The organism is Micromonospora sp. 067-2, from assembly GCF_046549295.1.
GTDB lineage: Bacteria > Actinomycetota > Actinomycetes > Mycobacteriales > Micromonosporaceae > Micromonospora.
This window is the reverse complement of the sequence record NZ_JAJPWB010000014.1, coordinates 115,343-173,013: the sequence shown is the minus strand read 5'-3', so window position 1 is coordinate 173,013 and position 57,671 is coordinate 115,343. Positions and strand designations below refer to the sequence as shown.

Sequence of the window (57,671 nt, the reverse complement as noted above, 5' to 3'; positions counted from 1 at the left end):
ACTTCCTGCACGCCATCCGGGTCGCCGTACGCGGCGACGCGCTGCTCGCGCCGTCGATCACCCGCAAACTCATCGACCGGTACGTCATCCAGACACCGCCGCGGTCCGACACCGGCGCGCTGGCGCTACTGACCGCCCGCGAACGCGAGGCCGTCGCCCTGGCCGGACACGGCTTGTCCAACACCGAGATCGCCGAGCGGATGGTGATCACTGCGGTGACCGCCAAGACCCACGTCAACCGTGCCATGGCCAAGTTGCACGTCCGCGACCGCGCGCAATTCGTTGTGCTCGCCTACGAGTCCGGTCTGGTCGTCCCCCGCGGCCATTGACGGTTACTACACCTGATGAGCACACCGTCAGGTCAGTGCCGCAAGTGCGAACACGAGGCCGGCGGCGGTGAGGTAGACGATGGCGACCGGCAGGTTGCGGGGTTGCTCCTTGGCGGCGCCGAGCCGCTGGTAGACGTGGTGCAGTCGTTTCCGTACCCGGTCCCGGCGCATCGCGCCGGCCAGGAGCAGCAGAACGCAGGGCAGGCAGTACACGAGGGAGTAGCCGGCGAGGGCCGCGGTCGCGGGTAACGGGTCGAGGTCGGCGTTGACCAGTCGTTCGACGGCGATGAAGTAGGGAAAGGCATTAGGCAGGTCCGCTGCGGTCATAAGCACGCCCAGTAGCGTCGCCGTGCCCGGATTGACCCAGCCGGGCACAGTGACGGCCGGGCGGGTGCGGTCGCGAAGTCGTTTGATCCCCACGACGGTGAGGGCGATCGCGGCGAGCGCGAAAGCGCCGCGTCGGAGCCAGAGCAGGCCGTCGCTGACCGCTGCCGTGGCGGCATCGGCCCCGGCATAGAGCAGGACACCGAGACCAAGGACGGTGAGATAGGCCCCGGCGACGAACGCGGCGGCGGCGCGCACCGGTCGTGCCAGCGGGGCCAGCAGTAGTAGTGCCACCCCGGCGATCGTGGCGGGGTTCAGGGCGTCGAGCGCTGCCAGCCCGACCAGGCCCGCCACCAACGAAGCGCTCACCGATCGCTCTTGGGGGGTGGAGCGGATTGGTGCGCCGAAGCGCGCTTTCGCCCCGGTTCGGTCAACGTCGGCGACGCCGCGGTGCCGGCCTGGTCGGTGCCGGCGTGCGCGAAGCCGACGGCCCGCTCGGGTTGCGGAGTGTTCCCCTCGATGTCGAGGTGGGGCAGGGTGCGGTCGAGCCAGCGGGGCAGGGTCCATGCGCGTTCGGCGAGCAGGGTCATGGCGGCGGGAACGAGGGTCATGCGGATGACGAAGGAGTCGATGAGGACGCCGACGGTGAGGGCGAAGCCGATGGATTTGATGACGGGGTCGTCGGCGAGGAAGAACCCGGCGAAGACGGCGGTCATGATCAGGGCGGCGGCGGTGACGACGCGAGCGCCGTGGGTGAAGCCGAGGTGTACGGAGTGACGGGCGTCGTTGCCGTGGAGGTGTTCCTCGCGCATGCGGGAGACGAGGAACAGTTCGTAGTCCATGGCCAGGCCGAACAGGATGCCGATGAGCAGGATCGGTAGGAAGTTGAGGATGGGGCCGACCTGGTCGACACCGAGCGGGCCGGCCAGCCATCCCCACTGGAAGACGGCGACGACGGCGCCGCCGGTGGCAGCGATGGTGAGCAGGAATCCGAGGATCGCCTTGACGGTGACAACAACGGAGCGGAAGGCGAGAGTCAACAGGATCAGGGCGAGGGCGACGATGACGAGGACGAAGACAGGAAGGGCAGAGTAGAGGGTTTCGGAGAGGTCGATGTTCGCCGCCGTCGTGCCGGTGACGGAGATCGTGGCGTTGTACCGCTGCTCAAGCCCGACGGCACGATCGCGGATGCGTTCGACGAGGTTGGTCGTGGCTTCGTCGGCCGGTCCGGTAGTGGGGATGACGGTCAGTAGGGCGGTGGTGCCGTCAGGGGCGACGAGCGGCGGCACCGCGGCCGCTACGCCGGGGATCACCGCCAGGTCGCGGGCGGCGGCCTCGGCTGTTCCAGTGACGTTGTGGTCGGCCTCGACGAGGACAATCAGGGGGCCGTTCGCGCCTTGGCCGAATCCCTCGGCGATGAGGTCGTAGGCGCGGCGGTCGCTGCGGTCGGTGGAGGCGGACTCGCTGCCGGGCAGGCCGAGACGCAGCGATGTCAGCGGAAGCGCGACCATGCCCAGGGCGCTGATGCCGAGTAGCAGTGTCAGGATCGGGCGGGCGGTCACCAGCCGGACCCAGCGGCGGCCGGCGGTGCGGTCACGCGATGGTACCGGTAGGGGTCGGCGCCGGACCTTGATCGCGTCGATGCGGTCACCGAGCAGACCGAGCAGACCGGGTAGCAGGGTCACCGCAATCAGGACCGCGACCAGGACCGTGGCGGCGGCGGCAAGTCCCATCACCGTCAGGAATGGAATGCCGATCAGGGACAGGCCGGCCAAGGCGACGACCACGGTCAGCCCGGCGAAGACCACCGCGCCCCCCGCGGTGGCGATGGCCCGAGAGATCGACTCGCGCACCGGTATTCCGGCGGCGAGCTGACTGCGGTGCCGAGAGACCACGAACAGGGCGTAGTCGACGCCGACCGCGAGGCCGATCATCAGGGCGAGAACCGGTGCCGTGGACGACAGTTCCACGACGCGCCCGACCAGCAGGATCCCGAGCAGGCCGATCCCGATGCCGACCAGCGCGGTCAGCAGCGGCAGCCCGGCCGCGACCAACGTACCGAGCGTGACCAGCAGAACGATCAGCGCGACAGCTATGCCGATGATTTCACTGGTCAAGCCCATCTCGGCGGCAGCGACAGCCGCCTCTCCACCCACCTCGACGATCAGGCCCGCCGCCCGCGCCCGGTCCGCGACCGCGTTCAGCGCGTCCCGGGTCGCCGGTTTGAGCGCGTCGACCGCGACCGTGTACTGCACCGAGGCGTACGCGATCCGTTCATCCGCAGAGACCGCACCCGTGACAAAGGGGTCGTCCACCGACGCCACCTGCGGCCCGGCGGCGAGACCCGCGACCGCAGCTTCGACGACCTGCCGATCCTGCCCGGTGTTGATCGTTCGCCCGGCTGGCGCGGCGAACACCACTTGAGCGCTGGTGCCGTCGGCACCCGGAAAGGCCGCGCCGAGCCGGTCGAGGGCGTCGAACGCCTCAGTACCCGGCAAGGAGAAGTCGTCCGTCGTACGAGTGGAGCCCGATGCCACCGCCGCGCCCATCGCGGTCAACACCACCAGCCACAGGGCCACCACGCGCCAGCCGTGGCCCGCGCAGGCCCTACCCAGCCGATACAGCAGTCCCGACATGCCCACTCCCTCGTCCACGTCGCACCGGACCGAGCGACCGTGGCCAAGTATTGCACAACTGCAACTTTGCAGATGTGCGTCTCGTCGGGGATTAGGATGCGACACGTGACCGGGATCCGAGAGCGGAAGAAGACCCGTACGCGCCACGCCCTACACCAGGCCGCGCTACGCCTGTTCGCAGAGCAGGGTTACCTGGCCACCACCATCGCGGAGATCGCCGCCGCCGCCGACGTGTCGCCGCGGACGTTCTTCACCTACTTCGACACCAAGGAAGCCCTGCTCTTCGAACACCTCGAACCCCTGTTCGTACGCTTGGAGCAGCGGCTCGCCACCCGGCCAACCGGCGGGACGGCGCTACAGGAAACCCGCGCCTGGCTGGTGGACGATCTTCTCGCCGCACCGATCGACGAAGACGCCGACCGGCTGCTCGACCAACTCAGCGAGGAGATCCCTGCCGTCGCCGCTCACGGCACCGCCGTCATGGCACGCATCGAGATCATCCTCGCCGCCGCGCTCGCCACGGACCTCGGCAGCAGCGCACAGGACCCCACACCACACATGGTCGCCTCCGCCGCCGTGGCTGCCCTCTACCGCTCCGCCATGACCGGCGACCACTTTCACCCGGACACCAGGAATCCCGAACACACCATCGCCCACTTCGACCGGGCCCTGCGCTTCATCGAACACGGTCTCGACGGTCTCCGACGCGACGACGACACTCCCCGCTGATCCGCTGCGTTGCCTTGGCGTGGCTAACCCACGCGACCTCCGACCCCGGCGTCTTGCTCAGTGCCCGAAGATCACGCCGACGGAGTCACCGGTGCGCCAACGCCGGCAAAGATCCGCTTCGATCGTGTCCAACATGCCAGCCGACCCATCCGTGCTATGACTCACCCACCTACCAGCACCGTTGCATTGATTACCTAAACCCAGGTCGGCTCTCTTCGTGGCCGAGCTCGACCGCCAGAAGCAGGCTTGTGAGACTCATTGACGAGCAGCAAGCCCGCTTTGGCGGAGTCGAGCCGACCCGCCGTACCCTGGGTCTATCGGCGCGTTCGGGCAACCACTCTTCCGGTGCGAGCAGCAATCGAATGGATCGACACCTACGCCAACAGCCGCGGCCCGGCTACGCCTACTACCAGACCCGCAACCCCCGCACCGGCCTGGCCAACCAATGCTGGAAAGACTCCCCCGACGCCATCTCCTATCGCGACGGCCGGCTACCCGGCTTCCCCCGCGCCACCTGCGAACTGCAGGGCTACGCCTACGACGCCAAACGCCGCGCCGCCCGACTTGCCCGCACCATCTGGCACGACCCCGGATACGCCGACCAACTCGACCGCGAAGCCGACGCACTCAAACAACGCTTCGACCGCGACTACTGGGCCACCCACGGCGGCTACTACACCCTCGACGCCGACGGCAACCAAGTCGACGCGCTGTCAGCCAACATGGGACATTTGCTGTGGAGCGGCATCATCGACGACCGCGCCACCCGAGTCGCCGACCTGCTGCTGTCACCGCGAATGTTTTCCGGATGGGGCGTCCGCACCCTCGTCACCGACCAGGCCCGCTACAACCCCATCGGCTACCACATCGGCACCGTGTGGCTATTCGACAACTCGATCATCGCCTGAGGCCTGTGGCGCTACGGCCTGCGCGGGCACGCCGGACAGATCTGCGCCGGCATCCTCGCCGCCGCCCGCCACTTCGACGGGCGCCTGCCCGAAGCCTTCGCCGGGTACGACCGCGACCTGACCAACTGCCCCGTCCAATTCCCCACCGCCTTCAGACCACAAGCATGGTCCGCCGGCGCACCGCTGGTTCTCCTGCGCATCATGCTCGGCCTCGACCCACTGGACGAGCACCTCATCATCAAAGCCGCCGTACCACCCGAACTCGGCCGCATCGAACTGCTCGACATTGCTGGCACGTGGGGCAAGATCGATGCCCTCGGACGAAGCCGTCAAACTTGAGCGTCAAGAACGAGCGCGCAAGCCAAGGGCCGCCCAATGGCCCATACCAGCCTGGCTCGCCGTCAGTCCAAGCCGGACGGCCCACAGGTCGAGCCGCCGACAGGAATTGTCCAGCCGGCCGATCATGGCCTTGGGCGGTCGCGGCAACGGCGCAAGCAGCCCGGCCACGAACTCCCGGACCCGGCGCCGAGGTTCAGGCCGGCAGAAGCGCGCCGCGACAACGTCCATCAACTCACTGAACAGCTCAGACCTCTTCTGAACGTCTACTCTGTAGCGGCAGCCACCGCCGCATCTCTTGAGGTCCACACAACCCGTGAGACTCAGCAGTGGCTGCTCGCTGTCTACGGGCGAACCACCCACCACCACAGGCCCGAACGGATCTCCTGCTGGAGGTCCTTAGCCATCACCGGGAGGACACGACCGCTAAGCGCACGGTGAATCTATCGGTGCCGACGTCGGCGGATCCGCATGGAGGCGTCAGAAGGTGATTCGGATCTTGACCGCGCTGCGGTCGTCCATCGCGCGGTATCCGTCCGGGACCTCATCAAGGGAGACGGAGCGGTCGAAGATCGGAGACGGGTCGATCCGGCCAACCAACACGTCGGCGAGCAGTTCCGGCAGGTACGCGCGCGCCGGGGCGACGCCTCCGCCGACGCGGACGTTTCGGTTAAACATCTGCCGGATATCCACCCCGGCGCTGCCACCGTGCGGCACGCCGACATAACCAACCGCGCCGCCGTCACGGGCGATGGAGATCGCGGTACGCATCGACTCCTCGGTTCCCACCGCCTCCAGCACCGCGTGCGCGCCCTGCCCCTTGGTCAACTCCCGCACCGCGGCGATCGCCGCGTCACCGCGCTCGGGCACCACATCGGTGGCCCCGAAAGCCCGCGCGATGTCGGTGCGAACAGTGTGCCGACCCAACGCGATGATCTGATCGGCACCAAGGCGACGAGCAGCGAGCACCCCACACAGGCCCACCGCGCCGTCGCCGACCACCGCGACGGTGGCACCTGGGCGGACCCCGGCGGCCAGGGCCGCGTGGTGTCCGGTGGCCAGCACGTCGGAGAGCGCCAGCAGAGCGGTCAGCAACCGGTCGTCCCCGGCAGCCTCGGCCGGCAGTGCGACCAGCGTTCCGTCGGCGTACGGCACGCGCACCGCCTCACCCTGCCCGCCGTCCGAGCCAGGCTCACCCCAGAACCCGCCGTGCGGGCAGGAGGTGTGCAGACCCTCGCGGCAGAAATCGCAGGTGCCGTCGGACCAGACGAACGGAGCCACCACCAGGTCGCCGCGGCGGACCGAGGTGACCTCGACGCCGACCTCCTCCACAACCCCGAGGAACTCGTGACCGATGCGCTGGCCGGACTGCCGCGTGGCCACGCCGCGGTAGGCCCAGAGGTCGCTACCGCAGATGCAGGCAAGCACCACGCGCACCACGGCGTCGGTGGGATGACGCAGGGTCGCGTCGGGCACCTGTTCGACCCGGATGTCGTTCGGCCCATGGATGACGGTAGCGCGCACGGGGTCCTCACTACTGGGGTAGGTTGACGTGCCGACGGAGCGAGCCGCCGCACGAAGGCTAGCGCCGCCGACCGGTCGCCCGGTCGGTCGTGACGGTCGTGGTGACCCGGCTCACCCCGGGGAGGTGGTTGCCAACTCACCGACACCGACACCGACACCGACACCGACAGCGCTGCAGCTGGCGCTCGCCGACCGAGTCGTCACCGCGGAGGGCACGCTGATGGTGGAGTCGCGCACCTTCCCGGCACCGCCGCGACGATTCACGTGGTCCGCGTGGGTGTGGTGTAAGGGTTCCGGCCTGCAATCGTTGATCATGCTCGGGCGCGGGGTGCCGATGTCGGTGATCCTGACCCCAGGCCAGACTGGAGACAACCCGCAGCTACTCCCGCTGCTCGACCAGATCGCCGTCAGCCGCGACGGACCTGGGCGACCCCGGAAGCGACCCGAGCGGGTGCTGGCCGACAATGCCCACTCCCACCCACTCGCCGCTGAGTAGTCGACAGACCCGATCTCGCTCACCTCTGGCAGCTGGCCAGGGCTCCGGTCGGTTCGGCTGCAGCGTTCAGAAGCAACTGTTGCAGGTTGGACAGCTACCTCGGCTGGACCGTCCAGTGCTCGCGGTTGCCGATGGTCAAGGCGTGGTGGTGGACTCGTGTCGGCCCGAAGCCGCCTCGATCACTTCGTCCAAGACCTCTCGCGACCGGAGAAGGTCGATGATCATCCGATTGACACGGGCTCGTTCCGTGGTCAGGTCGGTGACCAGCTGCGGTGTGGCGATTGTGGACGGTCCGCCGTCTGAATCCCGCATGCAGGGAAGCAACTGCGCGATCTTCGCGCTGCGTAGCCCTGCGGCGAAGAGCTCCTGGATACGGATGACCCGGTCGACCGCGTTCTCGCGATATTCGCGATGACCGCCGGGGGTTCGCCCGGCTTTCAGAAGCCCCTGCTGCTCGTAGTAGCGCAGCGACCGCTCGCTGACGCCAGTGCGCTCGGACAGATCACCTATTCGCATTCCTTCACCTCACACGCCTGGCACTTGAAGCTGACACCAATGTCAACTGAGGGGTGTGAGTCCATCGATCGCCCGCACGTCATCAGCCCGCGGACGCGGACGCAGCAGCGTGTCAGGCCACCGGCACTGGCCGCCGCTCGGCCGCCACCGTCGCCGACGCGACGCATCCAGAGGCGCGCGATCCGACGTTGCAGGAGAGCAGCCCGCACGTCTAAGGCGCCCGGGACGGGGTCGATGCCGCGCTGCGCGCGTTCCTTGAGCCGGTACGCCTTGGCGACGCCGCTCTGACGCTTGTTGGCGATCAGGTGCAGCTGACAGTGGTGGGCGAAGGAGTCGACGATGAACCGCCGGGCAATGTCGTCGAACTCGATGCGCCCAGCGCACAGCTCCGTGGTGCGGACGATCCAGGAGACGAGGGAGACGGTGACGATACCGGCGATGAACAGCCCCGAGATGGCGATGCCGTCGGGCTTCTCTATCACGTTCTCAACCAGCGCGTACAACAGCACGGAAGTCCGGGCGGACCTCGTGATCCTGACCCGGCTCGTTGAGCTTGGCGATGGCAGCCTGCATGAACACGAGGTGGCGAACTACTCGGCTGGGAACGCAGCCGACTGTCGCGGCAGATTCTCGGGCATGTGACGACAACGAGTCGTGCCTCGTGATGCAGACCATTGAGGGCAACGGTGCTGTCTCGACCGAGTGGCCGCGAACGTGGCACCTTGGCGAGTCGACCAGGTGCAGGTCGCCGTCACGAGGGTCACCGCCGTGCGGCTCGCGATCGGTCTTGATCCAGAGCCACGCCTCGGTCTCCACGAGCACGAATCTAGCGGCGATCGGCGCGAACATCCGGTCACTGCCGCTGTCCGCCCGAGTGACAGTTCTTCCTACCCCCATCTGGGCAACGATGAACGAAGATTGTCCAGACACGAACCCGCCCACCAGCCGGCAGCGGCCACACAACCGTGCTGGCACGGGCCTGACCACGATGGAAGTGATCGCGATGCCTATCGGCCGGCTCCACCATCTGATCGTGGACTGCCCTGATCCGATGGCCGGGGCGCGGTTCTGGAGCGAAGTGCTCGGCGACCCGATCACCTACGCGGACGAGGACTTCGTCGTCGTGTCGGCCAGCACGGCGACGTCCGGGCTGGCGTTTCAGCGCGCCACCGACTCAAAGCCGTCTACCTGGCCGGACCCGACCGTGCCGCAGCAGATGCACCTTGACGTGATGGTGGACGACCAGGAGGCCGCGGGTGAGGCAGTGCTCGCGCTGGGTGCGCGGCGGTTGCCCGGCGACCACGTGTACGCCGATCCCGCTGGCCACCCATTCTGCCTGATCAGGCGCCCTACCTGGGCGCCGCCGCTGAATTGAGCTCAGCCCTGGCGCCTGCTTTGAAACAGCGCGGCTCTCTCCGGCCGCCACCTGATCGTTCAGCCGACGGGCAACTGCCACGCGCGGCAGTCTCGGGAACCCGCGGCTTGATCCGCCGCGCCCATCTGGCGCGATGCGCGCGGCGACTCGGACTTTGACCAGGCAGCCTTTGCACCCGCGGTCGATGGACAGCAGGGGTGCCGTCGATGGTCACGAACGCCTTGGGCGCAGCAGCGTTGATCGCTTCCTGCAGTAGGTCGAATGCCTGCTGCGACTTCGTGCCTGGCATCGAGAACGTGTCGAGGGCGGAGACGGCGAAACCCATGCCGCCCAGCGCGATGATCCACAGGAGGACGACGAGGCCACGTCGTCGGAAGCAGAAGTCGCGCATCCCGGAGAGGAACGTCGCCACGGAAAAGACCAGCCTGTCGGAAAGGGTGCATACGCCGAGTCTGCGCGTGCCGCGTCCCCTGCTGAGAAATGTGCGGGTCGAAGGCTGGTGGCCGGCCGCCTTTGGATCTTTTGGCTCGCCGGTGTGCGTCCTGGTCGGTCTTGCTCTGGATCGTCGCGGCGATGCCCCGTCGGCGCAGATACTGGCGGTTGGCCGTCGACGTGTACGCCTTGTCGGCCAGCACCCGGTTCGGTGGGTCCTCGCGGTGACCAGGCGGGGAACGCGGATCGCGGCCAGGATCGAGCAATCACGCCGGCTGAGCGTGCGTCCGTGGCCGCCGGAGGTTCGGTTTACACGTGCGAATACAAGTACCTATGCCTGTGGGCCGACCCGGGTTATATCTCCGGTTACAGGATCAGGTTTGATGACTGCGCGTTCATGGACCTGGGGGCGATCAAATTCCCGCCCGGGGGGAAGGTGGAACGACGAGGTGTCGGCCTACGTCAACAACCAGACGCATGGGGCCAACACCTACCTGTATAACTGGAACGGTGTAAATAGGTGGGACTGCTCTTCAGCAGTACTGCGTTCGACTGGAACAGCAACATTGGCGTCGACATGCCCGCCTACGACAACAAGATCGACGGGGCGCACGTCTGCGACACGTGACCGTGCGACCGGATGGACGCGGCGCTCGTGCCGCGTCCATCCGGTTCAGGCGATGCCCGCTCTCCGCGTCCGGCGGCCCCGAGTCGGTGGCATTCCCCGGCGCCCCCGCGGCCAAGCTGGTCGCGCGATCGGAGGCCTCTCACCCAGTAGCCCACAACCGCGGTCCGGCAGATCCCTGTGTTGTGCATACCCTCCGAAATGGATCCTCTGCAACCTTTGAGACGCGCGTGCCGCCTCGTTCCCGACCAGCACGTTGTGTCCTCACCGACCACGACCGCGTTCCAGGTGCGGGTCGGGCCGTTCATGACATCGCCTCCCCTCGTGAACCGTGGTCAGAATGTGGCGATCGGGTTGACCGGGCTGCCGGACGTACCGGCGAATCGGACCGGCGCGACTGCGAGGTGGAAGTCCCACTGGCCGAGCTCGGCAGCCGTTGTCGCGCACGCCTCCAGGTCGCAGTTGTCGAGCAGCCACAGACCCATCGCGACGAGACTCACGGCGTGAACCGGCATCAACACGTCGTCGTACCCCGACGGCTGAACGTCCTGGGGGGTGTCAGCGCCTATCACCGCGACATCGCGTTCGTGTAGCCACGGCAGGCAGGACGCGTGCCAGCCGGCCTGTGTGAAAGCGCTGGCCTCACCGGCCTCGTGCCGGACGCGACCCTGGCCGGTCCGCAGGAGTACCGCATCGCCGGATCGCACCCGTACGCCCTGGCGACGCTCGGCCTCCTCGAGATCGTCGGGAAACACACCCTGACCCGTTTCCAACCACGGCACATCGCGGGCCCGCGCGACGTCCAGCAAGACACCACGCGTGATGATCCCGTTCGCCGCCGCCGTGACGGCCGCCCACGCCGATCCCGTAGCGGCGTCGACCAACGAGTGCGACCGCCCGTTGTACATCCTGCCGTCCCAGAAGATGTGGCACGGCGAGTCGACGTGGGTGATGGTGTTGCCGTGGAACATGATGCCGAGCCGCTCGTTCGAGAAGCCCCAGCGCCTGTCGGCGTGAAAGGCGGGCACTGGCATGTTCTCGGCACCCGGCATGTCGGCGGCGCATGGGCACGTCGTCGTCGACCGCTCCATGTCTCGCGGTACGGCAACCTCCCATGCGCAGGACACGCTCCTGCCGTGGCGCACGGCCCGCGCCGCCGCCAGCCGGACGTCGTCGGTGATGTGATTCAGAGTGCCGAGCTCGTCCTCGTCGCCCCACCGCCCCCAGTTCGACAGCGTGTCGAAGTAGCCGAGCACGTCGTCCTGTGTCGGCATCGGTCGCCCTGCCGTCATCCCAGCATCGACTCCTCCGGTCATGCGATTCGAGGCACCGCAGGCAGGTTATCCCGCCGCTGGATCGAGACCGCAATGACTGGTCGATCAGACGACTCGTCCGCACCGCCGGCCGCCACCACGTCACCGACATTCAGGCCGGCAACCACACCATCACCGCCACCAACCTACTACCCGACGACCTCTGCACCGCCGGCGCCGCGATCACGCAAGGTGCGCACTAATTTGAGCCGTGTCGGGCCTGAATGGTCTGAGATGCCTTGATGCGATCCGCGCTCGCGGCGAACAGGTCGAGTAGACCGGCAACCAGGATCTGAGCCGTCCGGATGTCTGGGTTCACTACTGGGAAACCTCGACCGGTGTCATGCGCGGCGTGATGAGCGGCGACCAAGGGCCGCCCACGCGGTCCCGAGGCACGGCGCCGGGTGGTGCGCTGACGCCGGCGGACGGCTCGTCGGTAAGCAGCTGGCACATGACAGAGCTGGCACCGAGCCTCATTCACGGCAGCGGTGCGCGTCAAGGATCGAGGCGGCGGGGTGTCCACCAGCTTCGTCGACGGCGGTTTGGGCTCGTACCGGACGGTCCAGCCTGATCGCCACGGCGTGGACTCCAGAGGCGAGTGGCCATGCTGAAATCCCTCGGTATTCAGCGTTGCTATCTACCGGTACCTAGTGTTACCGTCTACCGGTAGATAGCGTCGCTTGATAGCGAGGAGAAGATGGCATGGGCAACCAGATGACCGAGATGCTGAAGGGCACGCTCGAAGGCATCGTCCTGGCGATCCTGGCTCGCAGATCCGCATACGGCTACGAGATCACCGCGTGGCTGCGAGACCGCGGATTCTCGGACATCGCGGAAGGCACCATCTACGCGCTGCTCGTCCGCGTCGAGCAGCGCGGGTTCGTGGACGTAGAGAAGGTCCCCTCCGAGAAGGGCCCCCCGCGGAAGGTGTATTCGCTCAACGCGAAGGGGCGAGACCAACTCGCCGAGTTCTGGAGGACGTGGAGCGTCCTCGCGGAACGCATCGAGCAACTCCACCACAACGACAACCAACACGACAAAGGAGCATGAGCATGGCCGCGAAGTGGATCGAGACGCTCGTCGGGTCGCTCGAGCAGAAAAGGCAGTACAAGCGCCACATGGCCCGTATCGAGGCCCTGCCGGAGCCTTATCGCAGCGCGGCCAAGGCTCTTCAGCGGTACTTCATGTACCACGGAGGGATCCTCGACGGCGGCACGCTCATCACGATGCTCGGCGACTTCGTCGACCTCTGGGAGCGTGCGGTCGCCGACGCAACGCCGGTCCGCGCAATCGTCGGCGACGACCCGGTCGAGTTCGCCGAGACGTTCCTGCAGGCGTACTCCGGCAGGCAGTGGATTGACAAGGAACGCGAGCGCCTCCGGAAGGCCATCGACGACGACGCCGTCGACAACGGCGAGGAGAAGAGCGCATGACCGCCAAGACACGCGAACCCGCGATCAGGGTGCGGGCCATCACGAAATCCTACAAGAACCTGCCCGTGCTGCGGTGCGTCGACTTCGACGTCGCAGCCGGGAGCATCTTCGCTCTGCTCGGCTCGAACGGCGCCGGGAAGACCACGCTGGTGCGGATCCTGTCGACGTTGTTGAGGGCGAACACCGGCACCGCGACCGTCCACGGCTTCGACGTCTCCTCGGCTCCGGGCGACGTACGCAAGTCGATCAGCCTGACCGGTCAGTTCGCCGCAGTCGACGAGGTGCTCACCGGCCGGGAGAATCTGATCCTGGTCGCGAAGCTCCGCCACCTGAAGAACCCGGGTGCGATCGCTGACGACATGCTCGCCCGTTTCTCGCTCACCGATGCCGGGAACCGCCGGGCGGCGACGTACTCGGGCGGCATGCGCCGACGGTTGGACATCGCGATGAGCCTTGTCGGCAACCCGCCGGTGGTATTCCTCGACGAGCCGACCACCGGCCTCGACCCGCAGGCCCGCATCGAGGTCTGGCAGACGGTGAAGCAGCTCGCCAAGGATGGCACGACCATCCTGCTGACCACCCAGTACCTCGACGAGGCCGAGCAACTCGCCGACCGGATCGCGATCCTGCACAAAGGTGTGATCATCCAGAACGGCACCCTCGCCGAGCTGAAGCAGCTCCTCCCGTCCGAAAGGGTGGAGTACGTCGAGAAGCAGCCGACCCTCGAGGACGTCTTCCTCGCCCTCGTCGGCGACACCAGTGACACCGCCGACAAGGCCGCCATGTCCGCAGGAGGAGAATCCCGATGACCATCCACGTGCTCAGCGACACCGGAACCCTCACCGGCCGCTCCCTGCGTCATATCCTCCGCAGCCCGGACACCATCATCACCACAGCGGTGACCCCGGTCGCGCTGATGCTGCTCTTCGTGTACGTGCTGGGTGGAGCCATCAACACCGGATCCGACGAGTCATACATCAACTACATGCTCCCGGGCATCCTGCTCATCACGATCGCATCCGGCATCGCCTACACGGCGTACCGCCTGTTCCTCGACATGCAGGGCGGCATCTTCGAGCGCTTCCAGTCGATGCCGATCCCACGACCCTCCGTGCTCTGGGCGCATGTCCTCACCTCACTCGTGGCCAACCTGGCCTCGCTCGTGATCGTCACAGGCGTCGCGCTGATCATGGAGTTCCGCACCGGCGCATCCGTAGCCGACTGGCTCGCCGTCGCCGGCATCCTGATCCTGTTCACCCTCGCCCTCACCTGGATCGCCGTGATAGCGGGCCTGTCCGCCAAGACCGTCGACGGCGCGAGCGCCTTCAGCTACCCGCTGATCTTCCTGCCCTTCATCAGCTCGGCGTTCGTCCCCACCGACTCGATGCCCGGCCCGGTCGCGTGGTTCGCCGAGAACCAGCCGGTGACATCCATCGTGAACACTCTCCGCACGCTGTTCGCGCAGCAACCCGTCGGCAACGACATCTGGATCGCCCTCGCCTGGTGCGCCGGCATTCTCGTTGCCGCCTACGCCGCGGCGACAGCGATCTACCGCAGAAAGATCAGCTAGCCGATCGCAAGAAGACAGCGCCGCATCCGCACGGATGCGGCGCTGTCTTCTTGCGCAGGTCTGCCACCCAACGCGCGGCACCAGGCTGAGCGCAATCCCGCTTTGAGCCGCGAGACGGATATCCGGGGGATGAGGACCGGCAGTCCGGCATCAACAATTGACGGGCACCAACCGCGGCCCGCTACCTCCTGCGCGCTGAAGCGGTGCTCAAAGTGCTCAGCCAAGCCGGGGCCGGGTCCCTCGGCCCGACGGTTCACCGGCACGCTGAACGCCAGCAGAATGCCAGCCACGGCGGCGCGGGTTCCGCCGGCATGAACCAGTGCCCAGGTGGCGGCGGCCAAGGCAGCAGCAGCCACCGTGACCGCACCCGCCGTTGCACCAGCACCCCGAACGGCGCAAGGGATCACCGCCAGGCCGAGCGGAATCAGGTGAAGTGAGCTGCTGTAGAACAGGGCGATGATCAGGATTGCGATCAGGTCGTCCACGACGGCGAGGGTGAGCAGAGATGTTCGCAGGGTGGCGGGCAGGTGGGTGCTGATCACCCCGAGGACGGCGTGGGCGAACGCGATGTCGGTGGCAGTCGGGACCGCCCAGCCCGCCAACGCGCCGTCCCCCGCGCTCGCGTTTACCGCGACGTAGATCAGGGCGGGCACTGCCATCCCGCCGACCCCGGCGGCGACTGCTCGGCTGACTTCACCGGGGACAGACCTCGCTGTAATGGGCGGCGGGCAGGTCGAGGATGTCGCCCGGCTGCGGCACGAGCCGCTGCGCACCCCTGGCCGGGTTGGGTGTGGGCTGACAATTCCGCCGCGCTGATGATCGCCGCACTGGCGGTGGGGAGGGTCCCGAGACGTGGCGCGTCGAACAGTGCGATGATTGCCGGCTCCGAGTGCGGCGACGGGGTGCTGCCAGAAGGAAGCGACTGTCTGAATGTGGTGGGACATCGGAGTCGGCGTGGCGGTGGCGGTGGCGGCGTCGTGGCTGGCGCTGCTGGTCGGTCTGCTGATCGTGCGGCCGAAAGGCTCCCTGCTCATCGAAGCGATGCGGATCCTGCCGGACCTGTTGCGGTTGCTGCGCCGGCTGGCCGCCGACCCCAGCCTGCCCCGCGGCGTGCGGGTCCGGCTTGGCCTGCTGATGGCCTACCTGACGATCCCCGTCGACCTGATCCCCGACTTCATCCCCGTCATCGGCTACGCCGACGACGCGATCATCGTCGCCGCCGTGCTGCGCTCGGTCGTCCGCCGCGCCGGCCTCGGGCCGGTCCGCCGGCACTGGCCCGGCACGGCTGACGGCCTCGCCGCCCTGTGCCGGCTGAGCCGTATCCGCACCACCGAACAGGGCACCGCGGCCGAGGACTGATCGGGGACCGTCCGATCGACCGCGGAGGTCATCCCCGCAAGCGGGCGGGCAGAGCCGAAGCCTCTACTCGGGTCATCTGAACAGGGCCGGCGCAAGGACGCTGCAGCGGGCAGACCGATCCCGCACGGGTTCCGAGGCCGCGGTGGTGTTTTGCCGGACGGCACCCGATCTTCAACGCTCGCAGCCCCGTGGGCCGTCTTTCGTCCCCCTGGTGGAGATCGGTTTGGTCGCCGCCGGCGCCCTGTTCCCGCGCGGCGCCTGACAGCCCCGCCCGAGCCGGTGATGGGGCGAGGTCAGCGGTTAGCCACCGACGTGGATGCCGGGTCGGCGGGCGGGGTCAGATTCGACCTTGCGGATGATCTCCCGGACGACAGGTGGAGTGTCGCCGCGACCGAGCAGGAGGTAGCGCAGCAGGTGGGCCACGGGGTTGCCCTCGGACCATTCGAAGTGGGCGTGGGGGCGGACGCCGGTGGCGTCGCGCAGGGCGAGCAGGATCGCAGCGATGGCATTCGGGGCGGCGGGAGCGGTGGCGCGCAGGATCCGGTGACCGCTGACGTCGGCGCCGGTGACGTGCAGGACTCCGCTGAACTCGGAGGGGTCGACGACGTCGATTTCGAGAAAAAGCACGTCGGCGGCGCCCGGGACGGGGTTGATGCCGCGCTGAGCGCGTTCCTTGAGCCGGTACTCCTCGGCGGCGCCGCTCTGACGCTTGTTGGCGATCAGGTGCAGCCGGCCGTCGTGGGTGAGGGAGTCAGCGATGAACTGGCGGGCGGTGTCGTCGAACTCGATGCGTTCAGCGCGCAGCTCCGTGGTGCGGTAGATCCGGGAGACGAGAGACACGGTGACGATGCCGGCGATGAACAGTCCCGAGATGGCGATGCCGTCGGGCTTCTCGATCACGTTCTCGGCCAGCGCGTACAGCAGCACGGCCGTCAGCAGCGCGAACCCGGCGGTGGCGGCGCGCTGGCGGCGGCGCAGCGCGGAAATGGTGACCGCGACGGCGCCGGAGACCATCATCGCCAGGATCCCGGTGGCGTAGGCACCGGCCTGGGCGTCGACGTCGGCGTCGAACGCGACGGTGATCGCGACGCTGATCAGCGTGTACACGATGACCACGGGCCGCACAGCGCGCCCCCACTCGGGCGCCATGCCGTAGGACGGCAGGTAGCGGGGCACGATGTTGATCAACCCGGCCATCGCCGAGGCACCAGTGAACCACAGGATCAACACGCTGCTGATGTCGTAGACCGTGCCGAAGCCCTCACCGAGACGTTCGTGGGCCAGGTAGGCCAGCGCGCGGCCGTTGGCCTCCCCGCCGGGCTGGAACGCCTCGGCGGGAATCAGCACCGTGGTGACCACCGTCGTCATGATCAGGTAGCCGGACATGACCAGGGCCGCAACGGTGAGCAGCTTGCGGGTGTTGCGGATCCGCGCGGCCAGTCGCTGCTCGGCATCGAGACCGTCGCCCTTGACCAGGGGCATCATGCTGACACCCGTCTCGAACCCTGACAAGCCGAGTACGAGCAGCGGGAACGCCAGCACGGCGGGGCCGATGACGTCGCCGACGCCGCTGGAGCCGGCGGTGAGCGCGTCGGTCCACCCGGACAGCAGCGCCGGATCCTGTGCGATCGCGACCACGCCCACCGCGACGATCGCCGCGTTCAACCCGAGGAAGATCGCGACCAGGGGGATGGCCACGCCGACGGCCTCGTTGAACCCGAGCAGGAACACCCCGCCCAGAATCAGAAGGAGTACGACCGTCACCACCACCGCCGCGGTCGTGCCGTGCGGAAAGCCGTCGGGCAGGACCGGGTTCTCCAGCAGGTGCACCGTCGCGTCCGCCGACGACAAAGTGATCGTGATGATCCACGAAGTGGCCACGAACCCCAGCAACACCAGGACGAACAGCTTGCCCTTCCAGAACGGCAGGAGCCGCTCCAGCATCGCCACCGACCCCTGCCCGTTCGGGCTCTCCCCGGCCACCCGCCGGTACATCGGCAACACCCCGAACAGCGTCAACGCCACGATCAGCAACGTCGCCAGCGGTGACAGCGCACCCGCCGCGAGCGCGGCGATTCCCGGCAGGTACGACAGGGTGGAAAAGTAGTCCACCCCGGTCAGGCACATGACCTTCCACCACGCGTGCGGTGCGGCGTGTGACTCGCCGCTCTCCGGGCCCGCCGGCTGCACGCGGTGCTTCAGAAGCCACCGCGTCACCGTCTTCGACGGCGGGTGCAGTGAGCTGGGCACCTCAACGCAGGCGGGCATCGTTGAGTGCCCGTCCGGGCGCTGGGCGTTGTTTCGGCCCGGAGCAGGGCTCTGCCCCGTGACAGGTCTACGGCGCGCCCGCGCGTTTCCGTCCAGTCCACTGCCCATGTCAGCTCCGTCCCCACGTCGGTCGCCTCGTGACCTCTCGAACCTCGAAAGATCACAAGCGCGGCAAACAGCGGACAGCGTACCCACACGTCGTCACGTTCATCCGCCGCTGCGTGGCCCTGGTGGTCGGGCTGATCGCACGGTCCTCGGTGGGCTGGCTGTGGCCCGCTCCTGCCGCACAGGCTGACCGGCCGAGCTGCGGTCCGTCGGGCCCCCTACCCGGCTGTCCGCGACGATGCCTGTCGAGTCAGTAGGGACGGATTCCGCGGTCAGCGTCTACGCCAGGCCAGGTGACGTAGGCCGTAGATGAGCGCCCCGATTGCGACCACGACGATCCCGGCGATCACCGAACGCGGGGGCAGGGCGATGGCCAGCACGAGACAGCCGGCCAGGCCGAGCATGGGTACGAACCGTGGTGGTCGGCCTTGCGCGGTGGTGAGGGTCCAGGCGCTGGCGTTGGCGATCGTGTAGTAGAGCAGCACCGCGAAGGAGGAGAACCCGATCGCGGTATGCACGTCGACAGTGGCCGCGAGCACGGCGACCACCGCACCGACGGCCACCTCGGCGCGATGCGGCACCCCGAAGCGGGGATGCGCCGCCGCCAAGGCATGTGGCAGGTGCCGGTCGCGGGCCATCGCCAGGGTGGTACGCGAGACTCCCAGGATCAGCGCCAGCAGCGACCCGAGCGCCGCCACGGCTGCCCCGATCCGCACCACCGGGGCGAGGTCCGCAAAGCCGGCGGCGCGCACGGCGTCGGCCAGCGGCGCGGCGCTGGCTCCGAGGCGGTCACCGAGAACGACGAGGGCGGCGACGGCGACCAGCGCGTACACGGCCAGGGCGACACCCAACGCGAGACCGATGGCCCGGGGAATGGTGCGGGCCGGATCGCGGATCTCCTCGCCGAGGGTGGCGATACGCGCGTAACCGGCGAAGGCGAAGAACAGCAGCCCGGCTGCCTGCAGCACCCCGCCGGCGGTGATCTCACCGGAAGGGTCGAGGCGGTCGAGGCGGGCCGCGTCGGAGGTCAGGCCAGCCGTGACCACCGCGGCGAGAACGACCAGCACCACGGCGACGATGCCCCGGGTCAGCCACGCGGACTTCTGCACCCCGACGTAGTTGACCGCGGTCAACGCCACCACCGCGGCGACCGCGACCGCGTGAGCCTGCGCGGGCCAGGCGTAGACGCCGACGGTCAACGCCATCGCCGCGCACGAGGCGGTCTTTCCAACGACGAATCCCCACCCGGCAAGGTAGCCCCAGAAATCACCGAGGCGCTCACGGCCGTAGACGTAGGTGCCGCCGGACGCGGGATACCGGGCCGCGAGCCGCGCCGAGGACGTGGCGTTGCAGTACGCCACCACCGCCGCCACCGCCAACGCGACCAGCAACCCCGACCCCGCCGCTGCGGCGGCCGGCGCCAACGCGGCGAAGATCCCCGCGCCGATCATCGACCCAAGACCGATCACCACCGCGTCGAACAGACCCAACCGACGCTGAAGCGATCCCGCGTCCGAGACCGCCGACGGTCCGCTCATGCTGCCCGCTCCCCTCACCCCGGCCACCGGCGCCGACCCGACGCCAGCCAGCCAGCCAGGGCAGACGATAAACCGTGGTCATGAACAACAAGGATCACCGGCTGTCGACCGTCGCTGGCTGAAACGACCGTGCTTGTAGTCGAACCCGCGGCCAGTCACCGTGCCAAGCGAAGGTGCTGGCTGTCCATGTCGATACCGAACTCGCGGCGTGCACTTGGACCGCCGGCAGGATGATCTCCACACTGCTGGGCAGACATCGGCAAGCTCGACGAGCGGGCGGACCAGTGTTTGCCTTCGTCGTCGACTTCAGCGCAACGCGTGCAACGCCTGATCAACGACCTGCTCGCGTTCTCCCCCATCGGCCGGGTCACCCGCCGGCTTCACCGTCGTGGACCTCGACACGCTCGCGGCGGACGCATCTGGTTCGGTGCCGACAACGCTGATGGCGCCGCCGTTGTCTTCACGCTGCCCCAAAACGCCGGTCGACGGCGGCAGCGACGGCTGCTTCGCTGCGTGCCGCGCCGCCGGGCGTACCGTGCCGACTGGCGGCGCTCTGCCCAGTAGCGGCGCACGGCCCATGGTCGCGGCCCGGGCAGGCGAGGTGACGCGATGACCATTGCGGTGCAGTGCACGGGGATAACCCGATCGAGGTTCTGCTGGTCGAGGACGATGCCCGTGACGTGTTGATGACCCAGGAGGCATTCGCCGAACACAGGCTGGGCAACCGCCTGCGCGTCGTTTCCGACGGCGCCGAGGCGCTGGCCTACCTGCGGCGCGAGGGTCTGTACACCGACGCGGCGAGTCCCGATCTGATCCTGCTCGACCTGGTTTAGCCGCTCCGCGACGGCCGGGAGGTACTCAAGGAGATCAAGCGCGCTGCACGTCATGGCCATCGCCCAGATCAAAAGAGCGACCCCGGGACAGGACTACCAGCGGAAACGGGCCGCAGGCCAGACCCACAAAGAAGCCATCCGCTGCCTCGAGCGCGCAGCCAGCGCAGCAACGACCTTCTTCAGGCGTCCGGACGAGATCAGGCCGCCGTTTCCAGCACCTGGCCAGAGTCGAGCGCCGAGGTCCGGGCGACCGGCACGCGTTTCCAGGTGAGGGAGGCCGCCGCAAGGCAGGCCAGCAGGCCGAGTCCGACGCACGTGGTGCCTGCGACGGCGGCGGTGAGCGCGACCGTGACGCAGAAGGCGAGGTAGCAGGGCAGGCTGCGCACCAGTCCGGCGAGAGTGTGCACGCCCCCGCGGATGCCCCGTCACGGATCACCGCGACCACGGTCAGCATCGTGCACATCATCGGGATCGCCGCCTGTGGGACAACGCCTGGGCCGAGTTCATCCCCTTCTTGAACTACGACGTGGAGATTTGCACCGTCATCTGCTCCACGAACGCGATCGAGTCGTTGAACGCCCGCTACCGACGGGGCGTGAAAGCCCGCGGCCACTTCCCCAACGAGCTGGCCGCGTTGAAGTGTCCGTACCTGGTGACCCGATCGTTGGACCCCACCGGAGCAGAAAGAACCCGATGGACGATGCGCTGGAAGCCCGCGTTGAACGCCTTCGCCATCACCTTCAGCGACCGCTTCCCAGCCGCTGAAACCTACTAACCAAGATCGCCGCAAACACCGTTAGCGAGACAGGCCCGCGGCATCTGCTGCGGCCAAGTGGCGCCCCCTATTAGCAGGACGAGCTGGCCGTTCGGGACCGAGCACGGAGGCAGCCGAAAGCGGAAGTGCTCCCGGAAGCGCATGGGGGTAGCACAGTTCGGGCTGTCACGAACGGGTTCGCCCGTGCTCGGGGCCGGCGGCGTTACCGGGTGGGGATGCCGGGCTGGTCTCTGAGGGTGGCTGTTCCGTCGGCCGTGTCGGTGGGGCGTATGCCCGCTGCGGCGAGGCGTCGGGTGTAGCCCTCCCGTATGTGGTCGGCCGCGTCGTGGTCGCCGAGGGTGATGAGTGCGCTGGCCGCGCGGGTGTGCAGGTCGGCGTTGTACGGGTCGATGCGGATGCCGGCCTGCAGCCATGCCAGGGCCTCACGGGCGTCAGGGCTGGCGCTGGCGAGAGCCGCGTGTGCGTCGATGACGTGCCGGCGGGTGGCCTCGCGGACCGGGTCGAGCCAGGGCCAGGTCCGTCGGGCGGCGAGGTCACCGGGGTAGGCATCGATGACGGCCTTCCAGGCCGTCGCGTGGGTGGCGACGGTGGTGGTGGCGTCGCGGACCGCGTGGTGGAAGTGCCACAGGTCGACGGTGACGGCGGTGGGGTCGAGGCGGTACCGGTCGTCGCTGTGCTCGATGATGGTCACCCCGGCCGTGGACCGGATGGTGGCGCGGAGGTCGCTGAGGGTGGTGTAGAGGCGGCCGGTGAGAGAGCGGCGGGGCAGGCCCGGCCAGATGGCGTGGGTCAGCTGTCGGGTGTCGGCTCCGTCGGGGTGGGCGGCGAGGAACACGAGGACTTGGAGCGCGGCGGTACGCCGGATCTCCACCGGGTGGCCGTCCAGCAGCAGTGTCGCTTCGCCCAGCACGCGTAGCTGAACGCGTCGTTTGTCGTTGCCTGAGCGGACGGGGTGGTCCTGGGCAGTGGCCTCCCACTGTGGGGTCCGGCCTGCCAGGGCGGGGTTGCGCGACGGGCCGGAGGTACCAGGCTCTGGCGGCGCCGTGTCGGGGTGGGCGATGACGGTGAGCAGGTCAATGGCCGTGATCTGGCTAAGGACACACATCCGTAGCCCGGCTAACCCGCTGCCGTCCTGGTGGTGGGTGCGCCCCGACGGGTCGATCTGCCATGTTTCGGCGGCCGGCCACCGTCCAAGCACGGCCACCGCGGCGGAGGTGATGGCCAGAGTCGCCAGGGTGTCGGCGTTGTCCGTCGCGGACGCCTCGTCGACGATGAGGGTTGGTCCGGGTTGGCCGGTGCCCTCCTGTGTGTCACGGTGTGCCTGGTCTCGTCTGCCCAGGCCACGACCAGGGTGGTCTCTGGAAAAGAACTCCGCTGCCTGTCTGAGGTTGTCGATGACGGCCAGCCTCGGTAGGCGTGGGCCCAGCGTTTCGGCGGTGGGGCCGAGCAACCCGGCCAGGACAGGTCGGGTGACGACCACGGACACTGCCGGGTGATGACGCCCAGCTAGGAGGCTGGTGACGAGCAGGCCTCGCGCCGCGTCCTGCGCCCCCAGCCCGGTGAGACCGACCCCAGCTCGGGGGAAAGCCCCGGCGACGGTTGGCCGGTCGAGCAGCGACGAGCCCGCCGAGGCGGCGCCGGGTTCGGTAGGCGGTGGCGTCGAATTGGCGAGGGCAGCTTGCACGGCCGCCACCGTCGGGGGCAACGGCGCCAGGTCCGAGTCCTCGCGGCTCGGCGGACCGGGCGGGCGGGGCCGGTAGGAGCGACGGCGACGCAGCCACACCAGCGCCGCCGCCGCGCTGACCTGCTCCGCCACGTCGCGCGGCAGCCAGCCACCGGCGACGCTGATCCCCGCGTCGGCTAGGACGTCGCCGTCTGATGGCGTCAGGTTGCCGGCCTCATAGAGGGTTCCTGCCGCTACCGGCTGCGTGGGCGGCGGTGGCGGTGCGGCGATCGCGTGGGAGCTGACGCCGAACACGGCCGCGCCGGCGATGCCACCGGCGGTGGCTTGCCAGGGCGTCGGCAGCGGCATGCGCCGCAGCCACGACACGGTCGCGCTCAGGCGTGCCAGCACCCGGATCGTGACCGTGTAGGCGAGCAGGAGCCACACCAGCCACGCCGCGATGGTCAGCGCGGCGGTGAGGGTCTGTTCGGTCAGCGGGTTCTGCACCCACTCCTCTGCCTGCGCGGCGGTCGGCCAACCTTGTATCGGTGCTCCGACCAGTGACAGCAGCACTATTGGAGGGCCGACCAGAAGCGCGAGGACGAACAGCAGCGACATCAGCTGCCGCGGCCACCGCATGTCACGCGCCTTCACCCGGTGACATGTCCGCCCGAACCCGGCCCGTGGCCAGTGCGGTGCGGGCGGGTGGGGCGGGGCGCAGGACACGGCTCCAGAGCCGAGTAGCCCACCAAGTCGCGACGGCGACGGCGTAGATGACGCCGAGCATGCCGGCGGCCCGTCTACTGACGATCGCCGCGAAGATCACCGCCAGCGGGGCGGCGAGGATGAGGCGGAACATCAGGGGCGTCACCACTGCCATGACCACGGCGACGCCGAGGAGGAGACCGCCGACGCGGCCGGCGATGTCGATCCACAGGATCCGATCCGGCCACCGGTCGGCGGTCAGAGAGTACTGGATCAACCCCATGCCGAGCGTGGCGGCGACGATGGATCCGGTCGGCGCGGCCAGCAACGCCGACCAGCCGCCGTGCGGGGCACGCCACTGCCGAGCGGCGACGACCGCCATCGCCACGGCCATCACCGACACCGGCGCGATCGGCCACAGCGCCCACTTCAGGTACGGGCCGACGGGCACACCGAAGTATTGGCTGGTGACCACCGCGTACAGGCCAGCGATCGCCGCGCCGAGGGACACCGCGGCGAGGATCCCGACGCTGACCCTTCCCCCTTCGGTTCGGGTGCCGGGGGTGGGACTGCGGGCGGCGATCAGCGAGCCGAGGACCGTGCCCGCGGCCAGGCACGCCAGCAGGGCCATCACCGCCGCCATCGTGAACTCGCCCCAGTTCACACTCACCGAGTAGTACACACCGAGCGTCCCGTGCCGCTCCGCGGTCAGGAGGCACTGCCAGATCAGGGCCAGCGACGCGAAGCCTGGGACCGCGATCGCCGCCGCCCGCCGCACGGGCGGCACCGGCACCTCCACCCGCTCGACCGTCGCGATATCGACGGCGCCGACGTCAGCGGCGCCCCGGGCCGCGACCAGCCCCGGCTCGGGCACGACGACGGGTGCGGCGCCTGTGTGCTCGGCGATCGCCGCCGCTAGGTGCGGTAGCTGGGCGCTGCCGCCCACACAGTAGATACCGGCGAGGTCGCCGACCGTGAGCTCGGCGGCGGCGACGGTTTCCTGCGTCAACTGCGCCACGCGCCACGCCACCGGCCGGACGGCCTCGTCGAGCATCGCGCTGTTCGCAATCACCGGCGGCCGGTCCGGGAGCGGCACCGTGACAGCCGGATGGCTCACCAACGCTTCCTTGGCCACCCGAACGCTGTCCGCCACCGACGCGCGCTGACCCTCTCCCGTCGACGCGCCGATGAGGGCGTCGGCGAGCGCGTGATCGACTGCCGTGCCGCCAGCCGCGGCGTCGGCGAGGGTCGCGAGGACCTCGAACCCGGCCGGCCCGCGGCGCAGCACCGTCACCTCCGCGCCCGCGCCGACGTCACAAACAACAAGGAACGCACCGACCGGCACCCGCACACCAGTGGTGAGCAGATACTCGGCGACCGCCACCGGGGCCTCCACCAGACGCGGTTGCGGCAACCCCGCCCGGTGCGCGACCTGCCGCATCCAGGTCCGCCGCCGAGGCCCCCACCCCGCAGGGACTACCACCCGCACATCGCGCACCGGCTGACCGACGACCCGCTCGGCTTCGGCGGCGACCCTGCGCAGCGGCGACGCCGCCACCTCCAGCGCGTCGCCGCGAGCGTCACCTGTTGTCGCGTCCTCCACCGGCTGGCGCGGCCCCGGAATGAACGCTGCGGGTTGCCCCGTCGCTTGTCCGTTGGCGGGCATATGCGGCGTGCGGTGTAGGGGTGGATTCCCGTCGAATGTCAGCACGTGTGCGCTGCCGTCGGCGCACGCCAGGACGGCTTGGGTGCCGGCGCTGCCGCAGTCGATCGACAACCGCGCTTCCCCCGCCGCCATGTCCATAGTCAAACATGAGGATCACATTCACGTCACCTGTCAATCACTCACGGCCAGCAGAGGCGAGCCGAACCGCACCAGCGTCACCGAACGCCGAACCGCCGACGAATCTCCTCGAGTCGACGTGGCATGAAGACGGGTGGCACGATCCGCATGTCGTCGATGGCATCGGACGCCACCGGCGGCGTGACGTGAGCTCCGGCGCCCCAGACGCTGTTGCCGTAAGACTCCGGAGGCGGGAAGACCCGCCCGGCCCCCTCCCGTGCCCGCACCCGGACCTCCTGCTCTGGGAAGCCGGGCGCCCGCAGGGCGCCACCACGCCAGGAACCTTAAAGCGTGTTTGAGAAGGTCTGTTGTGGACGGTGTGTTGGCGTGACGCCGAGGGTCTTCAGCGGGCAGGGTGGCTCGGGTGTCTGCTCGTCATGGTTATCACTCGGACCTGACTGATGCTCAGCGGGCGCTGATCGAGGCGCTGCTGCCGGAGCCGAACACGGACGGGCGGCGGGAGAAGCACCCGCGGCGGGAGATCGTCAACGCGATCCTGTACGTGGTTCGGGCGGGGTGTCCGTGGCGGTTTCTGCCGGCAGATCTTCCGCCGTGGCAGACGGTGTACTGGTACTTCACCCGGTGGAAGACGCCGGTGTGACCGAGAAGCTCCTGGCGGCGCTGCGTATCAAGGCTCGGGTGCAGCAGGGCCGCGAGCCGCAGCCGTCGGCGGGAATCATCGACTCCCAGTCAGTGAAGGGCGCTGACACCGTCGGCCGAGACAGCCGGGGCTACGACGACGGGAAGAAGGTCAACGGCCGCAAGCGGTTCATCGTCACCGACACCTTGGGCCTGCTGGTCACCGTGACCGTCCTTGCCGCAAGCTGGCAGGACCGCGACGGCGCCAAGACCGCTCTGCTGGGCGCCTACATGGCCGCCCCGATCCGACACGTCTTCGCCGACCAGGGCTTCACCGGACGACTCGTCGACTGGACCCGCGACATCCTGCGCACCACCCTCGAGATCGTCCGCAAGCCCCCCGACCAGCGCGGCTTCGCCGTGCATCCCCGCCGCTGGGTCGTCGAACGCACTCTGGCCTGGCTCACCGCATGCCGCCGACTGGCCCGCGACTACGAACGCCACCCCGAGACCTCCGAAGCCATCATCCGCTGGGCCGCCATCGCCGGCATGGCACGCCGCATCACCCGCGGTCGACCCGCCCGACGCCAAGCCCGCCGCACCTTCACCTGGACCTGACCAGCCCCATCTCAAACACGCTCTCAGGACGGAAGCCTTGCCGGGGCCGTCGCTGCCAGCCCCGAATCCAATCCTCCCGGACCTGGGACTGCTAAGCGAGTCCGGGTGGACGTATGATTTGTCGATGCACGAGGGTCCTATAGGCGAGCCGAAAGTTGGGGACGACCAACGGCTCCCCTGCCCCATCAGAGACGCGCATCGGCGGTTCATGGATTGCCATGCACACTGGCACATGACCGCAGATTCGTATATGAGCCCTGATGGGTTCCGCCTGAACCTTAATGCACTGATACAGAACCTGCGCAACATCACCTGGCTCCTTCAAAAGAGGAAAGGCGACTTTACCAATTTTCGACATTGGTATGGGGCATGGCAGGATTCCGCAAAAGACGACTCCGTGATGAAGTGGATTGTCAAATCCCGCAATCGGATCGTCAAGGAAGCGGACCTAGAGATCCACAGTGAAGCAAAGGTCCGCATCTCACTCGACTGGACACATGAATTCGAAAAAACTCTTCAGTTTCCCCCTCGCTTTCCTACAAGACAAATCCTCGCGGGCATACTCGTCGCGAACACCATACCGCCAACAGGCACAATCACAATCAACCGGCGTTGGATCGACCGCGCTTTGCCAGAGTGGGAGTTGCTGGAGGCAACCTCGTACGCCTATGACCGGATCGGCCAAATCATCTATACGGCCCACCAAGAGGCGGGAGTCGAAGCCTGCAACCTGCCCGCTCGGCAGACAGCGTGCGTGACCTCCGACATCCACAGTTCATTGACCTGCATGGACTCTGCCGACGACAACCGTCTACTACATGTAGATTTGCAAACGGGACAAACAATTCGCGAGTCACGTGTGGACTTCGATGGGGACTCAGCTGAATTGACCCGAATGGCCTTCGAGAAATACGGAGGAGAATTTGACGTTGGAACGGGTGACGCGATAGATCGCCTGCCCAACCTACTGAAGACCGCTCAACACGTGTTGAAAGTCGATAAATCCCACCTGACCTTCGCTTACCTTTTGGATTAATGACCGCATAGTCGCACACCTGCCGATTGCATTCTCCGATCAGGACGCCAAACGACTCGCGTTCCAGCGACTGGCGAACGAGATCCGCATAGCGGGAGCGAACGGGTTCATTTTTGCGGGAGAGCAGTGGGTTGCATTCGCCAAGCCTGGCGAGGATCTTCGGAATCGAGCAATCGTGCCAGCCAGAGATCGCCCAGACCGCAAGGAGGCGATCGCCGTTACCGGCATGACTAAGGATGGCCGAACGAAGCAACTGCAATCGATATTCGAATGGGACGCAGAAGGCAATATCGTCTTTTGGCCAGTTGTCGAGAAGGACTACGATCACGTGCCAAACTTTCTGCTACCAATTGCGCGTGCCTGGGGAATCGGTCCCTTCCGGGACTTACTCTCCGACTCCTAGCGCCATCCCGTCCGCCGCCGACCCACGCCACGACGCCGAGTCGGCAAGAGTGACGTTCAGTCGGGCCGTACGGCGATCCTCTTGCTGCATCGATATCGCCAGGGCCCGCTGGGATACGTTGCGGTTGGTCAGTGCGACCAGCAACGCGAGCAGTGCCACGGCTGCCGACGCCGCAGGAACCCACTGTGTCCAGCCAGGATCCAAGGACACGGGCGGCTGGGCCAGAACCAGGAGCATGTGGCACAGAATGCCCGACGGAGCACCTCCGTGATACCGGGCGCGGCTATTCCCACTGAGGTCGGTTGGTTAGCCGTACGTCCGTGACAATTCCCCGACGTCAAAGCAGCCACCGAGCGGCCACGATCGCCGCGAACCCAACCGCCGCTGCCCCCGCCGCAACAGTTCGGGCGGGCAGCATCAGCTACACGTGCTGCCGGCACCGCTGCCTCGAACGCCGCTGCTCGCGCCTGAACACGTCACCATGCGCCGGCCGGACGGCATACCTTCACATTCCGATCCAAATCTCCTGATCAAGTTCAACCGGAGGTCCTGTCCTCACCGACGGAGATTCCGTCGCTCTCGTCCCGCCAGCCGCCGGGTTCGGGATGGTAGCCGTAGGCGGCGGCCCGTACCTTTTCCTCGTTCTCCAGCCCGGAGCCGATCGCGCCGCCGACGGTGGCTAGCGAGCTGGTGATCCAGGCGAGCGTCAGGTAGTCGGTGATACCGACTGGGCGCTGCAGGGTCTGTTCCAGCACGGATGTGTCAATCAGCAGCGCCGCGGCGAGAACCGTTCCGGCGAACAGAACCAGGTAGGACACCGCGGTAGCCAGGGTGAGGGTGAGGATCGTACCCAGGTTGAACATCCGGGCCAGCTCAGGCGGTGTCTCGCGGCCTGGTTCCTCCCACAGGTCGTGGGCGATGATCAGCCAAGCCACCAACGCAGCCAGCCCGAGTATCATGATCACGGCGAGCCGGAGTCCGCCGAGCGCTTCGCCCATCTGCCAGACGGTGCTCGTGGTGAGCGCGAACGCGGCCGTGCCGAACGCGCCGACCAGCAGCTTGGACAGGCCCAGCAGAGCACGCCCCGGGCGGTTGGCCTTGACCATTCCGGTCAACAGCCGCACCCGGCCGGTCAGCCGCGAGTCGACGTAGCGCAGTTCCCCGGCATCGGCCTCGCCAACCACACGGTGGATGGCGGTAATCCGGCTCGCCATCTCGCCCGGTGCCCAGCCGGCCGGCGCCACCCGCTGGTCGGAAGCGTCGGTGAGCAGTCGGCTCACCAGATCCGGGACGGCCACGCGGGCCGCTCGCAACTGCCCAAGTCCCAGCGCGGGCAGAGACACCACCGCGACTCGGCGACGGGCTGAGCTCTGCGCGACCAGCGGCGCCCGCTCGGTGTGCAGCGGCAGGTCGGTAAGGCAGATTGCGACGTCCCACCGGTCGCCGGCGCGCCGTTGGGCAAGATCATCGAGCAGCGCCTCAACGCCGCCGTCGCGGCGCGGCGCCACCTCACCCCAGCCTTCCCGGACGGTCCACCGCACGTCGGCGTCCACCCGATCGGCAAGCCGGCCGGCCAGCTCGGCGGTGAGCCGCGCGGCCACCCGGGCCGGGTAATCCGGCGGGGTCGCCACCAGTCCGACGACGATCTCCGGCCGGTGCCGCTCGCTGCGGGTCATCGGTGCTCCTCACGTGTAGCAGGGCAAGTCGCCGTCCACTCAGCGACCTACGGTCGTCGTGACCTCTCCGACCACTGTCATCGCGCTCGCCTCTCAGTGTCAGCACCCAGGCCTGCCCGCCACCCCGATCCGGGGCAAGTGGCCGGAATCAGCGATGTGGCAGCTGCGCCGCAAGTCGGAGGAGCCGTTGCGGAACAGCCCGTACAGAACGCAAGCGGGAGCAGGATGACCAGCACCGCCGGCACGTTGACCAGCCAATCAGCCACACCGGTCCCGGCGTGGGCCCTGACCCGGGCAGCGTCCGAAGCCGTTCGACGGCGAAAGAACCGGGACGTGACGTGCCGTTTCGCCGCGCCGCCCGGTCAGGGGTGCGTCGCTTACTCGCGGTCACCCTCGCGGTGCCGGGATCGGCGAAGGGGCCGGCGAAGGCCGCTCGAGAGCGGACAATCCGCCAGGTGCTCGCTACACGGTGAGGGCCGTCGCGGAGAAGAGGTCGCGCTCAGAGGGGGTGTACTGCCTGTCGTGGTGGGTAACGCAGGCAACCTATAGACACCACAGGCTCCGGAAAGGTCGCCACATGGCCCTCGCTGCCGCCGCGATCGAACTGCCGTCCGGCCAGACCATGCCCGTGCTCGGCCAGGGAACCTGGTACCTGGGCGAGAACCCCGCGAGGCGACAAGACGAGAACACCGCCGTACGCACCGGGCTCGACCTGGGCATGACCATGATCGACACTGCGGAGATGTACGGTGACGGCGCTTCCGAGGAATTCGTCGGCGAGGCGATCGCCGGACGACGCACCGACGTCTTTCTGGTCGACAAGGTGGTGCCGTCCAACGCCAGCCGACGGGGAACCGTGCAGGCCTGTCGCCGCAGCTTGCAACGACTCGGCGTCGACCACATCGACCTCTATCTCCTGCACTGGCGAGGCACTCATCCGCTCGCGGAGACGATCGAGGCGTTCGCCGAACTCGTCGACGCCGGTGACATCGGGCAGTGGGGCGTGAGCAACTTCGATCTTTCCGACATGACGGAGCTGCTCGAGGCGGGCGGGAACTCCTGCGCGACCAATCAGATCCTGTACAACCTCACCCGCCGCGGTCCCGAGTACGAACTGCTGCCGTGGCTACGCGAGCACCGAATCCCGGTGATGGCCTACTCGCCCATCGAGCAGGGCCGACTGCTCGGCCACCCCCAGGTCGCGGAGGTCGCCGCCCGGCACGGGGCCACGCCCGCTCAAGTGGCGCTGGCCTGGCTGCTGCGGCAGGAGAGGGTTGCCGCCATCCCTCGATCGTCCAAGTCCGACCACACCCGGGAGAACGCCGAAGCGCGCGACCTGCACCTGAGCGAGGAGGACGTAGCGGCACTCGACACGGCGTTCCCGCCGCCGGCCGGCCCGCAACCGCTGGAAATGTTGTAGCGCCACCGACCCCCTCGGCGGATGGCGCCGGTCTAGGTCGGCGCCATCCGCTCGGCGATCCTGCGGAGGACAGCGCGGAGGCTGGGGCTGACGGTGGTGGTCAGTGGGGTGTGGTCGGCCAGCCTGCGGGCCGCTCAGCGGGAGCCAGAATCGGCGTCGATCCGGTGGCGCTCGCGTACCTGGCCTTCGCGCGTCATGCGTGTCGACAAGGAACACCTCGTTGGTAGGGGCCGTCGGTGGCGAAGACACCAGAGCGTTCAGCGATGACCGGCTTCTTCTCCACCCAGCCAATAGCGCGAATCAGGAGGTGGGGGGAAGAGCGGAGTTGCGAGAATAAGACTGCCGGCGGCCCCGGAGCCGCAGTAGGGGGGCGGGAATCTTCACGCGGGGGGTACTGAATGAAAGCGGTCGTGTACGACGGGCCACGGACGGTCAGCGTCAAGGAGGTGCCGGACGCCAGGATCGAGCGACCGACGGACGCCTTGGTACGGATCACGACGACGAACATTTGCGGGTCTGACCTGCACATGTACGACGGGCGCACGGATCTGCAGCCGGGCTCGGTGCTCGGGCACGAGAACATGGGTGAGGTCATCGAGGTCGGCGAAGGGGTCCACCTGGTCAAGGTCGGCGACATGGTGTGCATGCCGTTCAACGTCTCGTGCGGGTCCTGCGCGAACTGCAATCAGGGTCTGACGGCGTTCTGTCTGGTGGCCAACCCGGCGCCCGGTATGGCCGGCGCGGCCTACGGGTATGCCGACATGGGTCCTTACGCGGGCGGTCAGGCTAAGCTGCTGCGGGTGCCGTGGGCCGACTTCAACTGCCTGGTCCTGCCGCCCGACGTCCGGGACATGAGCCGGCAGAAGGACTACGTCATGCTCTCGGACATCTTCCCCACCGGCTGGCACGCGACCGAGCTCGCCTGCGTCCGACCCGGCGACAGCGTGGCAGTTTATGGTGCCGGACCGGTCGGGTTGCTGGCCGCGTACTCCGCGATCATCAAGGGCGCCAACATGGTGATGGTGGTCGACCGGCACCCGGACCGGCTGCGCCTGGCGGAGCGGATCGGCGCCATCCCAATCGACGATTCCAAGGGGTCGCCGGTTGACCAGATCCTGGAGCAGACCGGCGGGAGGGGCGCGGACCGCGGCTGCGAGGCCGTCGGTTACCAGGCGCATGACCCGCAGGGCCAGGAGAAGTCGGCGCTGACGTTGAACAACCTCGTGCACTCGGTGCGGTTCGGCGGCACGATCGGCGTGGTCGGCGTGTACATGCCGACGGACCCCGGGTCGCCGGACCCGCTGCAGAAACAGGGCAAGGCGCCGTTCGACTTCGGCATGTTCTGGTTCAAGGGACAGAGCATGGGCACCGGTCAGTGCAACGTGAAAAACTACAACCGGCAGCTGATGAACCTCATCGCGAACCACAAGGCCGAGCCTTCTTTCCTGGTGTCGCACGAACTCACGCTGGATCAGGCACCGGAGGGGTACCGCAACTTCGATGCCCGCAACGACGGCTGGACCAAGGTGCTGCTGCACCCCGACGGCGGGCGCTGACCAGGGTTGTCCGCATGACGCGCGGAGGCGGCACCTGTCTGGGACCGCCTCCGTAGCGTGGGTTACCTGAGGGAGACAGGCGTTGCTCGAGCGGCCCGCGGTCCTGCTCACCGCGTTGGAGGCCGCCGCTACCGCCGGTCGACGGCCCCGGGCGACGGCGGCGGTCGCGGGCGAGGTGGCCGCAGAAGCCACGGAGGTCATCCGGACCCGCGCCATCTCGGGTACGGGACGCCGGGCCGCCCCGCCGATGGTCCCGCGCCCAGGGCAGGGGCCATCCACGGCGGCGACTACGAGGAGCCCCGCGGTCGGTGGATTGGCTTGTTCGTGGCTCGGCTGATCATCGAGCGGTGAGTCCTTCACCCACGTGGTGTCGCGCCCGCACCACCGCCCCTCGCCGGGTGCGGGAATCGTCAGCGTGACACTGAACGGATATGAGACGGTTTGTCCATGACGGAGTCGCCGGTCAGGCAGATGCGGCGATGGGCGCGGTCGACCCGGAGGCACATATGAGGGCGTTGGTCAAGACGGGGGTCGTCGTGGTCGGGGGGTGGGCCGTGCGCAGGTTCCTGCTTCCGTCGGGCCGTCAACGGGGCTGGCAGCGGACCCCGCTGATGCGGCGCGAACCGCGGTGGCACGTGGTGACGGTGAACCCTCTCCACGACGAGCTGGCCCCGGACTCGCCACTTCCCGAGCCACTGGCCGGTCTCGGTGACGCCGTGGAGGTGCAGATCCGCCGCGCCGCGGCTGACCGCGGCATCGAGCTGGCGGTACGGCTGCGCGACGGTGCCCAGTCGCCGGTGACAGCGGGAGCCAGGCGACTCGCGGGTCGCGATCCCCACCAGGCGATCCGCGCCGCGCTGCGCGAGACGAAGCAGCTCCTGGAAACCGGCGAGGTGTTGCACCCTGACTCTCCATCCACCACCCGGACGACGGCGGTCAACAAACCGCTGCAGATGGCGACGCGGCAAGGTCGGCGGGAGGGGCGACTGTGAAGGCACTGGTGTGGCAAGGCGTCAACGAACTGTCGGTGAACGAGGTTCCGGACCCGACGATGCGCAACGAGCAGGACGCCATCATCCGGGTGCGCAAGACGACGACGTGCGGCTCCGACCTGCACCTGCTGGGTGGGTACATCCCATTCATGCAGCGGGGCGACGTGCTGGGGCACGAGTTCCTGGGCGAGGTGGTCGAGGTCGGCCCGCAGGTGCGGAAGCACAAGGTGGGCGACCGGGTGGTGGTCTGCTCGTTCATCTCCTGCGGCCGCTGCTGGTACTGCCAGCAAAAGCACTACTCCCTGTGCGACAACGGCAACACCAACCCCGCGATCACCGAGAACCTCTGGGGTTTCGCACCCGGCGGCTGCTACGGCTACTCCCACGCACTCGGCGGCTTCGCGGGCAGCCACGCCGAGTACATCCGCGTTCCCTACGCCGACCAGGGGGCCTTCACCGTCCCCGACGAGGTGAGCGACGAGCGTGCTCTCTTCGCCTCCGATGCCGCCCCTACCGGCTGGATGGGCGCGGACCTCGGTGGGGTCAAGGCCGGCGACGTTGTCGCGGTGTGGGGCGCGGGCGGGGTGGGCCAGATGGCCGCACGCGGCGGTCCTGCTCGGCGCGGCGCGGGTGATCATCATTGACAGCTACGCCAATCGGCTGCAGATGGCGGAGAAGTACCTGGGCGTGGAGACGCTCAGCTACCAGACCCAGGACGTCGGCGGTGAACTGATCGAACGCAGCGGCGGGCGCGGGCCCGACGTGTGCATCGAGGCGGTGGGGATGGAATCCCACAGCACCGGGCTGCAGTATCTGTACGACCAGGTCAAGCAGCAGCTGCGCCTGGAATCGGACCGCCCGATCGCCGCCCGGGAGGCCATCTACCACTGCCGCAAGGGCGGCAGCGTGTTCCTGCTCGGCGTCTTCGCCGGCCTTATCGACAAGTTCCCGCTCGGGGCGGTCATGAACAAGGGCCTCACCCTGCGCGGCGCCCAACAGCACGGACACCGCTACATTCCGATGCTGCTCGAACGGATGGCACGCGGCGAACTGGTCACCGAACACCTCGCGACACACACCATGGCACTGAACGAGGCGCCACAGGGATACAACATGTTCAAGAACAAGCTCGACGGCTGCGTACGCGCCGTCTTCGAACCCAACCGATGATCGGCGCGCGGGGTCGTGACGCTGGTTGCTGGCGCTGTCACGGTCCGGTGCCCCGATCACGGTGATTTCGTAGAGCACGCTCCGGGCTGGCAGCACCTCAGCGTTTGCCGCTCAGGGCTTCGGGAAAAAGGCGGCGCGCCGACAGTCAGGAGCAGCGGATGAACGGCCCCCGAGCCCATGAACCCGTCGGCGACCTCGAACTCGTGCACACCTTCGCCGGACCTGTGCCCACCGGGGTAACCGTCTCGCACACCGGCCGGATCTTCGTGAACTTCCCCACGTGGGGCGACGACGTGCCCGCCACGGTGGTCGAGCTGCGCGACGGCCGCGAGGTGCCCTTCCCGGACCATGCCTGGAACCAGCCCGCCAGGGACGACGACGCCAACACGTTCGTCTCGGTGCAGAGCATCGTAGTGGACCCGGCCGACCGGCTCTGGGTCGTCAACACCGGCAGCCCGATCGCCGCTTCATCCACAACGTGAATTCAGTACCCTGCCCGGGGGCCCCGGTGCGATGACCGCAGACATCGGTTGTCGGCGGCGGGGCCACACGTGTCGGCCCGTTCACGGCCGGAGGCGTTCCGGCAGGTCACGCCACGGTGCGTTTTGAACAGCGCCGGTGGTCGGGCTCGGCCGCCCGCTTCGACGCGGCGAAGGCACCTCGCTCCGCAACCGAAGATGTTGACCAGAGTCTTGTTGGTTGCTGCTTCGGGTAGTCACCCGTATGAGTGCTGCCCAGGAGCGCCCGCTCGGTCCGCCCTCCGACGTTGACGCCGTCGCCAGCCGCGTCCGGCAGGTGGCAGAGCGGGTTCGCCAGCGTGGTCGTCGGGAGTGGCGGGTGCGGCTGCGCCTGACGAACGTCATCCTGGTGATCGCGGTGCAGGCGGCGCTGGCTGCGGCGTTGTCGTGGTTCATCGGGCACGACGTGTTGGGCATCCCTGCGCCGGTGTTCGCTCCGTCCGCGGCGGTCGGAACGATCGTTGCCGCGATCGGTCAGCGGGTCCGACGAACCGCCCAGACGCTGATCGGCGTGGTAATTGGAATCCTCATCGGGGACGCTCTGCTCTATACCGTCGGTCCGGGACCGGTGCAGATCGGTTTGGCGGTGGGGATCGCGATCGCGATCGCGCTGATCCTTTCCGGTGGCAGCGGCGCGATCGTGGCCCACGCGGGTGCTTCGGCTGTCGTGATCGCGACCCTGTCGCCGGTGAGTCCCAATCTTGAGTGGCCCAGGATCCTGGATGCCTTCATCGGTGGGGCGGTGGGGCTGGTGGTGGTCACGCTTCTTTTCCCGGTCAACCCGATGCGCATTCTCAACCGGGCGGCCATACCGATCGTTCAGCTGACCAGCGCGGAACTACGCACCATCGCGACTGCGTTGAACGAGCGTGACGCTGAGCAGGCGACCGCGTCGCTGCAGCGCCTGCAGAACTCGGGACCCGACCTCGCGCGATTGTCGCAGGCGCTCGACGGAGCGAAGGAGGTGGTGAGTCTGGCTCCGGCGAGATGGCTCCGGCGAGATGACGTGGAACAGTTCGCCCACTTCGCTGAGCATGGCCAACGGCTGATCGACGACGCACAGGATCTGGCGCGTACCTCGGCGACCGCCTTGCAGTACGACGAGACCGTTCCGCGTGAGCTGACCGAGACACTCAGGCAACTCGCCGACGCCAACGAGCAGCTTCGAGCCGAACGCGTCTCGGGACGTGATCCACGGCGGGCGCGAGCAACAGCCCAGGCGGCCATGCGCAGCGCCCGGAAGGCTGGCGACGTCGCTACCGGCCGGTTCAGCCAGACCCTGGTCACCCAGACACGCGTCGCGGCGAGTGACCTGCTGCGCGCCAGTGGTCTCGAACCAGAGACGGCCAACCGGCTGACACGAGAACGTTACGACGAGAACACCTGAATTGCGGGGGTGACGCCGCTGGCGGCACAGTTGGTTGAGGGTCCAGGACTGACCTTCGCACCTGGTGCAGGTGCACCGCAGGTACGTGATCGACGAACCGGTCGCCCCGCTGGCCGTGCCGGGGCTGTGATCGCGGCCGTGACGACGCGCTGAGCAGCGCTGACCGGGGGACGCCGCGCTTGTCCTGGTCCTGCTCTCATTCTGAGACGCGTGCCCCGCAGCTCGAGAGGCGGTAACCGTTGCGCGGACTGGTGCCGCGCGGCCCTTCGTCGTCTCCCGTGGCCTGTCCCGGAGACCGCTTACGGGAAGGACCAGCGCTCCCTGCACGACACCCACGGGCTGCCACGCGATCTGAGGAACCGACTGCTGGTTGGTCCAGGATCGAGCGCCCGGTGACCGGACCTCCTCACCTCCTCTCGTCGTCCTCGTCGCCCGGATGCCGCCATTGCGGCGGGGCCTGCTCGCTCCGTTGGGAGTCCAGCGGGTTCTCGTCGGCTTCCCTGGTCCGCTCGAAGCTCGGGCGGCGGGTCTCGCCCGGATCGGGTACCTCGACGGGACGGGCGCCGGACTGCGGATCTGGTTGGTATGTGGTCGCGCCGTCGGTGCCGGGGGCGCCCTCGGCGCCGGGTGACTCTGGCATATGCCGTTCGCGATGCAGTTGGTCGCGGAGTGTCTGCGGCGGCTTGGCGGCGCGTTGTGGCAGGTCACGGCCGAGGTCGGCGACCAGTGTGCCGTACTTGGCGTCGAAGGCCGGGCGTTCGGAGCGGATCCGGGGTATGCGGTCGAAGTTGCGCAGCGGCGGCGGGCAGGTTGTTGCCCATTCCAGGGAGTTGCCGTACCCCCAGGGGTCGTCGACGGTGACGGCGGCGCCGAAACGCCAGGATTTCCAGATGTTGTAGATGAAGAACAGGGTGGACGCCCCGAGCACGAACGATCCGATGGTGGAGATGGTATGCAGGGTGGTGAACCCATCTTGCGGTAGGTAGTCGGCGTAGCGGCGGGGCATCCCGCGATTACCCAGCCAGTGGTGGACCAGGAACGTGGTGTGGAAACCGACGAACATGGTCCAGAAATGGACCTTGCCGATTCGTTCGTCGAGCACACTGCCCGGCTGGGGAGGCAGCGGCGCGATCAACGCCCAAGCCTTTTCGATCAGTTCACCACGGCGCACCACCGACACATCGTCAACGATCAGCCATTGCAAGACGCTTCTATGTAAGTGGTGATCGGTTCGGCTGGTTGCCGCTAGGTTCGTCGTCGATGATCGCTTGGGTGGCTCATTGCCGATCCGGCCGCTCGGAGTGCGGGTGTGCCTTGTGCAAGACCTGTCCCCAGTTGGTCGTCGGCGCCGGCCCGGCCCACCTTACTGGCCTGATCAGAAGCCTGCCCGTGCGAGTGCACGTGGCCCATCACAGATGTGCCGCTGAGGTGACTGCATCCCGAGCCGACGCCGACTGTCCTGGTCGTCACTGGCAAAGGAGCAGGTGTGTGGTTCGCCAAGTCCCACCCGGAGGCCCCAGTTCTGGACGCCACCAGGCGACCTCCTCCTCTAGTTTGTCCTGGTCCCGAATGAGCACCGCTTCTGTGTAAGAGCGGCCGGAGGCCTTACAGCTCGGGGGCGCGGTGGAAGTTGCCGGTCAGGGCGGGGTGCTGGCAGATTTGGCGGGTTGGGTGAAGGTGGTGCCGTCGCGGACGAGCGCGAAGAGAACGTCAACTCGTCGTCGGGCGAGGGCGATCATGGCTTGGCGGTGCTGTTTGCCTTCGGCGCGTTTTTTGTCGTAGTAGGCGCGGGATGTAGGGCACAGTCTGATGGCCGTGAACGAGGCCATCCAAAGGATGTGGCGCAGTTTCCGGTGATATTGGCGGGGCCCGCGGTGGTTCCCGGATATCTTGCCCGAGTCGCGGCTGGCGGGTGCCAGGCCGGCATGGGCGGCGAGTGTCGCCGCGCTGCGGTATTCGGTCATGCCAGCTGTGTGGACGAGGAGTTCGGCGGTGAGCAGAGTGCCCATGCCGGGCAGGCTGCTCACGATCGGGGCGAGAGGGTGTTGGTCGAGGTGTTCGGCGATGAGGTCGTCGACGCCTGAGATGCGTTGCTCGAGGGCGAGGATCTCGGTGGCCATCTGCCCGACGACGACCGCCGCCGCGCGGTGCCCGGGTGTAGTGACGGTCTGCTGCCGGGCGGCGGCGACCATGGCGTCGGCGACGTCGGTGGCGTTGCGGACGTGGCCTCGGCGCAGTAGCGCGCTGATCCGCTCGACGCCCGCGCGCCGGATCGCCTCGGGAGCTCGCCAGCGGGCCAGGACCATCAGAGGGCCTTTGCGGTTGAGATTCACCGCTCGCTCAAGGGCGGGACTGATGCCGGTGAGCAACTCTTGGATCCGGGAGAGGGTCGCGACGCGCTGGGCGACGAGGTCGGCGCGGTAGCCGGTCAGGACGGTCAGTTCAGCGATGAGCTGGTCGGTGGGTTTCAGGATGGGAATGTCGGGGTGCATGCGGATGATCTGGGCGATGACCAGGGCATCACCGGCGTCGGTCTTGTTCTCCCCGGCGAAAGCTGCCGCCATGCGGAACGCCACGGCACCGGAGACGTAGCGGACCTGAACTTGGCGCCGCCACAACAGGGTCAACAGCAAAGCGGACAGCCCCGTGGTGATATCCACCGCCCAGCAGACCGGCTGACCGATGGCCGAGACCTCGGCTATGACGGTGAGCAGGGCGGCTTCGTCGTTGGGCACGCGCCGGGAGTAAACCAGCCGGCCGTCATCGTCGACGGCGGCCACGTGGTGGTGGGTTTTGCCGATGTCCACGCCGATCCACAGCTTCGCCACCGGTATTCCTCTCAGAAAGTTGACGAGTGCGTCATTGAAGCTGACGGATGTGGATGTTGCCCTTGTCCGGAGTTCCGGCTTGCCGCACATACTTGGCTGCGATCTACGTCGCGAGGACACGTCAGCGGTCTACCGGATCTACAGACGGACGAGGCAGCGGGTGGCATCTGCTCTGACGCCAACGTGTCCTCGATGTAGCCGTGGTCACGACGTGCTGGGTTTGATCCTTTCACCGTCCGCCGGATCATCGCGGTGTGTCGTTACGGGTGCGCGAGGCGGGGAGCGGGTGGCACATCACACGTCAGCCTCACTGTCGGCGGACCACATCGAGCCATGCCCCGCACCCCGCCGGCTTTGCGCGCACCTGCTTGTCAGGTACGCGGCTGAGCTTCTTGGAGGTACTTCTTGGTGAATTGCAGAGCGGCGATCACCTGGTCGATGGTGCTGGCGTCGAGTTCGGCGCCGCCGTCTCCGCCGAGGAGTTGCAGGTAGGCGAAGGGCTGCGCGCGGTCGGTGAGGCTGTTGATGCTGATGTCGATGCTGCCGGGACTGCCGGAGGTGGTGAAGGGAGCGCTGGTGATGGGGCCGCTGTGCAGAAGGTGGTTGCCCAGTTGGCGGTACTCAGTAATCTCAGTCTTATTGTGTCCGCGGCACCACGGGAGACGGTGAGGGCAGGGGAAAGCCGATTCGCCACCAACGGTCACGCCTTCGATGGGCGTCCACGGCCACAGGGTTTCGGCGGAGAGCCCTGCGGTCTGGACGAGCTGTCGCAGGTGCGCGGCGAGGGTACGGGCCTCAGCCGGGGTGAGCCGCAACTCGGCCTGCTCGGACTTGATCACGTGCACACGCGCTGTGGTGGAGCGGTAGTGTTGGGCGACAGTGACCTCAAATTGCTCCGGGCGCCCCTCGGCGGCCGTCTCGAGCAGCAGATCGATCAGGACTGCACGGGCGGCGGACGGCAGGTCGCCGAAATGCGTGCGGTCCTCGTAGGCGTCCTCGGGTAAATGACCACCCGAACACCAGGCCGGACAGGCGATGTCCTGCCAAAACGGACCATCCAAGGCGCGCTCGCTTGGCAACGGGGCTTCTACGAGCTCAGCGGCGCGCACGAGCAGGTCAGCGAGCCGTTCTGCCTCCGCCGGCGCGCATCTCACCCAATCGTCGGTGGCAGTGGGATCGCGGTACAGGGTCAGCGCGGGTTGAATCTCGTCAAGGCGTTGCGTCAATCGGATGACCAGAGCCGCGGATGCCCACCGGTGCGGGCGCGGCCAGTGATCGCCACGGTCAACAACGTCAGGCAGCGCCAGACGCATCACGACGGGATCACTGTGGTGGCGTCGGTCAGCGCGCCGGTCGTTATCGAAATGACCATGCACACACCAGACCGGGTCGGCGACGCCTGGATGAGCAGTCGTTGCCGCAGCGTTCGCCGTGCCGGCGTCCTCCGGGTACGACGGGCACTGCTCGGCCTCGTCGCTCGCGAAGGGCCGGGGTCGAGATGGACTCGACCCCGCGGAGGCAGCTGGGATGGTCGTCTGGGAGACATTCGGGTGCGGGGCCATTGGGGCAGTGGGCTCCTTCCACGGGCACGAGTTCTCGCATCACGCGCGGGGATCAAGTGTCCCGACAGTCACAGCACAGAGAACGGACAGTGTGTGTGGCCTACTCACATTCGCCCGGGACGGGCCCTCAGCGCTGAGCCCGACCACGGCTGGCCTTGCGGGGTGCCCGCAGGGGTGGCGTAGCGGCTTCCCCGCCCTGAGACTGGCCAATCCGGGCCGGCCGGGTGGAAGCAGGAACATTCTGTGGCCTCACAACCTCAACGCTCGACGGTCGCGGTGACAGAGCCGAGGCAGGTGAGGCCCAGGGCCTCGGCCGAACGACTTAAGCGCGTTCACCACGCCGACCTTCATCAGCCTGGCAGGCATGTCGGTGGGACCACGCTCGTGCCGTACGCGCACGAACCTCGCGCATCGGCTCACGCCGCGCGCACGCCCGAGCGGGCTTACCACCAACGCGCGAACGGCCCGCGGCGTCCCGCTGGTCGAGTGGATCGGTGGCGGTGTCGTCATCGGTCAACGCCGAGCGGCCGACCGCGGCCGGTACGGGAGCACGGCCGGTTGCTGAGGCGGATCCACGAGGCCGTCACCGGGCCAGAACGACCCCTGCGCCGTAAACCCGCGGACGTGGTCGGCTAGCTGGTTCAGCTCCCGTTGCTGCTCCGCGGGGCCAACCAGGCGCGGCGGCGCGCCGGCCGAAGAGATGGTGAGCTGCGTCTGCGGTCCGTGCAGCCGGGGTGCCGGACGGGAAACTCGACCAGGCATCGGTACATCAGACCGCCAGTGGGCTGCGAGACGGCGGGGTGCAGCAGCGTCCGGGCGTGCACGACCGTGGCGTTATCGGCACCGGGTGCCTCGGTGACGGGTACGGCTCGTGCAGGGCAAGGAAGTACACGTCCAGGGTGGCCATGTCGCCGGCTTCTTCGTCGATAGATGCGGGCCGCCGCACGGCCCGATCGCGGCATCGTCAGGTCGACAGCCGTGCGGGCGCGATCGGTGGGAGGTCGCGGATCCGCTCGTGCAGTTGGTCGACGCGACGGTAATGCTGTCCTCGGTTTCATCTGAGGTTCTTCCATGCTGTTCCCGCCGGGGCACCTGAACACAGCTATTCGGCCCTCTGGTAATAAGACCGTCGCTGGCCGTCCTATTCGGGGCGGATGATGCGGTGCCACCGTAACTTCGCGAGCGCGCCGCTATGTCTGAGCAGGTTGGCACGGAACGACTCCTGGCCCGAGAGACCCGGGGAACATCCAGGTCGCTACAAGTTGCGCCAGGCTTGGACCGTCATGTTGACGGGCTCCAAGAAGGCGTCGTTGACGATTTCGACGAGAACCGTCTTGCCGGGCGCGCTCGCCGCCTTGGGGGTCTCGATGCAAAAGGTGAGACCCGCGGCCACCTTGCGGCTTAGGTCTCTAAAGGTTGAGGAGCGCACTGCATCCTTGCAGGTGTCGCGGGTGCGGGGCAACGCGGCGTCGACGTAGCCACCGATCACGCCGGGGGACAGAGCGAACCGCCTGTCGATGCACTGGTAGGTGATGTCGGCGCCGTTGGTAGGTAACACTCGTGGTTCGTCAAGATCGATCGGGACGGTGCCGCAGCTGCCGAGGGTCAGTCGTTGCTGTGCGTAGGCCACTGCCGCGTCTGGTGGAACCGAGCTTGCCGACGGGGCCTTCGCTGCGTCGTTCGGCTGGCCTGCGCCCGGAGCTGTGGGGGCCGAGACGGTCGCGTCGGACGGCGCGGGGATCGCATTCGGCGTGCTTGGTGCGCGTGGAAACAGCCAGGCAACGAGCGCGACTATCAGCGCCGCCACAGTTAACACGACATTGACCGCTCGAGCCGGGCCCCCTCGGGCTTCGGCAGTTGCAGTAGGGATATCCGGCTTCGACGTGGGTGAAGCGTTCCTAGCCAAGGGTCCTCAGCACTAGATCGGGATGAGGTTGCCTACAGTAGCGGGAAGTCGCACGAGCGAACGTTCCAGCATGGATCGCCGCCGGTGCGTCGTACTGTCCTGCAGTCACGCGCCTCTTGTGCCGGAGGGGCCGACTTCGAGCCTTGCCAGGGAGACGAGTTGTTGTCCTGGCGGGCGGCGGCGTGCACGGTCAAACTCGGACTCGTGTCAAGCTCGGAGTTGTGGTGTCGTCGCGGCTAGTGTCGACCTCGAGGTGGGCGTCACACCGCGGCAGCAGCAGCCCGCGCCACCACCTGACGCTGGCCTGCGGGATCGCGCCCAGGCCCAAGCTCCCGCCCAACATGACACTCAGCACGGTGTCAACCGGACATCTGAGTCCAAAAGATCGACGGCCGCTGGATCCTGACCCAGCTGTACCTCATCGACGCACGCCTGGAGGACATGCAGGCCAGCCCGGACGTAATACTGCAACGCACGCGGATTGCGGCAGATGAGTAACCAGCTGTTTCGTTCGCGAGAAGGAGCTCGGTCAATGGAATTGTGGTCGCTCGGCGCCTTTTGCCTTGGCGCGAAGCCGCTAGCCTCGGCGACGCCGCGACGCCGCGACGCCAGGTGTGCGGCTGTGGTCTGGCATCTTGAAAAGCCGATCGTGAATCCCCCGTCGGAGAGCCGTCCCGGGGTGCACCGCCGGCCGGCTCTTCAGCAGCAGTTCGCTGTCTGAACGCATCGCGAACGCGCCGACCTCAGACATCGATCTGGTGGCCCGCAGGCCAATCGGCATCCGCCAGGGGTCAGGGTGATCGAGACAGCGCGGTCACCGTCCCACCCCTTCGCCGTCACCGGCGGTGCGGTGGCCTGGTCGCGCGTCGCCTCCAGTGCCTTGAGTGCTTCCTAGGTAAGCGTCAACGGATCGCGTGGACTACCGAACGCCTGGGCCTGCGCAGACCACGCTCGGATCGTCTGAGCAGCCACCTCCCGGAAGAGACGCAGCACCAAGGAGCCGAACTCCTCGGCGGCAACATGCCGCTGCCAACCCGTCCACACCTCGATTCGTGCAGGAAGACCATCCGGGTCAACCACAGCGGATCGGATCCACGTCCCTCGCTGGGCCGAGGCTGGGACTGCATCGCGGCCTGAATCTTCAGTGCGTGCCCCTGGATCTGCTGCAGACGGGCAAGGATCTCCTCGCTCACCACAACCACCCTAACCGCGACGGCTGAACATGATTTGACCAGCGCACGAGCAGCCAGCCGATCACCGCCGCCGCAACAGCGCAGTGCGCGAGAAGCACCGCCAAGACAAATCCCTAACCGACGCGCGGTGCGCGCTGCCGCATTAGCCACGCCTGGGGCGGGTGGGTCTCTTCGCTCTATTGAGCACGGCATCGCGACGCCTCGCCGACGATCAGGCCTTCATCGAGTCCAGCGGCGAGAGCTGTACGACGATCCTGGAGCCTGGCAGGCACTGGTAGCGGGCCTTGACGGGTGCTTTGGTTCGGGCTGCGACGCGCATCTCATCAATGTTGATCAGGACCACGTGTGGTGCCTGAATGGCGACCGGGCCGAGTTCCATCCGGTGCGTGCCGCATGTGACGGAGTATCCGGCGCCCAGCATGCGTAGCTCGCCGGGCTGGTCTTTGTGCTGGCCTAGCAGGAAGGCGTCAATCGCTTCGGGCTTTATGGTGATGGTGAGCACGTCATCGGTGAGCGTGATCGCCTGGCCCTCGAGCAGCCGTGCGGCCAGCAGCAGGTCGGCGCGCTCCGCTGCGGTGATTTCGTCGGGGACAGGGAACCGTTGTCCGGTGTGGGCCTGGATCCGGTCAAGCGCGGCGATTAGCTCGCCGTCGTAGCGAAACGCCAGCAGGATCTGACCCGTCTGCTCGGCGTCGTTGTCGACGGGCGTGCCTAGAGAACGGTCGTTGAGGCGGACCTCAAGCCGGTCGGTGGGCTCGGCGTCGCGGAACAGGCGCAGGGCGGCAAGGAGCCGGTAGGGGTAGCGCCCCGCCATGCCTTCGCTGGTGAGGTCAGTAGTAATAGATCCGCCGTGGTCCGGGTGTTCTGCCTGCAAGCGGGCGGTGAACAGGCCGGAGTCGTCGCACAGGACCATCCGGGCGCCGCGTTGGCCGGAGGTGACCGGGTTCGCATGCAGTGGGAGACGATCGCGGACCGCGCCGTCGGCGGTGACTAGAGTCAGCTGGAAGGTGGTGGCCGGGTCGAGCTGTGTGCCCACGGCAGCGATTAGGACGTGATCGTCTGGCCCCGTTAGCCCCAGCACCTCCGCAATCGAGGGAGTGTCGTTGTCGGTGGGCGGGATAAGATAGCGGGCGTCGATGACGACCGCTCCGCCGTAGTCGCGGACCTCGGTGAGGCCGCGTTCTACGGCGGCGGTCGCGGCGTCCCCAGCGGACAGGTCGAAAAGCGGCGGTAGTCCAGGCGCGGCCTGGACGGCGATCTTGGGGGTGTAGAGCAGGGCGACCCCGTCCGTGGTGGTAGCGATGTCCTGTCGCCAGGTTTCGGAGAAGGCTTGGACCCGTTCGGTGAGCATCCGGACCCGAGCGAGGACCTCGGCCGGCGAGCGCAGGGCCTGATCCGCCGCCACCGCTTGCGCCGAGCGCTGGTTGGCGGCAGCAAAGGCCAGCACCCGATGAATCACTCGGTCCCGCTTTTTAGCGGCCCGTGCGAGCTTGCCAGTCACCAGGGTGCCGGCGAACCTGTTGTTGCTCTTCTCGCGGTTGCACGGACCACAGATCGGCGCCAGATTGGCCGGTGCGTGCACGTCGAAGTCGGCGGCCAGGTCATGCTGGCCGATCAACTCCATCAGATGGGCGGCGGTAACCGTGTGTGGCAGGATGTGGTCGATCTCGACGGTGGCGAACAACATCGGCGTCTCGCACCAATAGCACCGTGACTGCCATTCCTCGAACAGGACGTGCCGCAAAAGTCCGTTGTCGCCGCCCGGCCGGTACCGGACGTCATCCACAATGCTGTAGATGGCCACTACTGCCTCCCCAGGTTTGTCCGACGGCTACCGGCTCTCTTCGGCGGGCTGAACGTCCCATGCGATAATGGCCTGATGGCGCGCGTAGAGTGGTCGGCGCTCAGTGGCGACGAGGTCGAGACCGTCCTGTCGAATCTGATGTACAACAGGGACGAACGTACGTTACGCATCCGACCGTCCCAGGGTGACTTCGGCATCGACCTCATCGTGCCTGCCAACACTGACGCCACGCGATGGGACGTCTATCAGGTCAAGAAGTTCGCTCAGAACCTCGACTCGAGCCAGAAGCGCCAGATTGAGAAGTCGTTCGAACGGATCTTGGTGGCGCTGATACGCCGCGGGGTACCCGTCAATGACTGGTATTTGGTAACTCCGCTGGACCCCACGCTAGACAACCTCCTCGACTGGTTCAACGACGTTCCTGAGAAGGCACTTGAGGCCCTGGCCAGAGACACCACACTCGAGCTCACAGAGGTAGAACTCCAGCAGGTGAGGGCGTGGCTTGAGACACCGGGACGCGAGATCGCGTGGAAGGGCCTGAACTTTTGCGAGAACCTTGTCGCCGACTACGGCCATGTCATCGACTACTACCTCCACGGCGGGGAAGCGCGTCTACGCGCCGCCGTTGCTGACCTCAGCAAGCTGCTCGGTACCGACATGACGCTACGGGGCCCGGAGAGGGCCATCGTTGCGGCAGTTGGAGAGGGATCGGCCGCCTTGTTGGAGCCCGGCGAGGTCCGTGAGCATCTAGTACGGCTCGACAGAGTGCTCGATACCGACCCGCACTTCCGCTACGGCTACAGCCTTGATCTACACCGTCCCGAGGTGGGGCCCGAGCCCTGGCTCGTAGCGGCAACGCAAGAAAGCATCGCGAATGGCCGCTGGCTGACCTTCAAAATTTACGCACGCTCGGCGCAATCAGTCGATGAGCGACCCATCCCGCTCGAACTCACGTTCAGCTTCGAGAACATTTCGCCTTCGCCTGATCGGGAAGCCTTCGAGCTTTGGCGGAAGTATGGCAAGCCGGTCGAGGTCAAGGCCTCCTTCAAGGCAGACTTTCCAGGTGGCCTACTCAGCGAAGGCGCAATCGGGCGCGTGCGGCTGTCGCCGGCTGAGGGCGAGGAAGCTAAGTTCCGCAACAGGCTTCGCATCGTCGACCCCGGCGGTGTTGCCCTAGCAGAACTCGGCTTTGCGATGTCATCGACAAGCGGCCTTGACCGGACGGGCTCCTGGGCTCATGGCACGGACGACTCTGGCATCCTCGACACGGAATCCTTGATCGATGCCGCTGCCATGAACGGGACTATGTCCTGGACGATTCGATCGCTCGTTGGGCACCAAGCAAGTAGGGCCCTAGCTGCGGTGACTTTCGCTAGTCACCTCGCCAGCCCCAATGTCCTGCAGGTCGCCGGCGAGTATGGTCCTTTTGCCGACCTCACGCCTATCGGGTCGGGCGATCCGCTCGTGGACCCTGCGCTCGCGCGCTTCGTACATGCGCTAGCCCTCATTCAAACCGCCACCTCCACACCTATCGTGATCCCCGATGTCACGTCGCTGACTACCGAAGAAATCAACGCGATCGGCCGGGCCGCTACTCTCATCGGCGGTCATACCCTGGTCGGCGCTTGGAAGCCCTTCACGATAGAGAACACCTTAGGTGCCGAGATTGCGCCGGGTGGCCACTACCAATTCGCCGTCCTCGAGCCCCTCATCGTTCCGGTCAACGGCGAGCAACTTACACTGGGTTGCATCGCGAAGCAGACACTTTCGGGCACCGTCGACTCGGTAACTGACGACGTGATTCGAGTCAAGCCGCATCTCAACGACACCGTCCACTTCAACTTCGTTACCGACCAGCCCAGCATGCCGGCTGGAAGCCAGCTCGTCCGTTTTCGACCAGCAGGCGAAGTCGACAGATTTGCGTGATGTCAGTCCGGACCGAGACCTTGCCCCTGCTTAAGGCCGCACCTGGCTTGCTCTCGGGATCAGCCGCCGTGTCAGGGCCGGGGCGTCGGACAGCTCTGACTGCCGATGGCCACCCAGCGGATGGCCGTCCTCGCTAATCCAGCGCCTCCACCTGCTCCAGCAAGAGACGCCGTCGCGTGGAGGTGACCGCCGCATCATCCCACTACGGGTTCGGGCAGGCAGACCACATCCACGTGTCCCTAGACGAGGCCATCGACTACGGCAGTCTCGTCGCCCGCCCCGCCCGGCGTGGCCGCCGAACTCGTCGCACGTCTCATCGCCGACCACCGAGCCGCCACCGGCCTACGCTGACCACCTACCGACCTCGGTTCCCTACCGTCAGGCCTGGACCGTCAGGCCTAAGAGCCTCAATGCGACTTCTTGATGATCTTGATGGGCGGGGTGCAGCGGCCGACACGGTTGACGCCCTACTGCGCACACAGGGCGACCCGGCGGCAGTACCTGACTGGCCCAGATGCTGGTGAGCAGGGCCGGGTGGACGAATTCGTCACGACGGAACTGTCTTTCGTGGCTGGCCGAAGCGGATGCGGGGCAGCGCTCAGAATAGAACCGCACCCTCGCTCAGCACTTCAGATACGTCGAACTCGTCCCGGCGTAGATGCTCGTTTTCTTTGTCGTCTTACTCGGAAGCCCGGAAGCGGTCCCGCACGGCACCAAGTGTCTCGCCTGTGTCCTCCACCCGCCAGAACGTCCAGCCGTTCTCCGAGTTCGACTCCGCCGCTTCCATCGCCGCCTTAGACGGCGCGATGTACTCACCCGTGGCGATCCGGATTTTGCCGCTTGCGAGCAGCGTGGCGCGATGCTGCCTTCCCCGGCGCCGGCCGACAAGGGCTGAGTCAGGCAGTAGAAGGCCGGCCCGCACGAGGTCGGACAGGCTGACATCGATGCGTTTCCGGCTCTTCCGGGCCGGTTCCGGTGTACTGGATACCGTTTCCGGCGCCGAAATCAGCAGGCCGAGTGCCTTTGGAGCCCAGACCCGCTCGGCGATCGCCTGGTAGAGCAGGCCACGTTCCTCAATGAGCGCCTCGATTGGCTCGCCGTCTTGGTAGTGGCGGAACACACGCGGTGACCCGCCCGGCCAGCGGCCGCAGCACGGCCAATCTCTGCCGCCCGTGTTGTCCGGAACGTGACAGCCGCTCACTCTTCCCTCTCGGACGTAGCGCGAGATAACGGATACCCAAAGCAGCTGTTATCGCCTCCGCTGCTACTGGAGGAGCCTCCGCCTTGAGTGACGCCCAGCGTTTCGATCAGTGCCAGGGCCGCCGATTCGGGCGGACACCCGACATAGCCGCGATGATCCTCTCGCGGCCAAGCTCACCGCGTTGACAACGGAGGCGACCAGCATGCTCGCCGCCAACATCAGGAGGGTTTCTCAGCCGGCGACATAGCTCGCCGTGATGGAACTGAGTCCACCAGGTCTCGTTGCCGCCCAGCGACCGTGCGCCTCGAACGATGAAGAATTTCTCCGCGGAGGCCGTGCGGTGATCTTGCACGCACGCCGAGAGCCCGCCCGTCACTCTGCAGGAGCGGCGGGTCGCCGGCGCGCCGTGACCGAGACAGCAAAGGATTGCGACCCCTGGCAAAACTTCTGCGGGTCTTCGGTAATTCGCGCCCCGAACGAGGCACGTTCCGCAAATCTCAAGCACGCGAGCACAGCAGCATGCTTTTGCGACCAGCATCTGAGCGATCTAGACAGGAAAGTCGCAGGTCATTGGCCTGCGGCCATGCGGTTAGTCGCTGTTTAGGAAACCGATGCTCTATCCCCTGAGCTACGAGGGCGCGAGGGACCAGTCTAGCCACCTGGGGGTTCACCTAGGGTGGCACGGAGTGGCCCACGTTCACCCACGTTCCCCGTACCGTCGTTCTCCCAGCCCAGGAGCACAGCTCGAGCACACGAACCCCGGGTTGCGACCGGCGGTCGGCCGCCGTGACCCGCGTTGGCACGGGTCGACCCGGGTTGGCATCCGCTGGAGAGCACACACCGCGCACATCATCGAAGATCAACGACGTTTTCGCCCGCATACTTGCCGTCGGCGTCGCCATCGGGGAACTACGAAGCGCTCACCCCCGGGGGCCCCGCGGTCGCTCGGACCCGCCGCGATTCCGACCATGACGGCGCCCCAAACGTCCGCTCAAGTAGCCGATGAGCGTGCGCCTTGCTCTAATCGTGCGGGATGTGCACAGGGCCGGGTCGCCAAGCTGACCGGCAACGAGGCGGTGTGTGCATCGTCGTCGCCCGGACTGGCGCCAGCTTGGCGTTTGCCCCGTCGCGGCACCGGCGACGATTATCTCGGTCCGCCTAGAGTCGAGGAAGCCCGAGACCCCTCGACCGGCGTTGAACGCTCGTAAGGATCTTCATAGACGCTGAGACCGCAGATGACCAGTTCGCCCCTCGGCTCCGCTACTACGGCGCTGGCGACTTGGCGACGTACTGGCAGGTTCACCGAGCGGTCGAGGTAGTTAAGGGGTTTGATCCAGCCGCTCCGCCTGACGGAGTCAACGGCATCTTGGAACTGCACAACGCTCGCCTGTTCGTCGAGTCAGGTTTCATCCCAACGGACGTCGTTGAGGAAGACCGGAAGGCCCTCGTTGTATCCGCCAAACCTATTGAGCGGACCATCGCACAGTGGTTCGGCGCCCTAGAGGACGACAACCTCGCCGACATGTTGACGGCGGTCGACTGGCAATACCACGAGCACCTGCTCGACCTCCTGGCTGGCCTCGGAGTCTTCGGACGCTGCTCCGGCACAGCGATGCTGACGGCGCTCGACGGGGCGAAGGTTCACATCTGCGACATGCTCACGAGCAAGCGGCTCGTAGAGAACTACGGCGTGACCCTCCGGGAGCGACTTCTGGCCGAGCCGGACAGAGCCGAACTCGTGGTCAGGCATCATCTTGGGGGCGGGATGAAGAAGGAGAGCTTCCTCCCCGCCAACTTCACTGCCGCCGACTCCCGGACACTGATGGAGGCCTACATTGACAGCGCCGAGCCGAACCCGAACTACTTGAGATTGATCGCGGACGCCCCAATCGACAGCAAGAGCGGGGTAGATGCCAAGTTGGTCGTTAAGGCGAAGCGGCGTTACGGCGCCATGAACGAGAATTTCTTCAAGACAACTCCCGGTGTGAAAACCGGTTGCACCGTTGCCGTATCATCGGCCCAGTTCGAGCCGGTGAAGGCAACGTTGAATAACATGGTCATCGAGTATACTTTCAGCCAAGCCTGGCTGGAGGGCACGTTGGACTTCCCGTCCGTGCTGAACAACTTCCAGTTCCTGTTCGAGTTCGCGCCACAGCACGGACTCCTGACGCTCCCCGCCTTCAACGGCGAACGCCGTGGGCTTGAGCTCGCGTTCGGCATAAACGGCGTAAAGGATTATCCTACCGGTCACGTCTTCACTGCCAAGGATCGCGCAACGCTACTTCAAACGACGATGTACCAGCGTTACCTCGGAACGAAGGACATCGACCTTGAGGAAGTGCTCCGCTGGTACTTCGAGGAGCATCTCCTCACGGAATACGGCATCGCGGGTTTCGTATTCAGCCCGTCCAGCCAGAAGGCGAACTATCTGGAACGCTGCCGGAACCTGTTCGCTGAAATGGAGTCCATCGCGACGCAATTTGGGCTGCTTGTCGAGGACGGCGAAATCGACCATGATGTAGCCACCGCAGGGGCCGAGATAATGCGATACCGGACTATCCCTAGCGCCCTGGAAGGCAAGTATGCCTACGCGACCAACCACAGTGAAATCCACACGATCCTGCACGCCCTGTTCTCGGATCAGTCACACCTGACTTACATTAACGAGGATATCCGCGGTGAAGACTTCGTCGACCTGCTGCGGCGGAACAACGTCTCGTACGAATCGCTGCACGAGTACCAACAGCCCCTAGTCGATAAGCTCATCGAGCACGGGGTCGTCGAGAGTACCGGCGACCGCATCCGACTTAAGGACTCCGACTTGTTCCAAGTGCTGCAGTCGCTCAATGACAGCGAGGCCGTCGCCTACCACCATCTGAACACGAGGTGTCGTGCTCACGTCGACAGGATGGTGGACGCTGAGTGGCTCGCTAGGCGCTCGTCGTTGCTCACCAAGGCCGAGGCCGCCTACTTCAACTACAACCTAAACTCAATCGACTTTGCTAATGGCCCGAAACTCCGCAATAAGTACCAGCACGGCATCCAGTCCAAGGGCAACGGCGATGCCCAGCACCAGCAGACCTACTACATTGCACTGCGGCTGATGGTCGCTCTAACCATCAAGATCAATGACGAGTTCTGGCTCCTTGACGTGGCAATTAGGCGGCAGGCCTGACGGCTTGTTGGGTACGGTCATTTACGATGGAATAATATGTAGGTCTACCCAAGGGACTTTGGTTCCCACCAAGGGTCGCTTGTTACCCACGTGCTTACGCCACTGGAGCCGCAGAGCCGGAAAGGCGTCGGCCGCAAACGCACTCTCCTGCTGAGTTGAGGATGCGCGGGCTGCAGTCGAGTGGCGGATCGCCTACCTGGCGGACGCAGTCAGTGCGGCTCTGCAGGTGGCGTGTCGGGGGTGTTTCCGGCGCGGACCGGGGTAAGATATCCGGTGGTGTTGAGCTGCCGGGCTATGTCGGCGATCGTGTGCTGAAATCGGTTGCGGGTGTTCTGAGCGAAGCCGATGAAGAATCGGTTAGCGAGCGGCACACCCCAGCGCATCGCCTGGGCGACGTTGTAGACCCGGTGGGTGACCAGCGTGAGGTTCTTGTCCGGCTGCGCGGACCATTCGCCGCGGTACCACCATCCGCCTTGGTACGCCGCGGTTGTGCCGTTCTCCTGCGCGAAAGGGACCACCCGCCGGAGTAGGGGCCAGACCTTGTCGATCGGGGCCTCAATGACGCCCGCGAGGTCGACCAGCAGTTTCGGTGGCCGGCTCTTGCTCATCGGTCGGCCCGGGGGTCGCTGACGAGGGTGTTCTGGAACGACGCGAACCGCCACCCAGCGCGGGTGTCCACCGCTGTCAGGGTGATGATCGAGTCGTGGGCCGGGTCGGTCTCGCCTCTCGCAGCGGAGCCGCCTGCGACCGAGGTGACGCCGGCGGCGAGCGGCTTGACCTCCGGTTGCCTGGCACCGCCGGAGTCGATCTTCAGCACCATTCACATCCTCCCTACAGGGCAGATTGCACTATAGGGCGGTGCGCAAGGAATGGATGCCTCTCAGCGTGTGCGCGGATCTGCCGCTGATCGCGGTCATGCCGAGTTGAAGGCGCCGCACCGTGACAACCGCGTAGACCGCGGCTGGGCGTGGCCGGTCGGTTGCGCGCATGTCGTCGCATCTGAGTCAGGGTGCATCAGGAGCGATCCGCCGCTTCGCGGGATGGGTCGCACAGGGCTCGGTCGGCTATGCGATGTTGGAGGGAATCAACTACTGGGACGAGTTGAAGGACTCGCCTTCCCAGGACCCAGGGCCCCGGGGTAGTCCGCGGATGTGGCTTTGATCCGCCGCATACGGCGCCCCCTGAGCACGAAGACGTTCAGCACCGAGATCGTCTACGCGATCACCGACCTACCCACCCACCAAGCCCGCCCCGAAGAGGTCGCCGCCTGGGCCCTGCAGCACTGGACCATCGAGAACAGCGTGCACTGGATCAGAGACGTCACCTTCGGCGAGGACGCCAGCCAGACCCGTACCCATAACACCCCCGCTGTCAAGGCCGCCCTCCGCGACATCGTCCGCGGCGCCATCCGCCTCGCCGGCTGGGCAAACACCGCCAGCGCTCGCCGCGCCTACACTGCCACCGCCACAGCCCTCACCCTTCATGGCATCCCCTGACCAACCGGACATTCAAGGACTACCCCGGGGCCCTGACCCTAGCGGTGACGAGGCGGTTCGACCTGACTGACGTGCAGTGGGCGGCGCTGGAGCCGTTGCTGCTGCACCCGTTCCGCAAACCAACAGCAGGGGCGATAGCAGCTCATCGCCATTGCCCCTGCTGTTGAAGCTACCCATCGAAGGGTGGGACGGGTCAGCTCTTAAAGCGTCCTTGATCTTCTCGCCTGCCTGCTTGAGCCTGGAGACGGCCTGGTCGCTGCGGCCTTCGGCCTCCAGTTGCTCGTCGTCGGTGGCTCGGCCGATGCCTTCCACGACGGCGGCCGGCGCGTCCTTCGTGACCCCGACGCGCCTGATGAGGAGTGAAGGCTTCGGTGGCCACACCGCTCCCGGGTACCGGGGCTGCTGGGCAATCAGCTCCGGGTCCTGCTTGTGGCCGGTTGGCGGAGTGCTCCCTGACCCACCCGCTGGATTCGATGTCTGGTGAACTGGGCAGGGTGTCGCGATCGTCGACGCGTTGTCGGTTGTGATTGCGCTTGACCTTGCCCCTGGGGCAAGGGTTGAACATCGGCGGCATGACACGAGATGCGCTTTCTGTGCGCGGGTTGCGGAAGCTGTACGAAGAGCAGGTGGTACTCGACGGCGTCGACCTCAGCGTCGGCGCAGGCGAGGTCTGCGCGTTGCTCGGGCCGAACGGCGCCGGCAAGACCACTACGGTGAGAATCCTGTCCACCCTGATCCGGGCAGACGGGGGCACGGCCCGGGTGCTCGGGCACGACGTGCACAGCGAGGCTGATCGGGTGCGCCGTCTCATCGGGCTGACCGGCCAGTTCTCCGCGGTGGATCACCTGCTCAGCGGCGAGGAGAACCTGCTTCTCATCGGGCGGCTGCTTCACCTGTCAGCGGCCGAGCGCCGGGCCCGGGCCGCCAAGCTGCTGGAACGCTTCGACCTCATCGACGCGGCCAAGCAGTCCCCGGCCACCTATTCCGGCGGCATGGCGCGCCGCCTCGACATCGCGATGACACTGATGGGACGGCCCCGGCTGATTTTCCTCGACGAGCCCACCGCCGGCCTCGACCCGCGCAGCCGCCGTGTCATGTGGCAGCTCATCCGGGAGCTGGTAACCGATGGGGTCACGATCCTGCTGACGACGCAATATCTCGAGGAGGCCGACCAACTCGCCGACCGGATCGCCGTGCTGGACCACGGCCGCGTCGTTGCCGAGGGGACGCCCGACGAACTCAAGCGACGCCTCCCCGGCTCCCACATCCGGCTGCAGCTGGCCAACTACGACGCGTTGGACGCCGCCGCCCGGCTCCGCCCCAACGGCCGGCGCGAATGACCTGGTATTGCGGGTACCGAACGAGGGCGGCCTCACCTCCCTGCGCGACATCCTGACCCGCCTCGGTGACGATGTCGCGGTGGTAGACCTGTCCATCCATACGCCGGATCTCGACGACGTGTTACTCGCCATGACCGGCCACGCCTCGAAGGAGCTGACCCTGTGAACTCGCTGACCGTCGCCGCCCAGGACGCCACCACGATGATCGGGCGAGAGCTCAAGCACACCCTGCGGTTCCCCTGATGCTCATCGCGCTGGTTCTGGTGCCGGTTGTATTCTTGCTGCTGTTCGTCTATATCCTCGGCGGGCCGATCGGCGCCGGGCTCGGAGCGGCCGGACGGGGCGCGCCGTATGTGGACTTCCTCGTCCCCGGGATTCTGATGATGACGGTGGCGGCCGGCTACCCCAGCACCGCGATCAATGTGCATACCGACCGCAGTGGCGGCATCTTCGACCGGTTCCGCGCGATGGCGGTCGGCCGCGGCGCGCTGTTGACCGGGCACGTCGGCGCCGGCGTGCTACGGACCTTTGTCATCGGCGTTGTCGTGGTGGGCGTGGCGTTGATAGTCGGTTTCCGCCCGCATGCCTCTGTAGCTGGCTGGTTCGCTGTCGCCGGCGTCGTGACGGCGTTCGCGTTCGCACTGGCCTGGCTGTCGACTGCGCTCGGCTTGGTGGCGAAGACCGTCGCCGGTGCGAACAGCGCGACCCTACCGATCCAGTTCCTGTTGCCGTTTCTGTCGAGCGCGTTCGTGCCAGCCGAGTCGGTGCCAGCGGGGTGCGCTGGTTAACCGCGCACCAACCGTTCACCTACGTCGTGGAGTCGCTGCGCGCGCTGCTCGGCGGCGCGCCAGTCGGAAACACTGCCTACCTGGCACTGCTCTGGTCGGCGGCGATCGCGTTGGCCGGCTACCTGTGGGCGCGGGCGGCGTTCCAGCAGGGGGCGAAATGATCACCATTGGGCAGGTGGCCGATTACGCCGGCGTGACGATCAAGGCTGTCCGCCATCACCACCAGCGTGGCCTGCTCGACGAGCCGCCTCGCGACGCATCGGGCTATCGCCGTTACACGGCCGAACACGCAGTCCGGCTTATCAAGATCAAGACTCTGGCCGAGGCCGGTGAACCACTCGCCCGCATCAAGGAACTGCTGGCCGCCGACGCCGACCAATTCGCGGCCGCCGCATTCGAGATTGACCGAAGGTTGCGGGAACGGATCGAGGAACTGCACCGCACCCGGGAGCGGGTCGCCCAACTGCGCACCGGCGACCGGCTGTTCGTCCCCGCCCACGTCGCCGACTTTCTCGACTTGCTCCGGGAGATCGGCGTCAGCCACCGCGGCGTGCAGATCGAGCGGGACGCTTGGGTCTTGGTGCACGCTGCATCGCCGGACCAGGCCGCCGCCCTGGTCGCGCAGAAGCGCGCCGTGCTTGCCGACCCCGAATTCCGGGCCATCTTCCTCGAATTCGACGCTGCACTCGAGTGGTCTCCCCACGACCCACGCCTGGATCCCCTGGCCGACCGACTACGCCAGTGGACGGCTAGCCTGTCGGCGACACACGGGTCTGAACCGGTCGAGGCCGCGCGGCACCCGGTCCTGGACCCGGTCGTCGCTCGGCTCATCGCAGCATCCCCGCCCCCGTCCCCGGCCTGGCAGCGGCTGATGGTACTCACCGGCCAGTGACCGGATCCCTGGTCGTGGAAACCCAATCCAGCACCACGATTCTTGCGTCGGCGACCAGCGTTTGCTGTCTCAGAGGGCCTGGCGCCGCGCCACTGCCGGTGCTACGTCGTGAGCCGCCGCCCCCGGCTCGCTACCGGCCGCGACCCATCGCCCGGCTGCGCCGTCACCGTGTGCCGCGGCTACTGCTGCGGCACCGCCAAGGCTGCTCCCGGCGATCACGCCGCCCAGCTACAACGTTCGCTGGGGGCGGCGCAGGTTCGCGTCACTGATTGCACGCCGCGCCAACACCATTCCCACCGCAGCCCTTACCCTCCACGGCATCCCATAACCAAACGGACATTCAAGGACTACTCCGGGCCCTGAGGGACCCCGGACCCCCGGACCTCCAGGTCCCCGGCTCGGCAACCCGACTAAAAGCCGCATTCGCGGACTACCCCGAGGCCCTGGATGGAGACTGCTTCGCCATCTCGCCGACGTCCTCGAATTCGACGAGCACGGCATCCCAACGAACGAAAAGTACGCCGAGCGTCGCGCCGCGACGTGGCTCTGCGAGTACTGCACCGGCAAGGT

Annotated in this window: 45 protein-coding genes and 8 pseudogenes (1 of these 53 cut by a window edge); 28 read left to right on the top strand and 25 right to left on the bottom strand. The window is 67.1% G+C overall.

Annotation, left to right across the window (positions count from 1 at the left end; translation table 11 throughout):
- Nucleotides 1-329 carry the 3' portion of a response regulator gene (locus ACLJN9_RS29545; RefSeq protein WP_410814953.1) on the top strand. 346 nt of this gene lie to the left of the window's left edge, so the window shows 329 of its 675 coding nt (coding positions 347-675); the start codon falls outside the window, past its left edge; its stop codon occupies nucleotides 327-329.
- A 27-nt stretch (nucleotides 330-356) separates the two neighbouring features.
- Here the strand turns inward: ACLJN9_RS29545 and ACLJN9_RS29540 are convergent, their stop codons facing one another.
- Nucleotides 357-1,022, bottom strand: a complete 666-nt coding sequence (locus ACLJN9_RS29540; protein WP_410814952.1) for a GAP family protein — start codon at nucleotides 1,020-1,022, stop codon at nucleotides 357-359.
- Nucleotides 1,019-3,289 (bottom strand): MMPL family transporter, encoded by a 2,271-nt coding sequence (locus ACLJN9_RS29535; protein WP_410814951.1) that lies wholly within the window; start codon nucleotides 3,287-3,289, stop codon nucleotides 1,019-1,021. The genes ACLJN9_RS29540 and ACLJN9_RS29535 overlap by 4 nt, the downstream gene beginning before the upstream one ends.
- A gap of 105 nt (nucleotides 3,290-3,394) precedes the next feature.
- Here ACLJN9_RS29535 and ACLJN9_RS29530 point away from each other — a divergent pair, with 105 nt between their 5' ends.
- Together ACLJN9_RS29530 and ACLJN9_RS29525 are read left to right on the top strand one after the other, a co-directional pair.
- The gene (locus ACLJN9_RS29530; protein ID WP_410814949.1) at nucleotides 3,395-4,018 is read left to right on the top strand and encodes a TetR/AcrR family transcriptional regulator; all 624 of its coding nucleotides are present in this window, start codon (nucleotides 3,395-3,397) and stop codon (nucleotides 4,016-4,018) included.
- Between the two features lie 324 nt (nucleotides 4,019-4,342).
- A pseudogene (locus ACLJN9_RS29525) lies at nucleotides 4,343-5,265 on the top strand (amylo-alpha-1,6-glucosidase); the annotation flags it as partial.
- 477 nt (nucleotides 5,266-5,742) lie between these two features.
- Here ACLJN9_RS29525 and ACLJN9_RS29520 read toward each other — a convergent pair.
- Nucleotides 5,743-6,786, bottom strand: a complete 1,044-nt coding sequence (locus tag ACLJN9_RS29520) for a zinc-dependent alcohol dehydrogenase family protein (RefSeq protein ID WP_410814948.1) — start codon at nucleotides 6,784-6,786, stop codon at nucleotides 5,743-5,745.
- A gap of 220 nt (nucleotides 6,787-7,006) precedes the next feature.
- On the opposite strand from ACLJN9_RS29520, the gene ACLJN9_RS29515 reads away from it, so the two are divergent.
- Nucleotides 7,007-7,282, top strand: coding sequence for a transposase (locus ACLJN9_RS29515; protein WP_410814993.1), 276 nt, complete (start codon nucleotides 7,007-7,009; stop codon nucleotides 7,280-7,282).
- Nucleotides 7,283-7,417: 135 nt separating this feature from the next.
- Here the strand turns inward: ACLJN9_RS29515 and ACLJN9_RS29510 are convergent, their stop codons facing one another.
- Nucleotides 7,418-7,798 carry a MerR family transcriptional regulator gene (locus tag ACLJN9_RS29510; RefSeq protein WP_410814947.1) on the bottom strand — a complete coding sequence of 127 codons (381 nt, stop codon included), beginning with the start codon at nucleotides 7,796-7,798 and terminating at the stop codon, nucleotides 7,418-7,420.
- A 206-nt stretch (nucleotides 7,799-8,004) separates the two neighbouring features.
- Nucleotides 8,005-8,313, bottom strand: a pseudogene (locus ACLJN9_RS29505) (amino acid transporter); the annotation flags it as partial.
- Between the two features lie 473 nt (nucleotides 8,314-8,786).
- Here ACLJN9_RS29505 and ACLJN9_RS29500 point away from each other — a divergent pair.
- Nucleotides 8,787-9,173, top strand: coding sequence for a VOC family protein (locus ACLJN9_RS29500; protein WP_410814946.1), 387 nt, complete (start codon nucleotides 8,787-8,789; stop codon nucleotides 9,171-9,173).
- On the opposite strand, the gene ACLJN9_RS29495 is transcribed toward ACLJN9_RS29500, so the two are convergent.
- The 3 genes and pseudogenes from ACLJN9_RS29495 to ACLJN9_RS29485 all read right to left on the bottom strand — a co-directional run bounded on the left by ACLJN9_RS29495 (nucleotide 9,148) and on the right by ACLJN9_RS29485 (nucleotide 11,522).
- On the bottom strand, nucleotides 9,148-9,585 hold the full coding sequence (locus tag ACLJN9_RS29495) for a hypothetical protein (RefSeq protein ID WP_410814997.1): 438 nt from the start codon (nucleotides 9,583-9,585) through the stop codon (nucleotides 9,148-9,150). The two genes, ACLJN9_RS29500 and ACLJN9_RS29495, sit on opposite strands and share 26 nt — an antisense overlap.
- A gap of 43 nt (nucleotides 9,586-9,628) precedes the next feature.
- Nucleotides 9,629-9,835 (bottom strand): annotated as a pseudogene (locus ACLJN9_RS29490) (IS5/IS1182 family transposase); the annotation flags it as partial.
- Between the two features lie 730 nt (nucleotides 9,836-10,565).
- Nucleotides 10,566-11,522 carry a cyclase family protein gene (locus tag ACLJN9_RS29485; protein WP_410814945.1) on the bottom strand — a complete coding sequence of 319 codons (957 nt, stop codon included), beginning with the start codon at nucleotides 11,520-11,522 and terminating at the stop codon, nucleotides 10,566-10,568.
- Between the two features lie 723 nt (nucleotides 11,523-12,245).
- Between ACLJN9_RS29485 and ACLJN9_RS29480 the strand changes: the two genes are divergently transcribed.
- Genes ACLJN9_RS29480 through ACLJN9_RS29465 form a run of 4 tightly spaced genes read left to right on the top strand, consistent with a single transcriptional unit; the run spans nucleotide 12,246 to nucleotide 14,546 of the window.
- Entirely contained in the window at nucleotides 12,246-12,593 is a 348-nt protein-coding gene (locus ACLJN9_RS29480) for a PadR family transcriptional regulator (RefSeq protein ID WP_410814944.1), read from the top strand.
- 2 nt (nucleotides 12,594-12,595) lie between these two features.
- Nucleotides 12,596-12,976, top strand: coding sequence for a DUF1048 domain-containing protein (locus tag ACLJN9_RS29475; RefSeq protein ID WP_410814943.1), 381 nt, complete (start codon nucleotides 12,596-12,598; stop codon nucleotides 12,974-12,976).
- Nucleotides 12,973-13,785, top strand: a complete 813-nt coding sequence (locus ACLJN9_RS29470) for an ABC transporter ATP-binding protein (RefSeq protein WP_410814941.1) — start codon at nucleotides 12,973-12,975, stop codon at nucleotides 13,783-13,785. Before ACLJN9_RS29475 ends, ACLJN9_RS29470 begins: the two co-directional genes overlap by 4 nt.
- Complete coding sequence (locus tag ACLJN9_RS29465; protein ID WP_410814939.1) at nucleotides 13,782-14,546, top strand: ABC transporter permease; 765 nt, start codon at nucleotides 13,782-13,784, stop codon at nucleotides 14,544-14,546. The genes ACLJN9_RS29470 and ACLJN9_RS29465 overlap by 4 nt, the downstream gene beginning before the upstream one ends.
- Here the strand turns inward: ACLJN9_RS29465 and ACLJN9_RS29460 are convergent.
- Nucleotides 14,543-15,490: a Na+/H+ antiporter NhaA gene (locus ACLJN9_RS29460; RefSeq protein WP_410814937.1), complete on the bottom strand. Its 948-nt coding sequence runs from the start codon at nucleotides 15,488-15,490 to the stop codon at nucleotides 14,543-14,545. The genes ACLJN9_RS29465 and ACLJN9_RS29460 overlap by 4 nt on opposite strands.
- Between ACLJN9_RS29460 and ACLJN9_RS29455 the strand changes: the two genes are divergently transcribed.
- Nucleotides 15,477-15,905: a YkvA family protein gene (locus tag ACLJN9_RS29455; protein ID WP_410814935.1), complete on the top strand. Its 429-nt coding sequence runs from the start codon at nucleotides 15,477-15,479 to the stop codon at nucleotides 15,903-15,905. The genes ACLJN9_RS29460 and ACLJN9_RS29455 overlap by 14 nt on opposite strands.
- A gap of 300 nt (nucleotides 15,906-16,205) precedes the next feature.
- Here ACLJN9_RS29455 and ACLJN9_RS29450 read toward each other — a convergent pair whose 3' ends face one another.
- Complete coding sequence (locus tag ACLJN9_RS29450) at nucleotides 16,206-18,281, bottom strand: amino acid transporter (RefSeq protein WP_410814933.1); 2,076 nt, start codon at nucleotides 18,279-18,281, stop codon at nucleotides 16,206-16,208.
- 269 nt (nucleotides 18,282-18,550) lie between these two features.
- Entirely contained in the window at nucleotides 18,551-19,816 is a 1,266-nt protein-coding gene (locus ACLJN9_RS29445; RefSeq protein ID WP_410814932.1) for an APC family permease, read from the bottom strand.
- A 626-nt stretch (nucleotides 19,817-20,442) separates the two neighbouring features.
- Between ACLJN9_RS29445 and ACLJN9_RS29440 the strand changes: the two are divergent.
- Nucleotides 20,443-20,646: pseudogene (locus ACLJN9_RS29440) on the top strand (response regulator); the annotation flags it as partial.
- Between the two features lie 200 nt (nucleotides 20,647-20,846).
- Here ACLJN9_RS29440 and ACLJN9_RS29435 read toward each other — a convergent pair.
- Entirely contained in the window at nucleotides 20,847-21,056 is a 210-nt protein-coding gene (locus ACLJN9_RS29435; protein ID WP_410814931.1) for a hypothetical protein, read from the bottom strand.
- Between the two features lie 68 nt (nucleotides 21,057-21,124).
- Here ACLJN9_RS29435 and ACLJN9_RS29430 point away from each other — a divergent pair.
- Nucleotides 21,125-21,424: pseudogene (locus ACLJN9_RS29430) on the top strand (transposase); the annotation flags it as partial.
- Nucleotides 21,425-21,626: 202 nt separating this feature from the next.
- On the opposite strand, the gene ACLJN9_RS29425 reads toward ACLJN9_RS29430, so the two are convergent.
- From ACLJN9_RS29425 to ACLJN9_RS29415, 3 genes are all read right to left on the bottom strand, one after another.
- A complete protein-coding gene (locus tag ACLJN9_RS29425; RefSeq protein WP_410814930.1) occupies nucleotides 21,627-23,726 on the bottom strand; it encodes an AfsR/SARP family transcriptional regulator in 2,100 nt (699 codons plus the stop codon).
- Nucleotide 23,727: 1 nt separating this feature from the next.
- Complete coding sequence (locus ACLJN9_RS29420) at nucleotides 23,728-25,590, bottom strand: Hsp70 family protein (RefSeq protein ID WP_410814929.1); 1,863 nt, start codon at nucleotides 25,588-25,590, stop codon at nucleotides 23,728-23,730.
- An 83-nt stretch (nucleotides 25,591-25,673) separates the two neighbouring features.
- Complete coding sequence (locus tag ACLJN9_RS29415) at nucleotides 25,674-25,862, bottom strand: hypothetical protein (protein WP_410814928.1); 189 nt, start codon at nucleotides 25,860-25,862, stop codon at nucleotides 25,674-25,676.
- Nucleotides 25,863-25,990: 128 nt separating this feature from the next.
- Here ACLJN9_RS29415 and ACLJN9_RS29410 point away from each other — a divergent pair.
- Together ACLJN9_RS29410 and ACLJN9_RS29405 are read left to right on the top strand one after the other, a co-directional pair.
- A protein-coding gene (locus tag ACLJN9_RS29410) for an IS5 family transposase (RefSeq protein WP_410814927.1) occupies nucleotides 25,991-26,832 on the top strand; the annotation gives its coding sequence in 2 pieces (ribosomal slippage) (nucleotides 25,991-26,228 and nucleotides 26,228-26,832; 843 coding nt in all).
- 124 nt (nucleotides 26,833-26,956) lie between these two features.
- Complete coding sequence (locus ACLJN9_RS29405) at nucleotides 26,957-27,868, top strand: hypothetical protein (protein WP_410814926.1); 912 nt, start codon at nucleotides 26,957-26,959, stop codon at nucleotides 27,866-27,868.
- A 939-nt stretch (nucleotides 27,869-28,807) separates the two neighbouring features.
- Here ACLJN9_RS29405 and ACLJN9_RS29400 read toward each other — a convergent pair.
- The gene (locus ACLJN9_RS29400; RefSeq protein WP_410814924.1) at nucleotides 28,808-29,947 is read right to left on the bottom strand and encodes a hypothetical protein; all 1,140 of its coding nucleotides are present in this window, start codon (nucleotides 29,945-29,947) and stop codon (nucleotides 28,808-28,810) included.
- A 469-nt stretch (nucleotides 29,948-30,416) separates the two neighbouring features.
- Between ACLJN9_RS29400 and ACLJN9_RS29395 the strand changes: the two genes are divergently transcribed.
- The 6 genes and pseudogenes from ACLJN9_RS29395 to ACLJN9_RS29370 all read left to right on the top strand — a co-directional run bounded on the left by ACLJN9_RS29395 (nucleotide 30,417) and on the right by ACLJN9_RS29370 (nucleotide 36,990).
- Entirely contained in the window at nucleotides 30,417-31,367 is a 951-nt protein-coding gene (locus ACLJN9_RS29395) for an aldo/keto reductase (protein ID WP_410814923.1), read from the top strand.
- A 446-nt stretch (nucleotides 31,368-31,813) separates the two neighbouring features.
- Nucleotides 31,814-32,923 carry a glutathione-independent formaldehyde dehydrogenase gene (locus ACLJN9_RS29390; RefSeq protein ID WP_410814922.1) on the top strand — a complete coding sequence of 370 codons (1,110 nt, stop codon included), beginning with the start codon at nucleotides 31,814-31,816 and terminating at the stop codon, nucleotides 32,921-32,923.
- 638 nt (nucleotides 32,924-33,561) lie between these two features.
- The gene (locus ACLJN9_RS29385; protein ID WP_410814921.1) at nucleotides 33,562-33,915 is read left to right on the top strand and encodes a hypothetical protein; all 354 of its coding nucleotides are present in this window, start codon (nucleotides 33,562-33,564) and stop codon (nucleotides 33,913-33,915) included.
- Nucleotides 33,912-35,085, top strand: a pseudogene (locus ACLJN9_RS29380) (zinc-dependent alcohol dehydrogenase). The gene ACLJN9_RS29385 and the pseudogene ACLJN9_RS29380 overlap by 4 nt, the downstream one beginning before the upstream one ends.
- A 158-nt stretch (nucleotides 35,086-35,243) precedes the next feature.
- A complete protein-coding gene (locus ACLJN9_RS29375; protein ID WP_410814920.1) occupies nucleotides 35,244-35,567 on the top strand; it encodes a hypothetical protein in 324 nt (107 codons plus the stop codon).
- A gap of 355 nt (nucleotides 35,568-35,922) precedes the next feature.
- Nucleotides 35,923-36,990, top strand: coding sequence for an FUSC family protein (locus tag ACLJN9_RS29370; RefSeq protein ID WP_410814918.1), 1,068 nt, complete (start codon nucleotides 35,923-35,925; stop codon nucleotides 36,988-36,990).
- Nucleotides 36,991-37,396: 406 nt separating this feature from the next.
- Here ACLJN9_RS29370 and ACLJN9_RS29365 read toward each other — a convergent pair.
- The 5 genes and pseudogenes from ACLJN9_RS29365 to ACLJN9_RS29345 form a co-directional block, all read right to left on the bottom strand.
- A pseudogene (locus tag ACLJN9_RS29365) lies at nucleotides 37,397-38,098 on the bottom strand (cbb3-type cytochrome c oxidase subunit I); the annotation flags it as partial.
- A 529-nt stretch (nucleotides 38,099-38,627) separates the two neighbouring features.
- Entirely contained in the window at nucleotides 38,628-39,818 is a 1,191-nt protein-coding gene (locus tag ACLJN9_RS29360) for an IS110 family transposase (RefSeq protein WP_410814917.1), read from the bottom strand.
- A 371-nt stretch (nucleotides 39,819-40,189) separates the two neighbouring features.
- Complete coding sequence (locus tag ACLJN9_RS29355; protein ID WP_410814992.1) at nucleotides 40,190-41,131, bottom strand: DUF6907 domain-containing protein; 942 nt, start codon at nucleotides 41,129-41,131, stop codon at nucleotides 40,190-40,192.
- A gap of 1,504 nt (nucleotides 41,132-42,635) precedes the next feature.
- Nucleotides 42,636-43,187 (bottom strand): hypothetical protein, encoded by a 552-nt coding sequence (locus ACLJN9_RS29350; RefSeq protein ID WP_410814915.1) that lies wholly within the window; start codon nucleotides 43,185-43,187, stop codon nucleotides 42,636-42,638.
- Between the two features lie 1,503 nt (nucleotides 43,188-44,690).
- Entirely contained in the window at nucleotides 44,691-46,283 is a 1,593-nt protein-coding gene (locus ACLJN9_RS29345) for an HNH endonuclease (protein ID WP_410814913.1), read from the bottom strand.
- 75 nt (nucleotides 46,284-46,358) lie between these two features.
- On the opposite strand from ACLJN9_RS29345, the gene ACLJN9_RS29340 reads away from it, so the two are divergent.
- On the top strand, nucleotides 46,359-48,209 hold the full coding sequence (locus tag ACLJN9_RS29340) for a hypothetical protein (protein WP_410814912.1): 1,851 nt from the start codon (nucleotides 46,359-46,361) through the stop codon (nucleotides 48,207-48,209).
- Between the two features lie 679 nt (nucleotides 48,210-48,888).
- Here ACLJN9_RS29340 and ACLJN9_RS29335 read toward each other — a convergent pair.
- Nucleotides 48,889-49,329, bottom strand: coding sequence for a hypothetical protein (locus tag ACLJN9_RS29335; protein ID WP_410814910.1), 441 nt, complete (start codon nucleotides 49,327-49,329; stop codon nucleotides 48,889-48,891).
- Nucleotides 49,330-50,689: 1,360 nt separating this feature from the next.
- Between ACLJN9_RS29335 and ACLJN9_RS29330 the strand changes: the two genes are divergently transcribed.
- Nucleotides 50,690-52,585 carry a hypothetical protein gene (locus ACLJN9_RS29330; protein ID WP_410814909.1) on the top strand — a complete coding sequence of 632 codons (1,896 nt, stop codon included), beginning with the start codon at nucleotides 50,690-50,692 and terminating at the stop codon, nucleotides 52,583-52,585.
- Between the two features lie 209 nt (nucleotides 52,586-52,794).
- Here the strand turns inward: ACLJN9_RS29330 and ACLJN9_RS29325 are convergent, their stop codons facing one another.
- Both ACLJN9_RS29325 and ACLJN9_RS29320 read right to left on the bottom strand, forming a co-directional pair.
- Nucleotides 52,795-53,193: a hypothetical protein gene (locus ACLJN9_RS29325; protein ID WP_410814908.1), complete on the bottom strand. Its 399-nt coding sequence runs from the start codon at nucleotides 53,191-53,193 to the stop codon at nucleotides 52,795-52,797.
- A complete protein-coding gene (locus ACLJN9_RS29320; RefSeq protein WP_410814907.1) occupies nucleotides 53,190-53,405 on the bottom strand; it encodes a hypothetical protein in 216 nt (71 codons plus the stop codon). Before ACLJN9_RS29320 ends, ACLJN9_RS29325 begins: the two co-directional genes overlap by 4 nt.
- Before the next feature lie 331 nt (nucleotides 53,406-53,736).
- On the opposite strand from ACLJN9_RS29320, the gene ACLJN9_RS29315 reads away from it, so the two are divergent.
- Nucleotides 53,737-54,081 carry a transposase gene (locus ACLJN9_RS29315; protein WP_410814905.1) on the top strand — a complete coding sequence of 115 codons (345 nt, stop codon included), beginning with the start codon at nucleotides 53,737-53,739 and terminating at the stop codon, nucleotides 54,079-54,081.
- Nucleotides 54,082-54,276: 195 nt separating this feature from the next.
- Here the strand turns inward: ACLJN9_RS29315 and ACLJN9_RS29310 are convergent.
- A pseudogene (locus ACLJN9_RS29310) lies at nucleotides 54,277-54,435 on the bottom strand (CsbD family protein); the annotation flags it as partial.
- Nucleotides 54,436-54,614: 179 nt separating this feature from the next.
- Here ACLJN9_RS29310 and ACLJN9_RS29305 point away from each other — a divergent pair.
- The 5 genes from ACLJN9_RS29305 (at nucleotide 54,615) to ACLJN9_RS29285 (ending at nucleotide 57,101) form a co-directional block, all read left to right on the top strand.
- The gene (locus tag ACLJN9_RS29305; RefSeq protein ID WP_410814904.1) at nucleotides 54,615-55,421 is read left to right on the top strand and encodes an ATP-binding cassette domain-containing protein; all 807 of its coding nucleotides are present in this window, start codon (nucleotides 54,615-54,617) and stop codon (nucleotides 55,419-55,421) included.
- A 7-nt stretch (nucleotides 55,422-55,428) separates the two neighbouring features.
- The gene (locus ACLJN9_RS29300) at nucleotides 55,429-55,587 is read left to right on the top strand and encodes a hypothetical protein (RefSeq protein WP_410814903.1); all 159 of its coding nucleotides are present in this window, start codon (nucleotides 55,429-55,431) and stop codon (nucleotides 55,585-55,587) included.
- A gap of 76 nt (nucleotides 55,588-55,663) precedes the next feature.
- A complete protein-coding gene (locus tag ACLJN9_RS29295; protein WP_410814902.1) occupies nucleotides 55,664-56,209 on the top strand; it encodes an ABC transporter permease in 546 nt (181 codons plus the stop codon).
- A complete protein-coding gene (locus ACLJN9_RS29290) occupies nucleotides 56,197-56,370 on the top strand; it encodes a hypothetical protein (RefSeq protein WP_410814901.1) in 174 nt (57 codons plus the stop codon). The genes ACLJN9_RS29295 and ACLJN9_RS29290 overlap by 13 nt, the downstream gene beginning before the upstream one ends.
- Nucleotides 56,371-56,384: 14 nt before the next feature.
- The gene (locus ACLJN9_RS29285; RefSeq protein WP_410814899.1) at nucleotides 56,385-57,101 is read left to right on the top strand and encodes a MerR family transcriptional regulator; all 717 of its coding nucleotides are present in this window, start codon (nucleotides 56,385-56,387) and stop codon (nucleotides 57,099-57,101) included.
- Nucleotides 57,102-57,671: the final 570 nt, after the last annotated feature.

Coding starts and splice junctions, on each gene's coding strand:
- ACLJN9_RS29535 (WP_410814951.1), bottom strand. CDS start 3,289: ATGTCGGGACTGCTGTATCGGCTGGGTAGGGCCTGCGCGGGCCACGGC.
- ACLJN9_RS29515 (WP_410814993.1), top strand. CDS start 7,007: ATGGTGGAGTCGCGCACCTTCCCGGCACCGCCGCGACGATTCACGTGG.
- ACLJN9_RS29510 (WP_410814947.1), bottom strand. CDS start 7,798: ATGCGAATAGGTGATCTGTCCGAGCGCACTGGCGTCAGCGAGCGGTCG.
- ACLJN9_RS29500 (WP_410814946.1), top strand. CDS start 8,787: ATGGAAGTGATCGCGATGCCTATCGGCCGGCTCCACCATCTGATCGTG.
- ACLJN9_RS29485 (WP_410814945.1), bottom strand. CDS start 11,522: ATGACGGCAGGGCGACCGATGCCGACACAGGACGACGTGCTCGGCTAC.
- ACLJN9_RS29480 (WP_410814944.1), top strand. CDS start 12,246: ATGGGCAACCAGATGACCGAGATGCTGAAGGGCACGCTCGAAGGCATC.
- ACLJN9_RS29475 (WP_410814943.1), top strand. CDS start 12,596: ATGGCCGCGAAGTGGATCGAGACGCTCGTCGGGTCGCTCGAGCAGAAA.
- ACLJN9_RS29470 (WP_410814941.1), top strand. CDS start 12,973: ATGACCGCCAAGACACGCGAACCCGCGATCAGGGTGCGGGCCATCACG.
- ACLJN9_RS29465 (WP_410814939.1), top strand. CDS start 13,782: ATGACCATCCACGTGCTCAGCGACACCGGAACCCTCACCGGCCGCTCC.
- ACLJN9_RS29455 (WP_410814935.1), top strand. CDS start 15,477: ATGTGGTGGGACATCGGAGTCGGCGTGGCGGTGGCGGTGGCGGCGTCG.
- ACLJN9_RS29460 (WP_410814937.1), bottom strand. CDS start 15,490: ATGTCCCACCACATTCAGACAGTCGCTTCCTTCTGGCAGCACCCCGTC.
- ACLJN9_RS29450 (WP_410814933.1), bottom strand. CDS start 18,281: ATGGGCAGTGGACTGGACGGAAACGCGCGGGCGCGCCGTAGACCTGTC.
- ACLJN9_RS29445 (WP_410814932.1), bottom strand. CDS start 19,816: ATGAGCGGACCGTCGGCGGTCTCGGACGCGGGATCGCTTCAGCGTCGG.
- ACLJN9_RS29425 (WP_410814930.1), bottom strand. CDS start 23,726: ATGCGGTGGCCGCGGCAGCTGATGTCGCTGCTGTTCGTCCTCGCGCTT.
- ACLJN9_RS29420 (WP_410814929.1), bottom strand. CDS start 25,590: ATGGCGGCGGGGGAAGCGCGGTTGTCGATCGACTGCGGCAGCGCCGGC.
- ACLJN9_RS29405 (WP_410814926.1), top strand. CDS start 26,957: ATGCACGAGGGTCCTATAGGCGAGCCGAAAGTTGGGGACGACCAACGG.
- ACLJN9_RS29400 (WP_410814924.1), bottom strand. CDS start 29,947: ATGACCCGCAGCGAGCGGCACCGGCCGGAGATCGTCGTCGGACTGGTG.
- ACLJN9_RS29375 (WP_410814920.1), top strand. CDS start 35,244: ATGAACGGCCCCCGAGCCCATGAACCCGTCGGCGACCTCGAACTCGTG.
- ACLJN9_RS29355 (WP_410814992.1), bottom strand. CDS start 41,131: ATGCGTCTGGCGCTGCCTGACGTTGTTGACCGTGGCGATCACTGGCCG.
- ACLJN9_RS29340 (WP_410814912.1), top strand. CDS start 46,359: ATGGCGCGCGTAGAGTGGTCGGCGCTCAGTGGCGACGAGGTCGAGACC.
- ACLJN9_RS29325 (WP_410814908.1), bottom strand. CDS start 53,193: ATGAGCAAGAGCCGGCCACCGAAACTGCTGGTCGACCTCGCGGGCGTC.
- ACLJN9_RS29320 (WP_410814907.1), bottom strand. CDS start 53,405: ATGGTGCTGAAGATCGACTCCGGCGGTGCCAGGCAACCGGAGGTCAAG.
- ACLJN9_RS29295 (WP_410814902.1), top strand. CDS start 55,664: ATGCTCATCGCGCTGGTTCTGGTGCCGGTTGTATTCTTGCTGCTGTTC.